Below are 45,221 nucleotides of genomic sequence, written 5' to 3' on the forward strand. Positions count from 1 at the left end.
AACATGGCCGGATCGATGGGCAGGCCCCACACCCATGAGGCCGCGCACGAGTTCACCGAGATGCTCGCCCACCTGCTCGCCCCGGACTTCGCGCGCCTGAGCGTGCCGCCGATCCGGGCGGCGCAGATCATCCGGATGGTCGCGCTCGCGGCATCCGTGCCCCAGATCCGGTCCGGTGCCGCCTTCGACGACGACGAGCTGACCGCCCTCATCCTCTACGGCATTGCCGGTGCACCCGCCCGGCCGATCGCCACCCCCTAGGAGAACCGATGTTGTGGAAATTGCTTGTGAAGTACCTGCGGCCCTACTGGCGGCTGCTGGCGGCCGTCGTGTTCTTCCAGCTCGTTCAGTCGATCGCGTCGCTCTATCTGCCCACCCTCAATGCCGACATCATCGACGAGGGCGTGGCCAAGGGCGACACCGGGTACATCCTGCAGACCGGCGGCCTGATGCTGGCGATCACGCTCCTGCAGATCCTCGCGGCAATCACGGCGGTCTACTTCGGGGCCAAGGCGGCCATGGCGCTGGGGCGTGACCTGCGCGGTGCCGTCTTCACCCGGGTCGGTGAATTCTCCGAGCAGGAGGTCACCCGGTTCGGAGCGCCCTCGCTGATAACCCGGTCGACCAATGACGTGCAACAGGTTCAGATGCTCGTCCTGATGACCTCCACCCTGATGGTGTCCGCGCCGATCCTCTCGATCGGCGGCGTGATCATGGCCATCCGGCAGGACGTCCAGCTGTCCTGGCTGATCGCCGTCAGCGTGCCCGTGCTCCTGATCGGGGTCGGGCTGATCATCGTGCGGATGGTTCCGCTGTTCCGGCTGATGCAGACCAGGATCGACACCGTCAACCGGGTGCTGCGGGAGCAGCTCACGGGCATCCGGGTGATCCGGGCCTTCGTTCGCGAGGACGTCGAGTCGGCACGCTTCGGCCGGGCCAACGAAGACGTCACGGACACTGCCCTCCGCGCCGGCCGACTGATGGCCCTGATGTTCCCCGTCGTCATGCTCGTGCTCAACGTCTCGAGTGTCGCAGTGATCTGGTTCGGCGCGTTCCGGATCCAGGACGGATCCATGCAGGTGGGCACCCTGATCGCATTCCTCAGCTACCTGATGCAGATCCTGATGGCCGTGATGATGGCCACGTTCATGGCCGTGATGATCCCCCGAGCGACCGTCTCCGCGGACCGGATCGGCGAGGTGCTCGACACCCCGTCGAGCGTGCGACCGCCAGCGCACCCGGTCAATGAGACCGTCGGGCAGGGCGAACTCGAGCTGCTGGACGTCGGTTTCGCCTACCCGGGCGCCGAGCAGCCGGTGCTGCGCAACGTGAGTTTCCTCGTGCACTCCGGGGAGACGACGGCCATCATCGGCAGCACGGGCTCGGGCAAGACCACCCTGGTGAATCTGCTGCCCCGGCTCTTCGACGCCACCAGCGGCAAGGTACTCGTGGACGGCGTGGACGTGCGCGAACTCAAACCGGACCTGCTGTGGGGGCACATCGGCCTCGTGCCGCAGAAACCGTACCTGTTCTCCGGCACCGTGCGCAGCAACCTGCTCTACGGCAAACCGGATGCGACGGAGGAGGAACTCTGGCGGGCGCTGACGATCGCGCAGGCGAAAGACTTCGTGCAGGAGATGGAGGACGGCCTCGACGCCCCGATCTCACAGGGCGGAACGAACGTGTCCGGCGGCCAGCGGCAGCGCCTCGCAATCGCGCGGGCCCTGGTCAAACGGCCGGAACTGTACATCTTCGACGACTCGTTCTCCTCGCTCGACCTGGCGACGGATGCGCGCCTGCGGGCGGCGCTGCGCACGGGCGCCGACGGCGCCACGATGGTGATCGTCGCCCAGCGGGTGTCGACGATCATCGACGCGGACCAGATCCTCGTGCTGGAGGGCGGCCGCATCGTCGGCCGCGGAACCCACGAGCAACTGCTCGAATCGAACCAGACCTACCAGGAAATCGTGTCATCGCAGCTCACCGCGGAGGAAGCAGCATGAGCGAATCAACCGCGGCGAAGACCCCGCCCCGTCCGCCCATGCGCGGCCCGGGACACGGCGGCGGCCCGTTCGGCGGGATGAACGTTCCAGCCGAGAAGGCGATGAACTTCGGCCCGTCGGCCAGGCGGCTGCTGGGCAAGTTGCGCCCCGAACGGCTGTGGCTCATGCTGGTGCTGTTCCTCGCGATCGCAAGTGTCACCTTCTCGGTGATCGGCCCGAGGCTGCTCGGCGAGGGCACGAACCTCATCTTCGCCGGCGTCGTCTCCAAGGGCCTGCCCGCCGGTGTGAGCCAGGCTGACGTGATCAACCAGCTGCGCGCATCCGGTGAAACGGGCAAAGCCGACCTGCTCAGCGGGATGACCCTGACTCCGGGCCTGGGGATCGACTTCGCGATGCTGTCCACCGTGCTGCTCTGGGCGATGGTGCTGTACGTGCTGTCCTCCGTCTTCAGCTACGTACAGGCGTACGTGCTGAACGGGGTCGTGCAGCGCACGGTGTTCCGCCTGCGCAGCGAGATCGAGGCGAAGATCAACCGGCTGCCGCTGCGGTACTACGACACCGTGCAGCGCGGCGAACTGCTCAGCCGGGTCACCAATGACGTGGACAACGTCTCGCAGAGCCTGCAGCAGTCGCTGAGCCAGGCGGTCACCTCACTGCTCACGGTCGTCGGCGTGATCGTGATGATGTTCCTGCTCTCGCCCCTGCTGGCCGTGATCGCCCTGGTCACCGTGCCGTTGACGCTGGTCACCACCGTGCTGATCGCGAAGCGCTCGCAGAAACTCTTCGTCGACCAGTGGACGCACACCGGCGAACTGAACGGTCAGATCGAGGAGACCTTCACCGGGCACGCCCTGGTCAAGGTGTTCGGTCGTCAGAAGGAGGTCGAAGAACGTTTCCGGGCCAAGAACGACGAACTGTACCAGGCCAGCTTCGGCGCCCAGTTCGTCAGCGGCCTGATCATGCCCGCGATGACGTTCATCGGCAACCTGGTCTACGTGGCCATCGCCGTCGCCGGCGGCCTCCAGGTGGCGTCCGGCGCGATGCAGCTCGGCGACGTGCAGGCGTTCATCCAGTACTCCCGGCAGTTCACCCAGCCGCTCGCCCAGCTCGGATCGATGGCGAACCTCCTGCAGTCCGGGGTCGCCTCCGCCGAGCGGGTGTTCGCCCTCCTCGACGCGGAGGAGCAGAGCCCGGACCCGGAGCCGGCGACGAGCCCCGAGGTCGTGCACGGACGGTTGACCTTCGAGGACGTCTCCTTCCGCTACACCCCCGACAAACCGCTGATCGAGAACCTCAGCCTGGTGGCCGAGCCCGGCCAGACCGTCGCCATCGTGGGTCCGACCGGGGCCGGAAAGACCACTCTGGTCAACCTGATGATGCGCTTCTACGAGCTCGACGCCGGCCGGATCACGCTCGACGGTGTGGACGTCAGCGGGATGACCCGGGACGACCTGCGAGGCCGGATGGGCATGGTGCTGCAGGACACCTGGCTTTTCGGCGGCACCATCCGCGACAACATCGCCTACGGCCGACCGGATGCCTCGGAGGAGGAGATCCTCGCGGCGGCGCGCGCCACCTACGTGGACCGGTTCGTGCACACGCTGCCGGACGGTTACGACACGGTCCTCGACGACGAGGGCGGCAACGTCAGCGCCGGCGAGAAGCAGCTGCTCACCATCGCCCGCGCCTTCCTCGCGAAGCCGAGCGTGCTGATCCTCGACGAGGCGACCAGCTCCGTCGACACCCGCACCGAGGTGCTCGTGCAGAAGGCGATGAGCGCCCTGCGCGCCGACCGCACCAGCTTCGTGATCGCGCACCGCCTCTCCACGATTCGGGACGCCGACCTGATCCTGGTGATGGAGGCCGGCCGGATCGTCGAACTGGGCACGCACGATGAGCTCCTCGCCGCCGGCGGCGCCTACCACGCCCTCTACAACGCGCAGTTCGCCGCGGCGGTGACCGACGAGGCCTAGCCCCCGTCTCCGGTCGGCCCCGAACCAATTCGACGGAGATTTTGCTGCAAATCGGCCGTTCCGGCGGGTTTGAGGCCGTTTCGGGCAAAATCTCCGTCGAATTCGACAGGGGCGCGGGGCTACCGCGGACACCGCCTGGGCCACAGACGGGCGGCCGGCGACGGGTGGCCGGCGGCGGCGGCGGACCAGCCGGACCGTCCGGCGGGTACTGTGGTGTCGCGGTCCGGAACGGAACGGAACGGAACGGGCACCGGTGCGCGCCGAGACGGGGTCAGTCCGCACCGCGGTGCATTTTCGAGAGGACACGTCGTGACACGGTTTCCCAGCTCGGTCTACCGGCACGGTCAGGAGCCTGACCCCCGGTTCAGCCTGGCGAACGAGCGCACCTTCCTCGCCTGGATCCGCACCGCGCTCGCCCTGATCGCCGCCGGGGTGGCGCTGGAGGCGCTGCCGCTGCCCATCCGCGCCGACTTCCGTCTCTCGGCGTCGGGCCTCTTCGTCGCCCTCGGGCTCATCGCCCCGGCGCACGCGTGGATCAGCTGGATGCGCATCGAACGGTCGATGCGCCAGAACCGGCCGCTGCCAGCGCCGGCACTGTCCGGCATCCTTGCGGCCGGAGTGGTGGTGGCCGGCCTGCTGATCGCGGCCGGAATGTTCCTGTGACCTCGGAGCGGCCCTTCGACCCGGGGCTGCAGCCCGAGCGAACCCTGCTCGCCTGGCAGCGCACGGTGCTTTCGCTCACCGCCTTCGTCGCCGTCGGAGTGCGCCTGACCGCACCGGACCGGGGAGCCGTCGCCGTGGCCACCGGCCTGGTCGGGCTGGCCCTGGCGATCGCGGCCTACCTCGGCGTGAGTGTGCGCTATCGCCGCGCCCACGCCGCGCTCACGCGGTCCGCGTCCCTGCCGCCCAGCGGTGCGTGGCCGTTGCCCGCCCTGGCCGGCTCGACGGTCATGCTGGGACTCCTCGCCGTGCTCTATCTCGCAGCCGGCCCGTGACACCGCTTCAGTCTTGATCCAACCCAGCCCCGAAACGACTCAGGCCTTGAGCTGGGCCTCCAGCTCGCGGGCGCAGTCGATGCAGAGTTCCGCGGCGGGTCTGGCGTCCAGCCGGGCGCGCCCGATAGGTTCGCCCCGGCGGGTGCAGAACCCGTAGCTGCCGTTCGCAATCCGCACGAGCGCCCGGTCGATTTCGGCTGATTTGACCTCCAGGTCGCTGTGCACGCCGGAGATGCGGGACCATTCCATCGTCAGGGTGGGGCCCTCGGGGTCGTGTTCGTCGTCGGCCGTGCCCCGGGCCTCGATCACCCCGTCGAGCGTGGTGACGATGCGACCGAGGGCGATGTCGAGGTCGTGGCGCTGAGCACGGAGGAGCTTCTCGAAATGTCGCAGGTCGGCTGCAGACAGCTTCGTCTGGGTGCGCATGATGGACGTCCTCTCAGGCCGGGCACGGCCCAACGCCGGCACCATGGTTTTCGGTGTTGAGGATACGCCCGGGCAGCGCTTCTGTCGCGGTGCCCCGGGGCCCGGGTGACTACCCGACCGTCACCGGGATCGAGTGCAGCCCGGTCGCCCCGTCGGGCAGCACATCGCGCACCGTAGAGGTCTGCACCTGCCCTGCGGCATCCGTCGCCCGCACGGTGAGCGTGTGCCGTCCGGAGGCGGCCGGCCACACCCAGGTCCACTGCCGCCAGGTGTCGGCGGAGATCGCGTCGGCGAGGGTCGCCGCGTTCCACCCGCCGTCGTCGACCCGCACATCGACGGCACGGATGCCCACATGCTGGGACCAGGCCACGCCGGCTACCGTGACGGGCCCCGCGGGCATCTGCACGTTCTGCCGGGGCACGTCGATCCGGGAGGACAGCTTGACCGGGCCGCGTTCGGTCCAGCCGCGGCTGGTCCAGTAGGCGGTCTCCTGGTCGAACCGGGTGACGTGCAGCTCGACGACCCATTTCGTGGCCGAGACGTAGCCGTACAGCCCGGGCACGACCATCCGCACCGGGTAGCCGTGCTCGAGGGGGAGCGGCTCGCCGTTCATCCCGACCGCAAGGATCGCGTTGCGGTCGTCGATGAGCACCCCCAGCGGAGTGCTGGCCGTCCAGCCGTCTTCGCTGCGGGAGAGGACCATGTCGGCGTCCGCGCGCGGCTTGGCCCGCGCGAGAAGCTCGCGGATCGGGTAGCCCAGCCAGGTCGCGTTGCCGATCAGGTCTCCGCCGACGTCGTTCGACACGCAGGTGAGGGTCGTCGTGCTCTCCTCGAGGGGGAGGGCGAGCAGCTCGGCGAAGCTCAGCTCGACCTCGTTCTCGACCATGCCCGTGATCTTCAGGGTCCAGGCGCCGGGATCGATCCGGGGAACCTGGAGGGCCGTGTCGATGCGGTAGAAATCCGCGTTCGGGGTGATCAGCGGGGCGAGGCCGGGAATGTCCAGGGCTGCCCCGGCCGGCACGGGTGCCGCGGCCACGGCCGGCGTGGGGAGGGTGAAACGGGCGCGGGCGGCATCCGTGGCCCTGACCCCGGCCGAGATCATCTGGCCCCCGATCGCGGCGAGCAGTCCGAGGCCCGCACCGGCGCCCGCATAGGCGAGGAAGCGCCGACGGTCGGGAGCGGATGCCGGCGCACCGGCCGGCATGCGGCGGAGCGTGACGATGAGCAGGGTGAGCACCACCGCGGCGACGACCATGGCCACGACGGCGGGCATCGCGTCGAAGGGCGCCGCGTTCGCCCGGGTGAGCACCGCGGCGACGGCGAGGGTACCCGACGCCGCGACGATGACCCGTCCCGCAGGCGGCCGGAGGAATTCGAGAACCCCGGCCGCGGCGGCGAGGAGGACGGCGCCGAGCGCCACGCTGACGATCAGCACGACCTTGTCGCCCGTGCCGAACAGGGAGATGACGAGTTCCTTCAGCCACCCGGGCGCAAGGTCGACGACCACCGCTCCGACGGCCAGGATCGGGTTGCCGGCCGGGGCGAAGAGTCCGGCGGCCAGCTCGGCCGCCCCGAGGCCGGCCAGCGCGGCGGCCACGCCCGCGAGGGCGGGCCGCCACAGTCGCGACGTTCGCGAGGATGCCCCGGGCGGCGTTTCGGGCGTCGGGGACGACAACGTCGACGGGGGCGGCACGGGGGACGGGGAGGCGTCGCGGCTGACCATCAGCCCAGCTTAGATACGCGGGCTGGGAGTCGGTCCCGCACTTGATGCACCCCCCGAACGGGTTTATCGTCCCAGTGTCCTGATGCTCAATCGGAGGAGTCACCCATGCTTGGTCCCATCGAAATACTGGTCATCGCGTTCCCCGGAAACAGGTTCACCGGTGAGATCCTCCCGGCACTGGCCGACCTCGTCGACACGGACACGATCAGCATCATCGACGGCGTGTTCGTGCGAAAAGACGAGGACGGCACAATCTCGTACTCGGAGTTCGAGGAACTCGGCGTGAACGAGGACGCGATGGCGCTGACCGACGTGATCGAGATGATCAACGGCCTCGTCTCCGACGAGGACGTCGAAGAACTTGCGGCAGACCTGGAAAATGACAGTTCGGCCGCGATCCTCGTCTTCGAGCACACCTGGTTCAAGCCGCTGCGCGACGCCATCGTCTCGTCCGGCGGGGTGCTCGTGGACACGGTCCGGATTCCGGGAGCCGTCGTCGACGAAGTGCTCGAGGCGCTCGCCGAAGCCGACGCCGACACGGACTGATCGCCACACCTCCATCGGCCCTGCAGCTCAACCGGCTCCGCGGGCCACAGCGAAAGGAATCAGCATGCCCAGACGAATCGGCCGTCCCGGCCTGATCGGCACGATGGCCCGCACAGCGGTGGTGGCCGGAACCGCGACGGCCGTCGCCGGCGGCGTGAACCGCAGGCAGCAGTCACGGGCCCAGGCCTCGGCCGACGAGCAGGCCGCCGCCGAGCAGCAGCAGTACGAGGCTCAGCAGTACGAAGCGCAGCAGGCGCGGCAAGCCGAGCAAGCCCAGCAGGCTCCGGAACCGGCAGCCGCGGCGGGAGGCGACGACCTCAGCGCGCAGATCGAGAAATTGGCCACACTCAAGACGGCCGGCGTCATCAGCGACGAAGAGTTCGCGGCGGCAAAGGCCAAGCTCCTCGGGATGTGACCCGCCCCCCGTTCCGCCCCCGAATGTGCCCGTTCCGGTCGAGAGTGCCCGCTACAGCGGGCACTCTCGACCGGAACGGGCACTGTGGCGGACAGCCTGGTCAGGGGAGCCTGGTCGGGCCAACGGGGGCGGGGCTGCCTAGCCGGTCTGGATCGTTGGCGGTGCGGTTGGCGGAACCGGTATCGGAGGGCGCTTCCTGGCCCGGCGCCCGGCTTTCCGCTCGGCCGCCTCCCGCGTCATCAGGGCCCGCGTCGCCGCCAGGTCGCCGAGCAGAGGGCGCCACCACCGTGACCGGGGATCGGAATCGACGAGGATCGTTCGCACGAGAAACGTGAGGGGGATGGCCAGCAGCGCACCGATCGGCCCCATGATCACCGACCAGAACATCACGGAAACGAAGGTTATGGTCTGGCTGAGGGCGACGGCGTTGCTGACCAGTCGGGTCTGGATGGCGCCCTGCACGACCGCGTTCACGAGGGTGTAGACGACGATCACGGAGATCGCCGTGGACCAGCCGCCTTCGAGGAATCCGAAGACCACGGGCGGGACGATCGCGATCAGGTAGCCGACATTCGGGATGTAGCTGCACACAAACGACAGCAACCCCCAGAGGAAGGCGCCCGGAACGGCGAGGACCACCAGCGCGAGTGCGTTGAGGGTGCCCTGCACGAGCCCGAGCGCCGTGGTCGTGACCATGTAGCGGCGCACATTCGACGCGTAGGCACGGAGCGCGTCGACCAGACTGGAGCGGGTCGGTTCGAGCCGCCCGGTACGGGAATTCTCTTTCGGTGCCAGCGCATATGAGTCCCCTCCGACGGGCCGATGCTTGCCCCGAATGTAGACCCAGGGGCCCTGCCCGGATAGCTCGAGGACAGACGGGGTCTCTACCGCGCCCTGGCGTCGTTCCCCGCGGACCGGTCCGCGAGGAAGCCCGGCGCGGCCTCGACGCCGTAGCCCGCGGACGACGTGCGCTTCGGCCGGTAGACCACGCGGGAGTGGTACACGAACCGAAGCACGAAACCGGCGGTGAGCAGCGCCGCCTGGGCCGCGACACTGGGGATGGACGTCACGCTGACGACCACCCAGAGCAGGTACGTGCGGAGCGTCGTCTCCGCCCCGTTGAAACCGAATGACTGCGCCAGTCGAGTCCAGACGTGTCGCCCCTCTTCCCGGAGGTCGTGGAAGACGAACCGTTCCTGCAGCAGGAAGTTCGTCACCATCGTGACCACGGCGGCGATGATCGCCGCCAGCAGGTACCAGACGCCGAACGCCTGCAGCAGGGCCATGATCGCGAGGTTGCCCACCGCTCCGAGCGCGCCGATCAGCGCGAATCCGGACAGCCGGCCGAATCGGAGCGTCGCCAACTGAGTCACGAACCGCAAGCCCTGGCGGAAGTCGGCCTTCGACTCACCCGCGTGACGTTCCCCGAACACGAACGGCACCTCGACGACCGTGACCGCATTGCGCGCCAGGATCTCGAGCAGGATCTTGAACCCGCGCGGCCGGAGCGAACCGAGATCCACCGACGACCGCCTGACGGCGAAGAACCCGGTCATCGGGTCGGTGCAGTTGCGGAGCCGGGTCGGGAACATGGCCCGGGTGAGAACGGTCGCCGCCGAAGACACCAGCCGGCGGACAAACCCGCTCAGGCCCGCGGACGATCCGCCGCTGATATGGCGCGAGGCGACCACGACGTCGGCGACCTGGTCGACGCCCGACGCCAGCAGAACCGGGATGAGTTCCGGCGGATGCTGCAGGTCGCCGTCCATCACGACGCACCACTCGCCGACGGTCGCGGCCAGGCCGCCCAGAACAGCCCCGGAGAGTCCTCCGGCCGGGTGGTCCCGGTGGATGAGTCGCACCGGGATCTGCGCCCGGGCGGCCGCGCGCAGGATCGCGGCCGGAGTGTCGTCGGTCGAATCATCGACGAAGACGATTTCGGCCGTGCGTCCCTCCAAGGCGGTTTCGATCCGCCGGACGAGTTCCGGCACGTTCGGCGCCTCGTTGAAGGTCGGGACGATGACGGAGACATCCACGGTATTCCTCTTCCCATCGGGGTGGTCGGGAGTCATGATCGCCGGTCCAGTTCGTAGACGATCGTGCGGTGGGCCATCCGGGTGGAGACGACCTCGAACCCTTCACTCTCCAGCGCACCGAGGTCGCTGCCCCGGACGTTGTCGGGGCTGCCCGTGATTTCGACCAGCCACACCCGATCGGCGGGCGCGAGGCGGGCCGTGACGTCGGCGACCGGGTAGGTGGTGTCCCACAGTCGTCCTCTGGCCTGGTACGGCGTCTTGAGGGTGACGTCCCGCAGGCCCCGGAAATCGTCGGGGTAGAGGTGCAGCGCCAGCCGGGGGCGCTGGCGGGGGGCGGTCGTTTCGTCGAACACGACGGCATCACCGGGCCGCGCTTGCCGACCGAGGATCGCGGAGGCCTGGGCCAGGTCGCTGCCGGCGTCTTTGGCGTAGGGGCCGCGCTGGAGCACGTCGGTGGGGGCAGCCAGGACCAGCAGGAGCAGCAACAGGGCGATCCGAGCCGACCGGGGCCTGACAGCGTCGATGCCGGCGGCCAGGGACAGGGCGACCGCGGGCACACAGAAGGAGACGTAGCGGAGGTTGTAGGCGGGGGTCGCCGCGTTGAGCCCCAGCAGGGCCAGCGTCGGAAGGACCACCCAGAGCAGCGCGAGCAGAACAGGAGGCGGGTTGCCGGGGCTTCGCCGCCACGCCCCGATCGCGGCGACGGCGGCAACACCGAGCAACAGCCAGCCGGCAGCGGCGAGGAACGGGTTCCCGAACCACTGGGCGACCACGACCGACTGTGCCGTGGCGTACCCGCGATGGGCCAGGAAAGCGATTTGTTCTCGTTGGGCATACCCCAGCAGAACGATCGGAAGGGCCATTACGACGGCGACGCCGGCCGCCGGTGCCCACTCCTTCAGGTGGTCCCGGCCGGCCCGGGAGCTGAGGAGGAAAGCCCCGTGCACCCCCAGAAGCAGCCCGAGGTAGAGGAACACGTAGATTCCGACGGCCAGGCCGACCGCGTAACCGGCCCAGGCGAGACGGCGGGACACCACGGAGCCGAACCGGTGCCGGAGGAGGATCAGGAACAGGATCGTGACCCAGACCGCGATGGCGGTGGAGGAAGCGTACGAGCGAGCGTCAGCCCCGAGGTAGCTGGTGCGGGGCAGCACCGTGCAGATGACGGCGGCGACGATACCCGCGTTCCGGCTCAGCAGCATCCGCCCGAGGACGAACGTTCCGGCGACGACGAAGCCGACGGCGATCGCGCTGGGCAGTCGCACCGAGAGCTCCGAGGCGCCGAACACCTGAATCCAGAAGTGCAGGAAGAGGTAGTAGACGCCGTGCACCGCGTCGATGTTCTTCAGCATGTCGATCAGGGTGGGCAGCGAGCGCTCAGCCGACATCACACTCGCGGCTTCGTCGCCCCAGAAAGAGGGGATCCACGAGCCGGCAAACGACACGACGAAGCCGACTGCTCCGAGGCCCGCTGCCAGGCGCCACCGGTCTGAGCTCGGGCGCGCGGCCGGCTCGATCCCAGCGGAGGTCCGAGCGAGCGTTGAGGTCATAGTGCAATGCTCGGCGGCGAAAATGACGATGTACCGGTAAATCAGGGGTTTTAAGTTGTAACTGTGTACAGGAAGCGCCGGGTATGACCTCCGGGCGCGTTCCCCGGGCGATGAAGTAGTTTTGTGGACATGCGGGACGGGAGAATCCACCAGTGAGATCGATCCTCATCGTCGAAGACGATGCGCAGATGGGCCTCGCTCTCGAGCGCGGGATCCAGGCGGAGGGGTATGAGACCGTGCTCGTGGACAACGGTGTCGACGCGCTGATCAACCTGGCGAACAGAAAATTCGCCGCGGCCGTCGTCGACGTGATGCTGCCCCGGATGTCCGGCTTCGAGATCTGCCGGCACGTGCGCGAAACGGGCAACGCCATGCCCCTGCTTCTGCTCACCGCGCGTGATGCCGTCGATGACCGGGTGACCGGGCTCGATGCCGGCGCGGACGACTACCTGACCAAGCCGTTCAGCTTCGCCGAGCTGGCCGCGAGGATCCGGGCGCTGATCCGGCGAGACCCGGCGGAGCAGTGGATCAAGGTCACCGCGGGCGACGTGACGCTGGATTCCCAGTCCCGAAAAGGGCAGGCCGGCGGGCATCCGCTTTCGCTCAGCCCCAATGAGTTCATGTTGTTGCGAGGATTGATCACCCAGCTGGAGGTGCCGTTCACCCGGCAGGAGATTCTCGAGTCCGTCTGGGGGACGGCGACGCACATCGACGCCAACATCGTGGAACAGTACGTCAGCACGTTGCGCAAGAAGCTGTCGGCCCGAGGCAGCAACGTGTCCATCGTCACCGTGCGTGGTGTGGGTTACCTCGCGAAGGTCGACGAGTGACCTGGATCCGACGGCTGTCGATCCGCTGGAAGATCACCATCGGCAGTGTCCTCGTCGCAGCCGTGCTGCTGACGGCGGCCTCGTTCATCTTCCGGTTGCAGATGGAGCAGGTGCAGATCAACTCCGACAAGAAGTTGCTCTACGACGCCAGCACCCCGTACCTGACGGACATCCAGTCGCATCCGGACCAGATCGACCCGCCGGCCGGGGAACAGCATGTGGCCGTTGTGAGTCCGGACGGGGCGGTCGTCGTCAGTAATCTTCCGGACGCGCTGTCCGACGGGCTGGGCCGCCTCACCGAGCTGGCGGACGGCTCCCACATCGTCCACGAACCGCGCGCCGACTACCTGGTGGTCGTGCGCACGGTCCCCACAGCGGATGGTGCGTGGCACGTGGTGGCGACGCGCGACCTGCGATTGACGGCGATCGTGCTGGCGAACGTGACGAAGGTGCTGATCATCGGCGCCGTGATGCTGCTCGCGGGGTTCGGACTGGCGTCGTGGCTCCTGACCACGGCGGCGTTGCGACCCGTCTCGCAGATGCGGCGTCGTGCCGAAGAACTTCGCGCCAGCGGGTCTTCCGAACCCCTGCCGGTAGGTCCGGCCCAGGATGAACTAGCCGATCTCGCCATCACCCTGAACGACTTCATCGCCAGTGTCCGCTCCACCGCCGCCAGGGAAAAGCAGATGGTCTCTGATGCCAGCCATGAACTGCGCACCCCGATCGCCCTGCTCAAGATCCAGCTCGAGCTCGCCCACCTGAGCGAGGGCAACGCGACTGCCCTCACGGACGACCTGCGCCTGGCCGAAAACTCCGTGGATCGGCTGTCCGTGCTGGCGACGAACCTGCTCACCCTGTCATCGCTCGACGCCGGGCAGATTGCGCAGTCCTCACCCTGGCGGGAACTCAGCGCCGAGTTCGCCGCCGCATCGGACCGGGCTCGGCTGCTGGCCCTGGACAAGTCCATCGCCGTGGAGTTCGACGTGGAGGACGCCTCGGACGACCTCGAATACCCGATCGCCGTGGCGCACTTCGCCCAGGTCGTCGACAATCTGATCAGCAACGCGCTGCGGGCAGCGCCGGAGTCGGGGGAGGTCCACGCGCGGCTGGTGCAGCACGGCACCGAACTTCGGCTGTCGGTCGAAGACACCGGGCCAGGGATGCCGGACGATTTCATCGGCATCGCGTTCGACCGCTTCACCCGCCCGGACGGGCAAAGAGGGGGCGCCCTCGGCGGCAGCGGCCTCGGGTTGGCCATCGTCCGGGCAATCGTCTCGAGCTCGAGGGGCGGAGTCCGGCTCGCCAACCGGCCGGGCGGCGGTTTCACGGCTACAGTGACCATTCCGCAGTCCCCATCCGGCCAGCAGCCCCCGCCCTTTCTGCAGGCAGGGTCCACGGCCGCCGAGCCGACGGTTCCCGCGGAACACGGAGAGCGATGAGCGCGCGTCAGCCCGGGCGCCTGCTGGACACCACCTTCCGCGTCAGCGTGATCCTGAAAGGCCTCGACGGGGTCCTGGAGATCGTCGGCGGCGTCCTGCTGCTGCTGGTGTCGCCCGCGCAGATCGGGGCGATCACCCGGTTCCTGACCCAGCACGAGCTCTCCGAAGACCCGCACGACCTGGTCGCTAACGGCCTGCGGCACCTCGCCGACGGAATCAGCGTGTCCGCCTCGATCTTCGCGGCGGTCTATCTGCTCCTCCACGGGCTGGTGAAAGTCGTGCTCGTCTGGGCGGTGCTCAGGGACAAACTGTGGGCGTATCCGTGGATGATCGGGTTCCTCCTGGTCTTCATCGTGTACCAGTGCTACCAGCTGGCGGTGGCCTTCTCCTGGGGCATCGTGGCCCTCACCGCGTTCGACCTCATCGTCGTCTACCTCACCTGGCGGGAGTACGGAATCCACCGGGCCCGGCGGGCCGACGCGGAGCGCAGTGCGGCCTGACCGCGACCGGCGGGCGCCCGGGCGCAGCGGACGCCCAGAGGAATAGGGCAGGATCGAAGGATCATGGCTACCCTCACCGCCCTCCCGCACGTCACCGATCCCGACGTGCTCTTCGAGGCCTTCGAAACGTGGGCGGGGGAGCAGGAGCTGTCACTGTACCCGGCCCAGGAGGAAGCCCTGATCGAGATCGTGTCGGGGGCGAACCTGATCCTGAGCACCCCGACCGGGACCGGCAAATCGCTCGTCGCCGTCGGCGCACACTTCGCCGCGCTCTCGGCCGGCAAGCGCAGCTTCTACACCGCGCCGATCAAGGCCCTCGTCAGCGAGAAGTTCTTCGCGCTGGTCGAGATCTTCGGCGCCGAGAACGTGGGCATGATGACCGGCGACTCCTCGGTCAACTCGGATGCCCCGATCATCTGCTGCACGGCGGAGATCCTCGCCAACTTGGCGCTGCGAAACGGCGAGGACACCCCCGTCGACCAGGTCGTGATGGACGAATTCCACTTCTACGGCGACCCGGACCGCGGCTGGGCCTGGCAGGTGCCGCTGCTGCTGCTGCCGCGGGTGCAGTTCATCCTGATGTCGGCGACCCTCGGCGACGTCACCTTCATCGCCGACGACCTCTCCCGGCGCACCGGCCGGCCCACCGCGGTCGTCACCGGGGTCGAACGGCCGGTGCCGCTGCACTACTACTACGAGACCACGCCCGTGCACGAGACGGTCGAGGAGCTGCTCAAGACCGGGCAAGCGCCGGTCTACATCGTGCACTTCGCGCAGGCCGCCGCCCTCGAACGGGCGCAGGCGCTCAGCAGCGTCAAGGTCGCCACCAAGGAACAGAAGGAGGCGATCGCCGACCTGATCGGCGAGTTCCGCTTCACCACGAGCTTCGGCAAAACGCTGTCCCGGCTGATCCGGATGGGGATCGGCGTGCACCACGCCGGCATGCTGCCCAAGTACCGGCGCCTGGTCGAGCAGCTCGCCCAGCGCGGCCTGCTCCGGGTGATCTGCGGCACGGACACCCTGGGCGTGGGCATCAACGTGCCCATCCGCACGGTGCTGTTCACCGCGCTGACCAAGTACGACGGCGTCAAGATGCGCCAGCTCAACGCCCGCGAATTCCACCAGATCGCCGGACGCGCGGGCCGGGCCGGCTACGACACGGCCGGAACCGTGGTCATCCAGGCGCCCGACCATGAGACCGACAACCTCAAGGCGGTCGAAAAGGCCGGCGACGACCCGAAGAAGAAGCGCAAGATCATCCGCAAGAAGGCGCCCGTGGGATTCGTCTCCTGGGGTGAGCCGTCCTTCCAGCGGCTCGTTGCGGCCGAACCGGAAACCATGAACTCGAGCATGCAGATGACCGCGGCCATGCTGATCAACGTGATCGGCCGCGGCGGGGACGCGTTCGCCCATGTCTACGACCTCATCTTCGACAACCACGAACCGTGGAAGCGTCAGCTCGCGCACGCCCGGCGCGCCCTGGGGATCTACAAGACCCTGCGGGCGGCGGGGATCGTGGAACAGAGCGCGGGCGGGGACATCCGTCTGACCGTCGACCTGCAGCCCAACTTCGCCCTCAACCAGCCCCTGTCGCCGTTCGCGCTCGCCGCCTTCGACCTGCTCGACGCCGACCCCGACGTGGCCGGCCCGGGCAGCGGCCACTACGCCCTCGACATGATCTCCATCCTCGAGGCCACCCTCGACGACCCGCGCCCGGTGCTGATGGGACAGCAGTTCGCGGCCCGCGGCGAGGCCGTGAACGCGATGAAGCGCGAGGGCGTCGAATACGACGAACGGATGGCGCTGCTCGAGGAGGTCACCTGGCCCAAGCCGCTCGAGGAGCTGCTGGACTACACCTTCGCCACCTACAAGGAATCCCAGCCCTGGATCGCCGACTTCGAGCTCAGCCCGAAGACCGTCGTGCGGGACATGTACGAGCGGGCGATGTCGTTCGGCGAGTTCGTGGCCTACTACAAGCTCGCCCGCAGCGAGGGCGTCGTGCTCCGCTACCTCTCGGACGCCTACCGGGCGGCCCGGCAGACCATCCCGGACGACGCCAAGACCGAGGACTTGCTCGACCTGATCGAGTGGCTGGGCGAACTCGTGCGCCAGGTGGACTCGAGCCTGCTCGACGAGTGGGAGGAGCTCATCCACCCGGACCTGGCCGTGCACTCGGATGCCGCGCAGTCGGTGCTGCCGCCGGCGCCGCGCCGCCTGACCACCAACACCCGCGCGTTCCGCATCCTGGTGCGCAACGAACTGTTCCGGCGGGTGCAGCTGGCCGCGCTCGAGAACTACGATGCGCTGGGCGAACTCGACCGGGAACACGGCTTCCACGCGGATGCCTGGGGCGACGCCATGGACGGCTACTACGCCGAGCATGACGAGCTGCTCACCGGGGCGAATGCGCGCAGTGCCGGCCTGTTGATCCTGGAGGAGGGTGCATCCGTCTGGACCGCCCGGCAGATCTTCGACGACCCGGCGGGGGACCACGACTGGGGCATCAGCGCCACGGTCGACCTGGCCGCATCGGACGAACTCGGCGCCGCCGTGCTGCGCGTGACCGGGGTGGACCGGCTCTAGGCGAGTCGGTGCCGGGGAGCCCGTGCCGGGGAGCCGTCCGCGGAGTACCGTGGGGAACATGCCCCAGTTTCAGCCTGCAACGGCCCCCATCCGCACCGGCCTGATCGGTTTCGGCACCTCCGGGCGCGTCTTCCATAGCCCGCTCCTCGCCGCGAACCCCGACTTCTCGCTGGACCTGATCGTGACGCGGGACCCGGCCCGGCTCAACGCCGCGGCGACCCGATACCCTCAGGCGCGCCTGGTGCCGACCGTGGAAGACCTGTTCGCGGCCGCCGACGACCTGGACCTGGTCGTGATCGGCTCCCCGTCGGCCACCCACGTCGAGCTCGCGAACGCCGCCCTCGACGCCGGCCTTGCCGTGGTCGTCGACAAGCCGTTCGCAGTGAAACCATGGGAGGGCCGTGACCTGATCGAGAAGGCCCGGCGACTCGGTTTGCTCCTCACCGTGTTCCAGAACCGGCGCTGGGACGGCGACTTCCTCACGCTGCGTGCGCTGCTCGCCGAGGGGGCGCTGGGTGAGGTGCGCCGGTTTGAGTCCCGGTTCGAGTGGTGGAAGCCGGAACAGACCAAGTCGTGGAAGGTCGGCGCGACCATCCAGCAGGGTGGCGGGGTACTCTTCGACCTCGGCGCACACCTGATCGACCAGGCCCTGCAGCTCTTCGGCCCGGTCGATGACGTCTACGCGGAGACCCTGACCCGGCGCCCGGGCGGCGCCGCCGATGACGACACCTTCGTCGCCCTCCATCACGGGTCTGGGGTGCGCTCACACCTGTGGATGAACGGCATCGCCGCGCAGGTCGGCCCACGCTTCCGCGTGCTCGGCTCCGAATCCGGGTACACCAAGTGGGGCCTCGACGGCCAGGAGACCGCCCTCGCGGCAGGCGCCAGCCCGACCGACCCGGACTTCGGGGTGGACCCGGAATCCGCCTGGGGCATGCTCGGCCGTGACGGCGCGCTGACCCGAGTGCCCACCGAGCGCGGCGCCTACGGGGCGTTCTACAGCGGACTGGCCGACGCCCTGCTGCGCGGGGGGCCGGTCCCGGTCGACCCGGAGGACGCGCTGCGCGTGATCAACGTGATCGAGCGCGTGAACCTGCTGACGCACTAGACGGTTCCGCGGCTCGCGGTGCTGGTTCCCGCTGCCGGTCGGGCTCGCACCGCGGCTCCCGCCGCCGGTTCCCCGGCCGGGGTCCGCACGTCCCCTAACCAATTCGACGGAGATTTTGCCCGAAACGACCCCGAATGCCCTGATTTAGGGCATTTTCGGCAGAATCTCCGTCGAATTCGTTCAGCGGCCGGCGGCTGGTGGGCCGGACGAGGGGCGGCCGGCGGTGGGTGCGGCGGGCGGCGGGTGCGGCGGCCGGTGGGCGGCGCTGCTAGCGGGTGGTGGTCCAGTCCAGGTTGATGACATCGCGGATGTAGATGTCCTCGCCGAGCCCCGACACCGACGGGTTCATCCGCAGCAGCTGCTGTACCGGCACGTCGAAACGCTGCGCGATCGCGAAGAAATCGTCTCCCTCGACCACGGTGTAGCTGAGCAGGTTGCCCGACCCGTCCCGGGTCGCCGCGCCCAGGGCGCCCGCCGTGGAGCCCAGGTCGTTTGCCGGGCCCTCGGGCAGCGGTTCGGCCGGGGCGGCCTCCGCATTGGGCGTGATGGTGGGCGCCGGTGCCGGCAGAGCAGGCGGGACCGGCACCGCAGCAGGAGTGGGGGTGGGTGTGGGCGTCGGCGTGGGCGTGACCGTCACGGTCGCCGTGACGACGGGTGCCGGCGCGGCGGCGCATCCGGCCAGGCCCAGCAGCGCAGCCGCCACTACCGTGATGCCGAGCCCACCGGCTGCCAGGCGACGCTGTGTGGAGCGCATTTTCCCCCCAAGGTGAGCGCCGCGCGTCCCCCGCACGGCAGTGTCAGTCTAGGCCGCGGTTCAGCATTCGATGACGTTGACCGCCAGGCCGCCCTCGCTGGTCTCCTTGTACTTGGTCATCATGTCCAGGCCGGTCTGGCGCATGGTTTCGATCACGGTGTCCAGGGAGACGAGATGGGTGCCGTCCCCGTGCAAGGCCAGCCGGGCTGCCGACACCGCGGTGGAGGCCGCGATCGCGTTCCGTTCGATGCAGGGCACCTGCACGAGGCCGCCGACGGGGTCGCAGGTCAGGCCCAGGTGGTGCTCCATCGCGATCTCGGCGGCGTTCTCCACCTGTCGCGGTGTGCCGCCGAGCACGGCGCAGAGGGCAGCGGATGCCATCGCGCAGGCCGATCCGACCTCGGCCTGGCAGCCGCCCTCCGCCCCGGAGATCGAGGCATTGGCCTTGACCAGCGAGCCGATCGCAACGGCGGTCAACAGGTAGCGACGGATGCCGGCGGCATCCGCCCCCGGTACGAACCTCAGGTAGTAGTGGCCGACCGCCGGGATGATGCCCGCGGCGCCGTTGGTCGGGGCCGTCACCACCCGCCCGCCGGAGGCGTTCTCCTCGTTGACGGCGAGGGCGAAAGCGTGCAGCCACTCGGTCGAGGTGTCGCGCTCCCGCTTCGGCAGCCGGTCATATTCTTCCAGCTGCATACGGACCGCGGCGGCCCGTCGCTTGACCTTGAGCCCGCCGGGGAGCGTGCCGGTGGCCACGAGGCCGGCCTCCACGCAGACGTGCATCGCGTCCCAGATCGCGTCGAGGCCGGCCTCGAGTCCGTCGGCGCCGTGGATGGACTCCTCGTTGGCGCGGGCGACGTCGCAGATGCCGAATCCGTGCTCGTCGCACAGGGCCAGCAGCTCCGCGCTGGAGGAGAACTGCAGCGGCTGGGTCCGGGTCGTGCGGGGTCCCGCGGTGTCGCCGTCGCGGCGGATGAACCCGCCGCCGATCGAGTACCACGTCTCTTCGAACAGGGGCCGGGCATCCATGCCCCACGCCGTCAGGGTCAGCGCGTTCGGGTGGCCGGGCAGGCGGGTGCGCGGTTCGAAGGTGATGTCGTCCCGCGCCACCGGGATCTCGTGACCGTGCAGCACCAGGATGGCGTCGGCGGGCAGGCCGGACCAGGCGGTGCGCACCGCGGCCGGGTCGCAGGTCTCGGGCCGGAGCCCGGCCAGACCGGCCAGGACGGCGTCGGGCGTGCCGTGGCCGAGCCCGGTCGAACCCAGCGAGCCGAACAGCGCACAGCTGATCCGGGTGACGAGGGGCAGCGTGCCCGAGTCGAGGAGGTGGTCGGCGAAGGTGCGGGCGGCCCGCATGGGGCCGACCGTGTGGGAACTGGAAGGGCCGATCCCGATGGAGAAGAGGTCGAGGGCCGACACGTACGCTGTCATCCGACCATCGTAACCGCGCCCCGCTCCCGGACGGCGTCAGGTCGGCGGATGGTCGTGCGCGCCGTGATCTGCACCGACGCGGCTCGGTCGCCGCCCACCATCCCGTCCGCGTCGGGCAGGATGGGGGCATGGACGAGAACGTGGAGACCGTCGTCATCGGCGGCGGGGCGATGGGGTCGGCGACGGCGTGGCAGCTGGTCCGGCGGGGGCGCCCGGTCACCCTGCTGGAACGCTTCGAGCCGGGGCACCTCAACGGGGCCTCGCACGGCGCCTCCCGCAACTTCAACACCGCCTATGCTGACCCGACCTATGTCGGCATGCTCGCCGAGGCGTTGCCGCTCTGGCGGGAGCTGGAAGAGGAGACGGGCAGTGCGCTGCTGGCCCAGGTCGGAGTCGTCAACCACGGCGCGAACCCGGCGTTCGACCGGGTGGCGGAGGCGCTGACCGGCGCGGGGCTGGGGGCCGAGTTCCTGGTGCCGGAGGCCGCGGCCGAACGCTGGCCGGGCATCCGCTTCGATGGGCGGGTGCTGCACAATCCGGACGCCGGTCGATTGAACGCGGATGCCGCGGTGACCGCACTGCAGGCCGCGGCCGTCGCCGCCGGGGCTTCGGTCAGGCACGGCGTCCGGGTGCTGCGTCTGGACGTTCAGGGCGACGACCGGGTTCGCGTGACCCACGAGAACGGCAGCATCACGGCCCGGCGCGTGGTCGTCACGGTCGGGGCCTGGACCAGCGGCCTGCTCGCGGGCGTGCTTGCGACGCCCCGCCTCACGGTGACGCAGGAGCAGCCGGCGCACTTCGCCCTGCGCGACACCACGCCGGCCGCGCTGCACCGGGCAGGGACCGAGTGGCCCGGCTTCAACCATGCGCCCGACCGGTCGGACCCGCGCTACGCGTGGTGGTACTCACCGGTCTACGGCATGTACACCCCGGGGCAGGGGGTCAAGGCCGGCTGGCACGGCGTGGGCCCGGGGACCGACCCGGATGCGCGCAGCTTCCGCCCGGAGCCGGTGCAGCTCGCCGCCCTGCAGCGGTACGTGCGCGAGTGGCTGCCCGGCGCCGACGCCGACGTGCTGGAGCCGGTGACCTGCACGTACACGACCACGGTCGACGAGGACTTCGTGCTCGACCGGGTGGGCCCAGTGATCGTCGGCGCTGGCTTCAGCGGACACGGCTTCAAGTTCACGCCGTCGGTCGGCCGGATCCTCGCCGACCTGGTCACGGGCGCCGCCCCCGCCCCGTCGCGCTTCGCCCTCAACCGCACGCCGAACGCGGGCCCCGGCGGCTGGCTCGCCCGCGCCTGAGCGGAGCCGCGCCTGAACGGACCCGCGGTGTCCGGCGTCGACCCAATTCGACGGAGATTCGGCTCTAAAAACACGTTTCCGGCCTGTTTTGGGGCGATTTGGGCAGAATCTCCGTCGAATTCGTTGGGGCGAAGGTGCGGGCAGGTGAGTCTCGGGCAGGACGGATGCGCCCCGGGAAGGGCGGCTGCGCCCCGGGAAGGGCGGCTGCGCCCCGGTCAGGACAGGTGCGCCACGGGAAGGGCGGCTGCGTCCCCGTCAGGAGAGCTGCACCGCCGCCAGCGCGAGCGCCGCGATCAGGGTCCAGGAGAGTAGGCCGACGGTCAGGGCGCGGCCGCCCGTGCGGGCGAGCGAGCGCAGGTTCACGGCTGCTCCAAGCCCGAAGAGCGCGGCGGCGAGCAGATACGTCTGAACGGTGTCCGCGGCGACGAGCACGGCATCGGGCAGCGGCGCGACCGTGCGCACGAGCACCGCAACCAGGAACCCGGCCACGAACAGGGGCATGATCGGGGTGCGGCGGGTCGGGGCATCCGTCGCCGGGGCGCCCTGCTGCCGGAGTGCGTCGAGGCGGCGCTCCCGCAGGCCGACCACCGCGACGAGCGGGGCGAGCATGAGCACCCGGGTGAGTTTCACGACCACGGCCACGCCCAGCGCGGCCGTCCCGGCGACCTGGGCGGTGGCGACCACCTGCCCGACGTCGTGCACGCCGGCGCCGACCCAGTGCCCGAATTGCAGGTCGGTCAGGCCCAGCGGATGCCACAGCAGCGGCAGCACGGCAATGGCGAGCGTGCCGCAGAGGGTCACCAGCGCGATCGGGGTGGCGGTCTCCTCATCCTTCGCCCTGACGACCCCGCCCACCGCACCGATGGCGGAGGCGCCGCAGACGGAGAAGCCGGTCGCGATCAGGAGCGGCTGATGCCCGGTCAGGCCGATCCGGCGGCCGAGCCAGAGGGTGCCCAGGAATGTGAGCAGCACGATGGCCACGGTGCTGAGGATGGTCACCCAGCCGAGGCTCGCAATGTCCACGAGGCTGAGCTTGAGGCCGAGCAGCACGATGCCCAGGCGCATGAAGCGGCTCGCGGCCAGGGACAGGCCCGGGGCGAGGACCCCGGTCAGGGCCGGGCGGGCGACTGGGACGTTGCCGGCGACGATGCCGAGGACGACCGCGACCGTGAGGAGCGGCAGCGACGGGACCAGCGCGTGGACGGTGCCGGCGAGTACGGCGGTGGAGGCCGCGACGAGCACTCCCGGCAGCCACATTGCGCCAAGTTTACGGGCGGCGGCCCGTGCGCTCGGCGCCGAACCGTGAGAAAAGCCCCTCTCCCGGGCGGGAAAAGGGGCTTTGCTCACGGTTCGGCGGGGCTTCGCGGCGGTCTCTGTGCTCGGGCTCCGCGGCAGGTCTAGCGGTGGTGGAACCGCGCGACCATCGGGCAGTCGAACGGGTCACGGGCGCCGAGGCCGACCTTGTTCAGGTAGGCGATCACGATGCCGTACGACTCGAAGAGCGAGGTCTCCGTGTAGAGGATATTGTGCGACTGGCAGTATTCCTTGGTGATTTCCTGGGCCTTGCGCAGGTGCGGCCGGGCCATGTTCGGGAACAGGTGGTGCTCCACCTGGTAGTTGAGGCCGCCCATGAACGTGTCCATGAAGGTTCCGCCGCGGATGTTGCGGGAGGTCAGCACCTGGCGACGCAGGAAGTCGACCTTGCTCTCGTGTGGGAGCTGCGGCATGCCCTTGTGGTTGGGGGCGAAGGACGCTCCCATGTACACGCCGAAGACGGCCAGCTGCACTCCGATGAAGGCGAACGCCATGCCCAGCGGCAGGAAGTAGAAGATCACGGCGACGTACAGCAGGATGCGCGTGGTGAGCATGGTGATCTCGAGCCAGCGCTTGTCGACCTTCTTGCGGCCGAAGACCGTCTTGAAGCCCTGCACGTGCAGGTTGAAGCCCTCGGCCATCAGCAGCGGGAAGAACAGGTAGCCCTGCTTGCGGGTGACGAAGGAGCCGACCCAGCTCACCTTGGCGGCGTCTTCTTCACGGAAGACGATGAAGTCCGGTTCGATGTCCGGGTCCTTGCCGATGACGTTCGGGTTGGCGTGGTGACGGCTGTGCTTGTTCATCCACCAGGCGTAGCTGATGCCGACGAACAGGTTCGCGAGGATGCGGCCGGCGGCATCGTTGGCCTTGCCGGACTGGAACACCTGCCGGTGCGAGGCCTCGTGGGCGAGGAACGCGAACTGGGTCAGGATGATGCCGAGAACGCCGGCGATGATGAGCTGGTACCAGCTGTCGCCGAGCAGGACGAAACCGGTTGCGGCCCCGGCGGTGGCCAGGATCAACATCGAAAAAACAAACCAGTAGAAACCGGTGGCCCGCTTCAGCAGGCCAAGATTGCGCACGGTGTGCAGCAGCGATGAATACTCGGTAGTGGGGTTTTTCGAATCGCCACCCGGGCGAGTCTTGACAATGCGCACCGTGGGTGCAGCTGCAGCTTCCGACATGAGGCCTTTGGTTGGTGTCTGGACTTCTCAGCCGGTGATGGAGCAAATACTCGCGAAACAGATATCTGTATCCTATGGGCGCAATCCCCTTGCGGGGGGTGTTTTCACACCTGTTTCCCAGTCGCTATATGCCATCGGCGGCATATGAAGGAGCTGCGGTTTCACCGAATCTGGTCGGGAATCAGCGCCAGCCGGGAAGCCAGATGTGCAGCTGCCAGTACTGCAGAGACGTCTGGGTGCCGGTCCAGAGCGGGTAGAAGAAGGCGCTGACGACGGTGGCGGCGATCAGGAATGCCAGCACGAGCCAGCGGGCCTGGGCTGGCGCGGCATCCGGCGCCGCTGCACCTGGCGGGGCGGCATCCGTCAACGAGGCATCCGTCACCGCGGCATCCGTCACGTCCCCGGAGGTGGCAGCAGGGGCGGCGTCCGTCGGGGCCAGGCGGAGGATGACGCCGATCACGAAGGTGAGGCCGAGCAGCAGGTACGGCTCGAACGTGATCGTGTAGAACTGGAACACCGTGCGGTTCAGATACATCAGCCAGGGCAGGTAGCCGGCGACCAGGCCCATCAGGATCAGGCCGACGCGCCATTCCCGGTACCGGGCCAGACGGTAGACGAGGTAGAAGATCGCGGCCGTTGCCGCCCACCAGATCAGCGGGTTGGCGATCCCCGTTATCGCTTCGGAGCAGGTTCCGGTGCCGCAGCCGTTCTCGCCCAGCGAGGAGCCGCGGTAGTACATGCTGGTCGGCCGGATCATGAACAGCCAGGTCAGCGGGTTGGCCTGGTACGGATGCGGCGTGCTGAGGCCCACATGGTAGGTGTACGCGGCCACCTGGTAGTGCCAGAAGCTCTGCACCGTGCCCGGCACCCAGGCGAGGGCGCCCGTCCACGCGGCCCCGGGGGAGGACGCCCAGTCGCGGTAGTACCCGCCGGCGGTCACGAACCAGCCGGTCCAGGCGACGAGGTAGGTGACCACGGCGATCGGGACGGTCAGCAGAAAAGTGGCGGGTGCCTGCTTCAGCAGCGCGGCGCTCCACCAGAACGGGATTCCGGCCCGCCGCCGGGCGAGGGCGTCCACCACCACGAGGTAGACGCCGAATGCGGCCAGGAAGTAGAAGCCCGACCACTTGACGCTGCTGGTGAGGCCGAACGCCAGCCCCGCGGCGAGCAGCCAGGGCCGCCACCAGAGGGCCGGGCCCCAGCCGGGGTCGCGCCCGGCGTCCCGCTCTCGCGCCACCCGGGCGGCCAGCCGCCCGGCGTGCCAGTCCCGGTCGAGCAGCACGGCACCGAAACCGAGCAGGGCGAAGAACATCACGTAGTTGTCGAGCAGGGCCACCCGGGACATGACGATGGCGTTGCCGTCGATGGCGAACAGGAACCCGGCGATCACGGCCAGCAGGGTCGACCCGAGGAGCCTCTTCGCGATCAGCATCAGCAGCACGACCGCCAGCACGCCGATCAGGGCGGTCATGATGCGCCAGCCCCAGCTGCTGTCGGGCCCGAAGGCCGCCATCCCCAGCGCGATCAGCCACTTTCCGAGCGGGGGATGCACCACGAACGACGGGGCGGTGAGGAAGATGTGGGTCTGGCCGGCCGCGAAGAGGGTATCCGCCTGGTCGGGCCAGGTCGATTCGTAGCCGTGGTTGAAAAGTGTCCAGGCATCCTTGACGTAGAAGGTCTCATCGAAGACCAGCGAGTGCGGGCTGCCGAGGTTCCACAGGCGCAGAACCGCGGCCAGGATGGTCACCGCGAGGGGGCCGGCCCAGCGGAACGCGCGGTTAGTGAGGAACACCTGACCATCGTAGTGAGCCGGGGCTGCGAGACTGGGAGCATGATCATCCTCGCTGCCACCCCGATCGGAAACCTGGGCGACGCGTCGGCGCGTTTGGTTGAGGCCCTGACGACGATGTCGATCATCGCCGCCGAGGACACCCGGGTCACGGTGCACCTGCTCAAGGCGCTCGGCGTCGAGAACCGCCCCCGGCTGATCAGCCTGCACGACCACAACGAACGCGGCAAGGCGGCCGAACTCGTGGAACTGGCGCGCGACACCGACATCCTCGTCCTCAGCGACGCGGGGATGCCCACCGTCTCCGACCCCGGGTTCCACCTGGTGGATGCCGCCGTCGCCGCCGGCGTCGTCGTGTCGGTGCTGCCCGGGCCGTCCGCCGTGCTGGCGGCGCTCGCCGTGTCAGGGCTGCCGACCGACCGGTTCACCTTCGAAGGCTTCCTGCCCCGCAAGCACGGCGACCGCGTCTCCGCCCTGCGCGAGGTGGCCGCGGAACGGCGAACGATGGTGTTCTTCGAATCCCCCAACCGCCTGGCGGCATCCCTGACCGACCTCGCCGCGGTCCTCGGGGCCGAACGCCGGGTCGTGGTCTGCCGCGAGCTGACGAAGTTCTACGAGGAAGTGAAGCGGGGGACCGCGGCCGAGCTGGCCGAGTGGGCCGCCGCCGGGGTCAAGGGCGAGATCTGCATCGTCGTGGCCGGAGCCGAGGCGCGCGTGCTCAACCTCGAGACCGGTGTGGCCGAGGTGCTGGCGCTGGTCGCGGCCGGCACTCGCCTCAAGGATGCCGCCGCGGACGTGTCCGCCGCGTCCGGGCTCGGAAAGCGCGACCTGTACGAGGCCGCCCTGCAGCAGAAAACGGGCAAGAGCACGCCGGCCCAGGACGACTTCCAGTCACTTCCGCTCTCCTGAACCGCTGCACCGACGAGTCGCCCCGGCACATAGTTCGCCGAAGCTGACAGAGCATCCGGAGATAAGTGAGGGATACTCGGCGTTCGGGGCGCCAGTGTCGGCACCAGGCGACGTCAGAGGCAGCCCCCGGAAGGTGTGCAATGATCCGGGCCGTGAAATTCCCCAACTACGGGAGACTCGCGCTCCTCGAAATCATCGAGGAGCCCCTGCCGGTACCGGAAGCCGGGCAGGTCCTGGTCAGGGTCGAAGCGACCGGACTGAACCCCACGCCTCGGTTCCCCGCCGGGCAGGGCACCGACTTCGCGGGGGTCGTGTCGCACAGGTCGCCCCCCATGGGATCGACGCCGAACTCGACCCGGTCGTCGACGCGGCGATGTCGAGCGAACCCTGGATCAACTGGATCACCGTGGCGACCGTGGCCGATCTGGTTGCCAGCCACCGGATCGTGGTTCCCGTCGTCTCGATCTACCCGCTGGACGAGGCGCAGGATGCCTGCCGTGAACGCGAGCGGGGCGAGGCCGAGGGAATGATCGTGCTCAGGACGAATGCCGGCCGTCGCGCGCGGCACGGGCCGGGCCACCGGGCCGTGGGCCGCAGAAACAGCCCCGCCGAGTAACGGGGCCAGCTTCATCCGCTGCTCCCAATAGAATGTGACCATGTCCGACGGCTCATCTTTTTACATCACCACGCCCATTTTCTACGTGAATGATGTCCCCCACATCGGGCACGCCTATACCGAAGTGGCCGCCGACGTGCTCGCGCGCTGGCACCGCCAGTCGGGGGAGGACGCCTGGCTGCTCACCGGAACGGACGAGCACGGGCAGAAGATCCTGCGCACCGCGACCGCCAACGGCGTCACGCCGAAGGAGTGGGCCGACCGACTGGTCGAGACCGCCTGGAAGCCCCTGCTGAAGACGGTCGACATTCGAAACGACGACTTCATCCGCACCACCGACGAGCGCCACGAGGTGAACGCGCAGAAGTTCCTGCAGCACCTCTACGACGCCGGCCACATCTACACCGGCGAGTATGAGGGCTTCTACTGCGTCGGCTGTGAGGAGTACAAGCAGCCGAGCGACCTCATCGACGGCGTCGGGGAGTACGCTGGCCAGCAGGTCTGCGCCATCCACTCCATCCCGTGCGAACTGCTGCACGAGAAGAACTATTTCTTCCGGATGAGCACCTTCGCCGACAAGCTCCTCGCGCTCTACGAGGAGAACCCGAACTTCGTGCAGCCCGAATCGGCGCGCAACGAGGTCATCTCCTTCGTCAAGCAGGGCCTGTCCGATCTGTCGATCTCCCGCTCCAGCTTCGACTGGGGCATCAAGGTTCCGTGGGACGACAGTCACGTCGTCTACGTCTGGTTCGACGCGCTCCTGAACTACATCACCGCCGCCGGCTATGGCCACGACGACGAGAAGTTCAGCCGGCTCTGGCCCGCGACCCACGTGGTCGGCAAGGACATCCTGCGCTTCCACGCCGTGATCTGGCCCGCCATGCTGATGGCCGCCGGCATCGAGGTGCCCCGCCGGGTCTTCGGCCACGGCTGGCTGCTGGTGGGCGGCGAGAAGATGAGCAAGTCGAAGCTGACCGGCATCGCGCCGAGCCAGATCACCGACACGTTCGGCTCGGATGCGTTCCGCTACTACTTCATGCGCGCCATCAGCTTCGGCCAGGACGGTTCCTTCTCCTGGGAGGACCTCTCGGCCCGGTACCAGTCCGAACTCGCCAACGGCTTCGGCAACCTCGCCTCCCGCGTGATCGCCATGGTCGTGCGCTACTGCGACGGTGTGATCCCCGCCGCCGGCACGTTCGAGGAGGCTGACGAACTCATCCGCGGCACCGAGAAGAGGGTGACGGATGCCGCCACGCTGGCCATCAGCCACCTCGCCATTCACGAGGCCCTCGCCGCCGTCTGGGAGCTCGTCGACGAACTGAACGGGTACATCACCAGCCAGGAACCGTGGGCTCTCGCCAAGGACCCGGCCAACCGGGAACGGCTGGAGGCAGTGCTCCACACCGCCGTGCGCGGACTGGGCACCCTGGCCGTGCTGCTCTCGCCGGTCGTGCCCCAGGCCACCGCGAAGCTCTGGACCGCGCTTGGCGGCACCGGCCTGGTCACCGACCAGCGCATCGACCAGGCCTGGCTGTGGACCGGCGGCCCGAAGGTGTCCCCGCTGGAAGCGCTCTTCCCACGGATCGAGGCCACCGTTGGCTGACGAGCCCGGTCACGTTCGTCAGCGGGACCCGGGGGCCGGCCGCGACCTGAGCTACCCGCCGCTGCCGGTACCCCTGGTGGTGCCGGTGTACGACAACCACACCCATCTGGAGATCGCCGACGGCGAGCAGGCCCTGAGTGTGGCCGAGCAGCTCGACCGGGCGTCGAGCGTCGGCGTGCGCGGCGTCATCCAGGTCGGCGGCGACCTGGAAACCTCGCGCTGGTCGGCCGAGATGGCGGCGCGGGAGCCGCGCATGCTCGCTGCCGTCGCCATCCACCCCAACGAGGCCCCGGTGTACGAGGCGGCCGGAATCCTCGACGACGCGATCGCGGAGATCGCCGAGCTGGCGACCCGGCCCCGCGTGGTCGCTGTGGGGGAGACAGGGCTGGACTTCTTCCGCACCGGGCCCGAGGGCCATGCCAGCCAGTTGCGCTCGTTCGAAGCGCACATCGAGATCGCCAAGCGGAACGGCCTGGCCCTGCAGATCCACGACCGCGACGCCCACGAGGCCGTGATCGAGACCCTGCTGAGGGTGGGAGCCCCCGAACGCACGGTGTTCCACTGTTTCTCCGGTGACGTCGATATGGCCCGTGTCTGCGCCGACCACGGCTGGTACCTCTCCTTCGCCGGCACCGTGACCTTCAAGAACGCCGGGAACCTGCGCGAAGCCCTCGCGGCCGTGCCGCGCGCCCTGCTTCTGGTCGAAACGGATGCCCCCTTCCTCACCCCGGCGCCCTTCCGCGGTCGCCCGAACGCGCCCTACCTGCTGCCGAACACGTTGCGTGCCATGGCCGATCACCTTGAAACGGACGTCACCATGCTCGCCGCCCAGATCTCCTCGAACACCGAACTGGTCTACGGGCGGTGGGATGCCGAACCGGTGACCGCCCCCGACAGCCTGCCGAACACCAGGACGCGCCCGACTGGCGGGCTTGCATGACCCCGCCGCGCCACGGCTACGACCCGGGAGACGCAGCGGAGCCCATGCCCGGACCGGTCGCGGAGGCCGGCTCGATCTCCGAGGGCGAACCTGCCCGCGGCCGGCACGTGGCTCCGGTCGACGAGACCGCCGGCGAGGACGCACCGAGCGCCGAGGATCCATCGACCGAGCTGTCGAACGAGCCATCGACCGAGCTGTCGACCGCGACGCCCGCCGCACCCGCCGGCCGCTCGCTGCTCGGTCCCGCCGAGATCCGCGATCTGGCCGAGATGCTGGGCGTCAACCCCACCAAAAAGCTCGGCCAGAACTTCGTCATCGACGGCAACACGGTGCGCCGCATCGTCAAGGTCGCCACGATCACCCCCGCCGACACCGTGGTCGAGGTCGGGCCGGGCCTCGGCTCCCTCACCCTCGGCCTGCTCGAGACCGGTGCTCGCGTCGTGGCCGTCGAGATCGACGACCGGCTCGCCGAACAGCTTCCGATCACGGTCGAACTCATGCACCCGGGCGCGCCGCTCACCGTCATCCGTGCCGATGCGCTGAAGATCACCGAGATCCCGGGCGAACCGTCCCGCCTCGTGGCCAACCTGCCGTACAACGTGTCGGTGCCCGTGCTGCTGCACCTGCTCGAACACTTCGAGTCGATCCGCGCCGGCGTGGTGATGGTGCAGGCCGAGGTCGGCGAGCGCCTCGCCGCGCCGCCCGGCTCCAAGGTCTACGGCAGCCCGAGCGTCAAGGCCGCCTGGTACGGCCAGTTCCGCACCGCCGGCAAGGTGAGCCGGCAGGTGTTCTGGCCGGTGCCGAACGTGGACTCGATCCTGATCGCGTTCGAGCGCCGGGCCGAACCGCTCGCGTCGGAGGAGTTGCGGTTGAACACGTTCGCCCTCGTCGACGGCGCCTTCCAGCAGCGTCGCAAGATGCTGCGCCAGTCGCTGTCCTCCGTTCTCGGCGACTCCGCCACCGCCAGCGAGATCCTGACGAAGGCCGGGATCGACCCGACCGAACGCGGCGAGCAGCTCACCGTGGACGACTTCCTCGCCATCGCCCGCGCCTGGGACCACTGACCCGCGGGGCAGTAGAGCCGGTGGGGCTGGGCTAGGTTAGTCACATGACCAACGCGGCCGCTTCCCCAGTGGTGCACGCGAGGGCACCGGGCAAGATCAACGTCTTCCTCAAAGTCGGCGCCGTGCTCGAAGACGGATACCACGAGGTCGCGACGGCCTATCAGGCGGTGTCGCTGAGCGAGGATGTGCGCGCCTACCCGGCCGACGATTTCTCGGTCACGTTCGGCGGCTCCATCGACACCTCCGGACTGGCCGTCGACGGCAGCAACCTGGCCATCCGGGCCGCTCAGGCGCTGGCCCGCAAGTCCGGCTTCCGCGGCGGCGTGCGCCTGGAGATCGAGAAGAACGTGCCCATCGCCGGCGGAATGGGCGGCGGGTCCGCGGATGCCGCGGCGACTCTCCTGGCCTGCGACACCCTCTGGGGAACCGAAGCCACCCGCGACGACCTGCTCGCCATCGCCGCGACCCTGGGCGCCGACGTCCCGTTCGCGTTCACCGGCGGCACCGCGATCGGCACCGGCCGCGGCGACCAGCTCAGCCCGGCCCTCGCAAAGGGACAGTTCCATTGGGTGTTCGCCCTGGCGGACTTCGGCCTGTCCACGCCGGCTGTCTACAACGAACTGGACCGCCACCGCGAGCGTCACGCCCAGGACATCTTCCCGGCCCAGATCCAGCCCACCGTGGATGCGAACGTGCTGCAGGCGCTGCGCGCCGGCGACCCGCGGATGCTGGCGGAGGCCCTGCACAACGACCTCCAGGCGCCCGCGCTGCACCTGGCCCCCGGCCTCGGCAAGGTGCTCGAACTCGGCGAAGAGAACGGGGCGCTCGCCGGCATCCTCTCCGGCTCCGGTCCGACCGTCGCGTTCCTGGTCGCCGATGCCGACAACGCCCTCGAACTGCAGGTCGCGCTCAGCGCCTCCCGGCTGCGCGTGGTGCGGGCCACCGGCCCGGTGCACGGTGCCCGGGTCATCCACGACTAGCCCCGAACAGAAGGCGCGCGGGGCTCTCAGGCGGGGCGGGTAAACTAGGACCCTATGGCACATTTGCTCGGGGCCGAGTCCCTGCACCTTGAATTTCCCACCCGCGTCATCTTCGACAGCGTCACCGCCGGCTTGAACGAAGGCGACCGCATCGGCGTCGTCGGCCGCAACGGCGACGGCAAGTCCACCCTCATGCGCCTGCTGGCCGGGCGGATGGAGCCCGACGAGGGCCGCGTCACCCGCCGCCGCGGAGTCACGATCGGCATGCTCGACCAGTCCGACGACCTGGCCTCGGGCCAGACCGTCGGCCACACCATCGTCGGCGGCATCGACGAGCACATCTGGGCCGGCGACGCCAAGGTGCGCGACGTCATCGGGGGTCTCGTGCGGGACATCCCCTGGGACGCCCTCGTCGACGACCTCTCCGGTGGCCAGCGCCGCCGGGTGGCCCTCGCCGCCGTGCTGATCGGCGACCACGACGTCATCTTCCTCGACGAGCCCACCAACCACCTCGACGTGGAGGGCATCTCCTGGCTGGCCGGCCACCTCAAGACCCGCTGGGCCCCCAACTCCGGCGGCCTCGTGGTCGTCACTCACGACCGGTGGTTCCTGGACGAGGTCTGCAACATGACCTGGGAGGTGCACGACCGCCTGATCGAGCCCTTCGAGGGCGGCTACGCCGCGTACATCCTGCAGCGCGTCGAGCGGGACCGGATGAGCTCCGTGGTTGAAGCCAAGCGCCAGAACCTGATGAAGAAGGAACTGGCCTGGCTGCGCCGCGGAGCACCGGCCCGCACCGCCAAGCCCAAGTTCCGCATCGACGCCGCCAACGTGCTGATCGAGAACGAGCCGCCGCCCCGCGACACCGTCTCGATGCAGTCGATGGCCATGCAGCGCCTCGGCAAGGATGTCGTCGACCTGATCGACATCTCGGTGAAGTTCGGCGACAAGACCGTGCTGAACGACATCACCTGGCGGATCGCGCCCGGAGAGCGTACCGGCATCATGGGCGTCAACGGAGCCGGCAAGAGCACCCTGCTGAACCTGGTCGCCGGATCGCTTCAGCCCACCAGCGGGCACGTCAAGCGCGGCAAGACCATCAAGGTCGCCGTGCTCACCCAGCAGCTGTTCGAACTGGACGGCATCCAGAACGACCGCGTCAGCGAGGTCATCGGCCGCCAGAAGACGTCGTACATCGCCGGCGGCAAGGAAATCACCCCCGGCCAGATGCTCGAGCGGATGGGCTTCATGAGCGCGCAGCTGACCACCCAGGTCAAGGACCTCTCCGGCGGGCAGAAGCGGCGCCTGCAGCTTTTGCTGATCGTGCTCGACGAGCCGAACGTGCTGATCCTCGACGAGCCCACCAACGACCTGGACACCGACATGCTCGCGGCCATGGAGGACCTGCTCGACTCCTTCCCCGGCACACTGCTGGTCGTCTCGCACGACCGGTACCTGATCGAGCGCGTGACCGACAACCAGTACGCGGTCACCGAAGGCGCCTTCCGTCACCTTCCCGGCGGCGTGGACCAGTACCTCGAGATGCGCAAGAACCAGATCAACGGGAACGACAAGCCGGCCGCGGCGAACGAGTCGAACACGTCGGGCGGCAAGGCATCACGCAAGCTCGCCATCGGCGGCGCCGATCTGCGCAACGCCCAGAAGGAGCTCGCGTCGATCGACCGCAAGGTCGCCAAGCAGAACGCCCGGATCATCGCCCTGCACGAGAGCCTGGCCGTGCACGACCAGTCCGACTACGACGGTCTGGGCGCGCTGAGCACCGAACTGCAGGGGCTCGAGTCCGCCATCGCCGGTTTCGAAACCCGCTGGATCGAACTGTCCGAGCTGATCGAGGGCTAGGGTCGCAGATGCTGTGACCTCGTGTGACGTACGGGCGCACGAGGCGCAGCATCCGCCGATAACCTAGGGGTGTGCCTGGCGCTGCAGCGGCACAGACTCCCACCCTTCTCGTCTGGCGTGGTTCCTCTGTGCCCGAGCATTGCGCCGGCACCCACAGCCAAAGGGGAAACACATCGTGAAGAAGAGACTTCTCGCCGCGCTCGCGGTCGTACCACTGATCGCACTGCTGGCCGGTTGCGCCGCGGAATCCACCGAGTCAGACAAGACCGTCAAGATCGGCGTCGTCGGCGCCAGCGACCCGTACTGGGCCGTCTACGAAAAGGCCGCAGCGGATGCCGGCATCACGGTTGACATCGTCGACTTCGCCGAGTTCGGGCAGCCGAATCCGGCCCTCTCCGCGGGCGAACTGGACCTCAACCAGTTCCAGCACATCGTCTACCTCGCCGAGTACAACGTCGCGAGCAAGGCAGACCTGGTGCCGGTCGGCGCCACCGCGATCTACCCCCTCGCCCTCTACTCGACCCGGTACGGCAAGGTCAGCGAGATCAAGAAGGGCGACACCATCGCGGTGCCGAACGACGTCAGCAACCTGGCCCGCGCCCTGCTCGTGCTGCAGTCGGCGAAGCTGATCACGCTGAAAGACGGCGGGACCATCTACTCCACCCTCGCCGACATCGACAAGGACAAGTCCAAGGTCACCGTGACCGCACTCGAGGCGTCGCTCACCGCCACCTCGCTGCCCGACGTCGCCGGGGCGATCATCAACAACGACTTCGTCGAAAAGGCCGGCCTCAAGGTCGAAGACGCCCTCGCCCAGGACGACCCCAGCGACCCCAACGCGCTGCCGTACGTGAACATCTTCGCCGCCCGGGCCGAGGACAAGGACAACGCCACCTTCAAGAAGCTGGTCGACATCTACCAGACCACGAAGGCCGTGCAGGACGGCGTGCTCGAGGTCTCCGGCGGCTCGGCCGAACTCGTCACCACCCCCGTCGCCGATCTCGAAACCGCGCTCGCCAAGGTCGAGAAGGACACCAGGGCAAAGAAGTAGCCCCACCCGTCCCGCCCCGGGTCCGTTCGTGTGTGCCCGTTCCGGTCGAGTGTGCCCGTTCCAACGGTCGCGCTCGACCGGAACGGACACAGTCGCAGTCGCGGCCCGGCACCCCGCACCATGCCAGTCAGTCAGTCAGTAAGGACGTTCCATGCCTGCCCCCAGCCCCGTTGTCGAATTGCGTGACGTGAGCAAGGTGTACCCGGCCACGGCCAAGGGCGGCACGGATGTCGTCGCCATCGACAAGGTCAGCCTCACGATCGACGCCGGCGACGTCTACGGCATCATCGGTTACTCCGGGGCAGGCAAGAGCACCCTGGTCCGGCTCGTGAACGCCCTCGAACGGTCCACCTCGGGCGAGATCCTCATCAACGGGCAGGACATCGCCCGCCTGCCCGAACGGGAGCTGCGCCCGGTGCGGCTGGGGATCGGCATGATCTTCCAACAGTTCAACCTGCTCGGCTCGCGCACCGTCGCGGGCAACGTCGGCTACCCGTTGGAGGTGGCCGGGCAGACCAAGCCGGCGCGCCGGGCCAGGGTCGCCGAGATGCTCGACTTCGTCGGGCTCAGCGACAAGGCCCGCGCCTACCCCGACCAGCTCTCCGGCGGCCAGAAACAGCGCGTGGGCATCGCCCGGGCCCTGGCCAGCCAGCCGGGCATCCTGCTCGCCGACGAGGCCACCAGCGCGCTCGACCCGGAGACCACCCATGAGGTGCTCGACCTGCTCGCTCGGGTCAACAAGGAATTCGGGGTCACCATCATCGTGATCACCCACGAGATGGACGTCATCCAGACCATCGCGACCAAGGTCGCCGTGATGGACCAGGGCCGGGTGATCGAACGCGGCGACGTGTTCGACGTGTTCTCGAACCCGCAGCAGCCGGCATCCGCCCGGTTCGTGTCGACCGTCGTCAAGGGACTGCCGTCTCCGGCCGAGCTCGCCGTGCTGCGCGGCCGGCACACCGGGCGCCTCGTCACGCTCGCGTTCCGGGACAGCAGCGTCGACCAGGCCCGCGTCTTCGGCGAGTTCGCCGCCGCCGGCGTCACCTTCGAAGTCGTCTACGGCGGCATCAACGAGATCCAGGGCCGCTCGTTCGGCCACCTGACGCTCGCCCTGGCCGCGCCGGGGGCGCAGGATGCCACGGGCGACGCGGCCATCGACGCCGCCCTCGACCGAGTCCGAACGCACACGACCGTGACGGAGGTGCGCTGAGATGGACAGCCTGATGACCCTGCTGCCCGAACTCTGGATCGCCGCGGGGGAGACCCTCTACATCGTCGGCCTGACCCTCTTCTTCGGCGGGATCGGTGGCCTCCTCGTCGGGCTGGGCTTGTACCTCACCCGGGCCGGCAGCATCCTCGCCAACCGTCCGGTGTTCGTGGTGCTCAACCTGCTGGTGAACATCGTGCGGCCGATCCCGTTCATCATCTTCCTCGCCGCCGCCCAGCCGCTCGCCCGGGTCGTCGTGGGCACCGGCATCGGCAACGCCGCGATCATCTTCACCATCTCGCTCGCGGCATCCTTCGCTATGGGGCGCATCGTCGAACAGAACCTGCTCACCGTGACGCCCGGCGTGATCGAGGCGGCGCGCAGCGTGGGCGCCGGTCCGGCCCGGATCATCTTCACCGTGCTGCTGCCCGAGGCGCTCGGCCCGCTCATCCTCGGCTATACCTTCATCTTCGTCGCGCTGGTGGACATGTCGGCCGTGGCCGGTTACGTCGGCGGGGGCGGGCTTGGAAACTTCGCGCTGCTCTACGGTTACCGCCAGTTCAACCCGGTCGTCACGTGGGCGGCCGTGCTGCTGATCATCGTGTTCGTGCAGCTGGTGCAGTTCTTCGGAAACTGGTTGGCCCGGAAGGCATTCCGCCGCTAGCCCGACCCGCCCGGTCACCCCGCGTACACGTCTCCTTCACCCGGGCGCAAGGTCTCGGCCACCCGTGGCCACGAACGTTCTCGCTGAGGAAGATCGTCACACCGACGGTGCGTCCCGGTCATGGATGGTTCGGGGGGGGGGGTGGGGGTAAGCGTGTCAGCGAGCCCGATCTTCGTCTTCTCGGCGTTCCGCTCACTCAGCGACCCGCGCTTACAGGGCTGGGTCGCCCTGCGGGAGCACCTCCGGGCCGGTGCCGAACTCGCCGACGCGCGCGAGGCGACCATGCAGCCCCGCCTGCCACGCGCGGCTGGGGCTGCCGCCAGCGCTGCGCTGGCGGGGGAATCCGGCATCTGGCGCCTGCTCGCTCCGAACAACCGCGAACTCGGTCGCAGTTCTTCCGTCTACGGATCGTTCACGGCGGCACGCACCCATGTGCTTGCCCTGCAGGCCGTCGTCGAGGACATGGTCGTGACGTGTGTGACGGGGCCGTCCTCAGGCACTCACGGCTGGTTCGTGACCGTCGGCGATGTTCCCGTGATGACCAGCGGACGCTGGTACGGTGCCGCCTCGTCGAGCCGCGAGGCGTGCAACGGGGCACTGGGGGCGTTCCCGGCGGCGATAGTCACCGAAGACCCTCGGCCCAGCGCCGACCCGGGCGTGCGGTTGACCCGGGGGAGAGGCCGCGCGGCGGACGCCGGGACGAGCGCGTCGTGGTGATGCGGGGGCTGGGAGGCTGGTGGCTCTTCGTCGCCTTCCTGGCGCTGGCCGGTTGGCTGGTGTTCGGGTGGCTGGCGCACGGCCACGCGCCGGTGCCGGCCCGTGCAGCCCCCTCTCTGCGCCTCGAGGCTGCCGCCGGGGACACCGTGGCTCCCGCCGCCCCCACCCAGCCACCCCTGGCCGGGAGCGCCACTGCAGCATCCGTCGTCGCGTCCGTGTCATCGGATGATGCGTCACTCGTCTCGGTGCCGTGGGCGCAGGCCACGTCAGAGGCCACCGGCATCGGCTACCGCGCGTTGCTGGGTTACGCGGGCGCCTCGCTCGCGATGGCGAGTCGGCAGCCCTCCTGCCACCTGGGCTGGACCACCCTCGCTGCCCTCGGTGCCGTCGAGTCCGGCCACGGCACCCACGCCGGGTCATCCGTCGACGCGGACGGAGTGGTGCGGCCAGGCATCTACGGTCCGCTTCTGGACGGCACCGCCCTGGACGCGTTCGCCGATACCGATGGCGGCCGGTGGGACGGGAACGCCCAGTGGGACAGGGCCGTCGGCCCGCTGCAGTTCATTCCCAGCACCTGGCAGCGGTGGGGCGCCGACGGCAACGGCGATGGCATCAACGACCCCCAGCAGGTCGACGATGCGGCCCTGGCCACGGGGCTCTACCTTTGCTACTCCGGCGATCTGTCGGCCGCCGGGACCTGGCAGTCCGCAATCTTTTCGTACAACCACCTGGAGTCATATGTCGACGCCGTGGCCGGCCGGGCAAACGCGTATGCGGCCCAGGTGGACTGAGCGTGGGGGACGATGGGGCGGCGGGGCTGATCTCGGGCCGCTTCCGGCTGAATGAGCTCCTCGGCACGGGCGGCTCGGCTTCGGTCTTCTCCGCCGTGGACGTGACGCGGGGCTCGGTTGTGGCGCCGACACCGCCGCCGACGCCTGCACCGAGCCCGGCACCTGCTGCCACCTGACCCCCGAACAGCCGCCACGGCCAAACCGACACGTCGCGTCCACATCTCGATTCGCAAACGTTGGCCCAGTGTTCACCTGGGGTCCCAAGCATGTGATTCGGAAGCGTGACTCCCGCGCACTTCCGCCCTTCCCGAGCCAGTTCCCCTAGGACAAAAATGACTCTTGCGAGCCTCGTCGCCGCGCTGAACGAGCCGCCCGATACCGGTGCGCCCGTTCTGGACCCGGCCAGCCCGGACTCCTCACCGCGCCGGCTCCTGGTCTCACGTCCCTCCCGTTCCGACTCGCTCTTCCGTTCGGTGGCGTTCAGCGCCGGCGGCATCACCGTGGCGATCATGCTGGCCGTGGGCGTCTTCCTGTCGATCCGGGCCTCCGACGCTCTCGGCGTGGCCGGAGTGAACTTCCTCTTCGAACAGGACTGGTCTCCTGAGTCCAAGAAGTTCGGTATTGCTTCCGTTCTCTTCGGCACAATCACGATCGCCGTGATCGCCATGTGCGTTGCCGTCCCGCTGGCGCTCGGAACGGCGCTCCTAATCTCCGAGATCGCCCAAGGGCTTATGAAGAGCACCCTGGTCACCCTGGTCGACCTGATGGCCGCCGTGCCCAGCGTCGTCTTCGGCCTCTGGGGTGTCTTCTTCCTGCAGGCCAACGTGATCCCGGTCGCAACCTGGATCTCCCTGTATTTCGGTTGGATCCCGCTGTTCCGGGTCGCGGATGCCAGTGGGCACGCGCTCACGGAGGCTAGCGCGTTCACCTCCTCGGCCTTCATCGCCGGCATCGTGGTCGGCTTGATGGTGGTTCCGACCCAGACGTCGGTCATGCGCGAGGCCTTCTCTCAGGCGCCGATCGGCGAGCGCGAGGCCGCCTTCGCGCTCGGCTCGACCCGCTGGGGGATGATCCGTAGCGTCGTGCTGCCCTTCGGTCGCGGCGGCATCATCGGCGGCACCATGCTCGGCCTCGGCCGCGCACTCGGCGAAACCATCGCCGTGTACATGATCATCTCGCCCATTTTCACGATCAACTGGCAGGTGCTCAAAACCGGCACCAACTCCGTCTCCGCCCTGATCGCGCTGCGGTACGGCGAGTCGAGTTCGTTCGGCCTCTCGGCACTCATGGCCGCAGGCCTCGTGCTCTTCCTGATCACCCTGATCATCAACTTCACCGCGTCGTCCATCGTCGCGCGGTCCCGTTCCGGGGCAGAGAGCGACTGATGACAATCACGCAGGCAACGACCATCACGCCCGCCGCGACCAGGTCGTACGCGATGTCCGGCCGTCCCGCTACGACGATCCCGGCTCCGGAGGGCGCCCCGATCGGGCCGCGTCGCCGGGTGCGTGGCGCCCGGCTCGACGATCGGTTCAACGTTATCGGCGCCGCCGCCGCCGGGGTCGCCGTCGCGGTGCTCCTCTTCGGCTGGGTCAGTCCGCTTTCCGGCGGTGTGGGCTGGGTGCTCGTGGCATACCTGGCGTTCCTGGGCTTCTACGCCCTGCTCGTGAGCTTCACGAGCGACGCACAGGAGGTCAAGGACCGGCTGATGTCCGTGCTCCTCTCCAGCGCCGGCGTGCTGCTCTTCGGCGCCCTGGTCTTCGTGGTGGCGTTCACTTTGGTGCGCGGGCAGGAAGCCCTGCCTCATCCCAACTTCTTCACCCAGAGCATGGAACTGGCCGGACCCCTCGACGGCCTCGACATGGGCGGCATCGTGCACGCGATCCTGGGCACGCTGATGCAGATCTCGATGGCGCTGGCGATCACCATTCCTCTCGGCATCACGACCGCACTGTTCCTGAACGAGGTCGGCGGCCGGTTCGCGCGGTTCGTGCGCACCATCTCGGATGCGATGACCGCGCTGCCGTCCATCGTGGCCGGCCTGTTCGTCTACTCGGCGATCATCGTGCTGATCACGCACCAGAGGTCAGGCTTCGCCGCGGCCATGGCCATCACAGTCATGATGCTCCCGATCGTCATCCGCGCCTCGGACATCGTGTTGCGCCTGGTTGCCGGCAACCTGCGGGAGGCCGCCTACGCCCTGGGGTCCACCCGCTGGGCCACGATCTGGCATGTCGTGTTGCCCACGGCGCGCCCAGGCCTGGCGACGGCCGTGATCCTGGGCACCGCACGCGGCATCGGCGAGACCAGTCCAGTGCTGCTCACCTCCGGCGTCACAGCGGTGACCAACCTGAACCCGTTCGCCGGCCCGATGATCTCCCTCCCGCTGCAGGTCTTCGACTTCGTCAAATCGCCCGAGCCCACCATGATCGCCCGCGGGTTCGGCACGGCCGCCGTCTTGATCCTGCTGGTACTCACGCTCTTCGCCCTTGCCCGGGTTGTCGGAGGCAAGGGTCCCGGCCAGCTTTCCCCACGCCACGAACAGCGCGTCCTGTTGGCCTCCGGGCGCGACCTGCAGCGGATGAACGTGCGGAATGACCTCGCCGCCGGGGATCCGAGTCCCCGTCCAGAATCCCTCCCGACCAGTTCACCCACCGACCTGACCACGAAGGAGACGTCCTCGTGACGCCGCACACCCGACGGATTCGTTCCATCCGAACCCTATTCGCCCTGCTCGTTGTTGGTCTAAGCGTCTCCACAACGGTGCCGGCGCAGGCCCTGAGCTATGACCCGATCACCGGCACCGGTTCGACGTGGTCTCAGAACGCTCTCGATCAGTGGCGCAAGAACGTAGCCACGAACTACGCGATGACCGTGAACTACTCCGGTGTCGGTTCGTCAGCGGGGCGCCGGGACTTCGTCGCGGGCAGCGTGGACTTCGCGGTCAGCGAGATCCCGTTCCAGACCGCCCCGGAGGACGGTTCGGCCCCAGAGGTGCCCGCTCGCGGGTACGCCTATATGCCCATCGTGGCCGGTGGTACCGCCTTCATGTACAACCTGAAAATCGGCGGCAAACGAGTCACCAACCTACGGCTCAGCGGCGAGGTCATCACCAAGATCTTCACCGGGGTCATCACGAAGTGGAACGACCCGGCCATCGCGACCGACAACCCTGGGCTGGCCATGCCGGACAAGGGAATCGTCCCGGTCGTGCGCTCGGACGGTTCCGGCTCCACGGCGCAATTCACTCTCTGGATGTCCAAACAGCACCCGGCCCTCTGGAAAACGTTCTGCACCAAGGTCGGGCGCTCCGCTGACTGCGGCCTGACTTCACAGTTCCCCACCTTCGGCAGCGCCAAGGCACAGAGCGGATCCTCCGGCGTCGCCGGCTACGTGAGTCAGGACTACGGAGACGGCGCGATCACCTACGTCGAGTACTCGTATGCCAAGAACTCCGGTTTCCCGGTCGCCAAGGTGCTCAACGCGGCCGGCTACTACGTCGAACCCACGGCGAACTCGGTGGCTGTGGCGCTCCTGAAAGCCGCCATCAACACCACACCCGGACCGACCTACCTCACCCAGATTCTGGACGGCGTTTACAACAACGCCGACCCTCGCACCTACCCGCTCTCGAGTTACTCCTACATGATCGTGCCCACCGAGGTCGGCGGCGTCTTCACCGCGAAGAAGGGTTTGACCCTGGGCGCCTTCGCCAACTACATGCTCTGCGAGGGACAGCAGCAGGCCGCAGCCCTGGGCTACTCCCCGTTGCCGATGAACCTCGTGCTGGCCGGCTTCGACCAGATCAAGCGAGTCCCGGGCGCCGATGTCAGCGGCGTTGACATCAACAAGTGCCACAACCCGACGTTCAATGCCGGCGACTCTCCGTCGAGCAACCTGCTGGCCACCACCGCCCTCCAACCAGCCGCCTGCGACAAGGTCGGGGCCAACCAGTGCACCACCGGCACGGCCGGGGCGTTGGCCGACACTGCCGTGTCGGGCAGCGGCACGGGTGGTGGCGCGGCCGGCTCAGCCTCCGCGAAGACTGCAGCGGCGGCGACCGGAGGAACGGCGATAGCAGCCGTCGCCCTCGCCGATGCGGCCGCGCCCGTGTTCGACGAGAACGGCGCCCTCGTGTCAGCGGTCGGCACCGCTGCAACCGGCGTTGCCGGCACCGCAGTTGCCGCACCGTTCACCCTGGCCGAGACCGGCTGGGGCACTCAGCAGTCGGTCATGCTGCTCGCCGGCCTCCTGCTGCTGGCCGCCGCTGTGCTGCCGCCCGTGCTCGCCCGCCGGTTCACGCCCCGCGGCGCGAAAGCCGGCACCAAGTGAAGCGGCTCACGTTCGGCCCGAAAAACGCACTCTGGGCACGGGCCGGCGCCAGCGGAGTCGTGGTCGGCCTGATGGTGGGCGTCGGTGTCGCCGCGCTAGGCTCCCTCGCCCCCTCCGCGGCATCCGCTGACGCATCGACCGCTGTCACGGTCGCGTCGAGGGGCTTCGACCCCGATCTGGCAACCGCGCCCTTCCCTGATCTCAAGGTCACCGTCTCCCAGACCAAGGATCTCGTTTCCCAGGGCATCGTCGTGAACTGGAGCGGAGGAAAGAAATCCGTGCGACCAGATGGGAGCTCCGGAGGGGAGGACTTTCTCCAGATTGCGCAGTGCTGGGGAGACGACCCGACGGATTCCAGCCGTCCGGATCGCACGACGTGTCAATACGGAGGATTCCCCGGCAAGGTCGCGTCCACCCGCGACAACGCCGTGAGCCAGGAGAACGTGGCCACGCAGGACGCGCAGTACACGTCCCCGGCCAACGGATTCACGGTTCCCGCCTTCACCGCCATTCCCTACCGCGCATCAACGGGCGGGTCCATCGCCTCGGTGTTCGCGGACTCGGCCAACGTCCTCACGCATTACATCGTGGACCCCCTGACCGGCCTGGTGCAGAACGCCAATGGATCGCCGTCCGCGACCGGGGTGCCCCTGCCCGCCGGCGTGTCAGGCGTGGACCTGGCCACCAATGAGTTCTACACCCAGTACACGACGAATGAGGTGCCTTGGGCGGGCTCGAGCGACAGTGGCGACGGCTCCGTGAAATTCGAGGTGCAGACCGCCATGCAATCTCCGGGCCTCGGCTGCGGTATGCCCGTGACGGCCGCGAACGGCGCCGTCGCCGGCAAATCGTGCTGGCTCGTGGTCATCCCGCGCGGAAAAAACGACGCGGGGGAGTCCTACATCACCAAGTCCGGGCTGCTGTGGGATTCCTGGAAGCACAGCGTGGCCGTCAAGCTTGATTTCAAGCCCATCGGCCAACGCTGCTCCATCGGCTCGGCCGAGAAGCAGCTCTCCGGGAGCGAACTCGTCGCCGCGGCGATCGGGTCGTGGCAGCCCAACCTGTGCGCCGGTGCCTCCGGCTCCTCGTTCGTGCTCAGCACCGGCAACGAGGAAGAGGCGTTGGCCGCGGCAAGCCTGACGGCGCCGAGCCCGCTGGCCCTCACTTCGCGTCCGCTGCAAACCGCTGGGACGGATCCGGTCGCCTATGCGCCGATAGCCCTCAGCGGCGTCGCGGTTTCGTTCTCCATCGACCGCCGCGTGAAACCGGTGGGCGAAGTTCCTCAGGAATACAAGGACCGGAACACCGAGGCATTCACGTCACTGAACCTGACCCCGCGCCTGATCGCGAAGCTCCTCACGAACTCGTATCTGGACTCCCTGCCTTCCGGAGCGCCGACCACATCGGACTCCCTCAAATTCTTCGGCTACACCGACTCCGCACACCCGGGCTCGAACGCGCGCAACCTCACGGTCGACCCCGATTTCCTGGCGGTCAACGACGAGGAATGGAGGTACCAGGACCTGACCGGGCCGTCCCTGGGAGACATGCTCCTCCCTTCCGGACGATCCGACGAGGCCGAGCAACTGTGGCGGTACGTTCTCTCCGACCCGTCTGCCGTCGAATTCCTCAACGGAACGCCGGACGAGTGGGGGATGAAAGTCAACCCCTGGTCATCCACCGACGCCACCATCAACCCGTCGGGGACGGTCCTGGCCCTTCCGCGCACGAATTTTCCAAAGGCTGATCCGATGGAGCGGCCCGCCGCCGCTGTCGGCGCCGGCACAACGGCGGTGAACCTCGTCACCTGGCGCCCCTACACCAGTGACTTCGAGAACGGCGCGTATCTCACCCTGCGCGGCGACGGGCTGGAGCTCGGGGACTGGAACCCCACAAGCGTTCCGCCGAAGTTCGGCAAGAGCGTGCGAAGCCTGGTGGGCAACCAGCGCGTGCTGAGCGTCACCACCGCGGCCGCGGCCGCACGGTACCAGACGGTGACGGCGTCACTGCAGAACTCCGCGGGCAGCTTCGTGGCGCCGACGGCGGACTCCATGCTCGCGGCCTCCGCGGCGATGGTCCCCACCAGCGCCAACCCCAAGGTGCTCGAATATGACCCGGCGAACCCGAGCGCCAAGGCCGCGGCTACGGCGTACCCGATGACGATGCCGGTCTATGCCGCTCTGAATCCGCTGCAGACGGATGCCGCTCAGCGGGCGATCTACGCCAACCTGATCCGGTACGCGGTCGGGGCCGGCCAGATACCCGGCACGGAGATCGGGCAGCTGCCGCACGGCTACACCCCGCTCCCCAAGAGCTGGGTGGCCCAGGCGCTCGCCGCCGCGACCGTGATCGAGCAGGGCAGCAGCACGATCGTCCCAACGACCGTGCCGGAGACCGCCCCGGACGCCTACATCCCGACCCCGTCAAGCGACGGAACGGCCGCGTCCCAGGCCGAGGGCGCACTGGTGATGGCCGACGCCGCGGTCGACCCGGCTGGCGCGGGCGCCACGGACGCCGCGGGCACCGTCACCGGCCCCCTGGTGGCAAGGCCGACGCCCGCGGACCCGGTCGTCGGGCTGGT

The 45,221-nt window shown here is 68.8% G+C and carries 39 protein-coding genes (1 of these 39 only partly in view); 29 read left to right on the plus strand and 10 right to left on the minus strand.

Translation table 11 applies throughout. From position 1 onward, the window contains the following. The 5 genes from E3T37_RS13640 to E3T37_RS13660 all read left to right on the plus strand — a co-directional run. Positions 1–261: the final stretch of a TetR/AcrR family transcriptional regulator gene (locus tag E3T37_RS13640; protein WP_134367690.1), read on the plus strand. It extends 330 nt beyond the left edge of the window; the window shows 261 of its 591 coding nt (coding positions 331–591); the start codon falls outside the window, past its left edge; its stop codon occupies positions 259–261. Between the two features lie 8 nt (positions 262–269). Beyond that, entirely contained in the window at positions 270–2,003 is a 1,734-nt protein-coding gene (locus tag E3T37_RS13645; protein ID WP_134367692.1) for an ABC transporter ATP-binding protein, read from the plus strand. Further along, the gene (locus tag E3T37_RS13650; protein WP_134367694.1) at positions 2,000–3,976 is read left to right on the plus strand and encodes an ABC transporter ATP-binding protein; all 1,977 of its coding nucleotides are present in this window, start codon (positions 2,000–2,002) and stop codon (positions 3,974–3,976) included. The genes E3T37_RS13645 and E3T37_RS13650 overlap by 4 nt, the downstream gene beginning before the upstream one ends. A 309-nt stretch (positions 3,977–4,285) precedes the next feature. Next, entirely contained in the window at positions 4,286–4,639 is a 354-nt protein-coding gene (locus E3T37_RS13655; protein WP_134367696.1) for a YidH family protein, read from the plus strand. After that, positions 4,636–4,971, plus strand: coding sequence for a DUF202 domain-containing protein (locus E3T37_RS13660; RefSeq protein ID WP_160141121.1), 336 nt, complete (start codon positions 4,636–4,638; stop codon positions 4,969–4,971). Before E3T37_RS13655 ends, E3T37_RS13660 begins: the two co-directional genes overlap by 4 nt. 39 nt (positions 4,972–5,010) lie before the next feature. On the opposite strand, the gene E3T37_RS13665 is transcribed toward E3T37_RS13660, so the two are convergent. After that, on the minus strand, positions 5,011–5,397 hold the full coding sequence (locus E3T37_RS13665; protein WP_134367700.1) for a TraR/DksA family transcriptional regulator: 387 nt from the start codon (positions 5,395–5,397) through the stop codon (positions 5,011–5,013). A gap of 109 nt (positions 5,398–5,506) precedes the next feature. After that, complete coding sequence (locus E3T37_RS13670; protein ID WP_134367702.1) at positions 5,507–7,120, minus strand: molybdopterin-dependent oxidoreductase; 1,614 nt, start codon at positions 7,118–7,120, stop codon at positions 5,507–5,509. Positions 7,121–7,225: 105 nt separating this feature from the next. Here E3T37_RS13670 and E3T37_RS13675 point away from each other — a divergent pair, with 105 nt between their 5' ends. Then, complete coding sequence (locus E3T37_RS13675; RefSeq protein ID WP_134367704.1) at positions 7,226–7,666, plus strand: DUF6325 family protein; 441 nt, start codon at positions 7,226–7,228, stop codon at positions 7,664–7,666. 64 nt (positions 7,667–7,730) lie between these two features. Beyond that, entirely contained in the window at positions 7,731–8,081 is a 351-nt protein-coding gene (locus E3T37_RS13680) for an SHOCT domain-containing protein (protein WP_134367706.1), read from the plus strand. A 138-nt stretch (positions 8,082–8,219) separates the two neighbouring features. On the opposite strand, the gene E3T37_RS13685 is transcribed toward E3T37_RS13680, so the two are convergent. From E3T37_RS13685 to E3T37_RS13695, 3 genes are read right to left on the minus strand one after another with little or no spacing between them, the layout of a single operon-like run. Beyond that, positions 8,220–8,918, minus strand: a complete 699-nt coding sequence (locus E3T37_RS13685) for an AI-2E family transporter (RefSeq protein ID WP_134367708.1) — start codon at positions 8,916–8,918, stop codon at positions 8,220–8,222. Positions 8,919–8,965: 47 nt separating this feature from the next. Beyond that, on the minus strand, positions 8,966–10,117 hold the full coding sequence (locus E3T37_RS13690; protein ID WP_134367709.1) for a glycosyltransferase: 1,152 nt from the start codon (positions 10,115–10,117) through the stop codon (positions 8,966–8,968). A 32-nt stretch (positions 10,118–10,149) separates the two neighbouring features. Then, positions 10,150–11,667 carry a glycosyltransferase family 39 protein gene (locus E3T37_RS13695; RefSeq protein WP_134367711.1) on the minus strand — a complete coding sequence of 506 codons (1,518 nt, stop codon included), beginning with the start codon at positions 11,665–11,667 and terminating at the stop codon, positions 10,150–10,152. A gap of 152 nt (positions 11,668–11,819) precedes the next feature. On the opposite strand from E3T37_RS13695, the gene E3T37_RS13700 reads away from it, so the two are divergent. The 5 genes from E3T37_RS13700 to E3T37_RS13720 all read left to right on the plus strand — a co-directional run bounded on the left by E3T37_RS13700 (position 11,820) and on the right by E3T37_RS13720 (position 18,127). After that, positions 11,820–12,497, plus strand: a complete 678-nt coding sequence (locus E3T37_RS13700; RefSeq protein ID WP_134367712.1) for a response regulator transcription factor — start codon at positions 11,820–11,822, stop codon at positions 12,495–12,497. Beyond that, a complete protein-coding gene (locus E3T37_RS13705) occupies positions 12,494–13,936 on the plus strand; it encodes a HAMP domain-containing sensor histidine kinase (protein ID WP_134367714.1) in 1,443 nt (480 codons plus the stop codon). The genes E3T37_RS13700 and E3T37_RS13705 overlap by 4 nt, the downstream gene beginning before the upstream one ends. Continuing rightward, positions 13,933–14,436, plus strand: coding sequence for a DUF2127 domain-containing protein (locus tag E3T37_RS13710; RefSeq protein WP_134367716.1), 504 nt, complete (start codon positions 13,933–13,935; stop codon positions 14,434–14,436). Before E3T37_RS13705 ends, E3T37_RS13710 begins: the two co-directional genes overlap by 4 nt. 63 nt (positions 14,437–14,499) lie before the next feature. Continuing rightward, the gene (locus tag E3T37_RS13715) at positions 14,500–17,019 is read left to right on the plus strand and encodes an RNA helicase (protein ID WP_134367718.1); all 2,520 of its coding nucleotides are present in this window, start codon (positions 14,500–14,502) and stop codon (positions 17,017–17,019) included. Positions 17,020–17,077: 58 nt separating this feature from the next. After that, on the plus strand, positions 17,078–18,127 hold the full coding sequence (locus E3T37_RS13720) for a Gfo/Idh/MocA family oxidoreductase (RefSeq protein WP_134367720.1): 1,050 nt from the start codon (positions 17,078–17,080) through the stop codon (positions 18,125–18,127). A 268-nt stretch (positions 18,128–18,395) separates the two neighbouring features. Here the strand turns inward: E3T37_RS13720 and E3T37_RS13725 are convergent, their stop codons facing one another. Beyond that, positions 18,396–18,881 carry a LysM domain-containing protein gene (locus tag E3T37_RS13725; protein WP_134367722.1) on the minus strand — a complete coding sequence of 162 codons (486 nt, stop codon included), beginning with the start codon at positions 18,879–18,881 and terminating at the stop codon, positions 18,396–18,398. Between the two features lie 60 nt (positions 18,882–18,941). Next, positions 18,942–20,312 carry an L-serine ammonia-lyase gene (locus E3T37_RS13730; protein WP_134367724.1) on the minus strand — a complete coding sequence of 457 codons (1,371 nt, stop codon included), beginning with the start codon at positions 20,310–20,312 and terminating at the stop codon, positions 18,942–18,944. 128 nt (positions 20,313–20,440) lie between these two features. Between E3T37_RS13730 and E3T37_RS13735 the strand changes: the two genes are divergently transcribed. After that, complete coding sequence (locus E3T37_RS13735; protein WP_134367726.1) at positions 20,441–21,616, plus strand: FAD-dependent oxidoreductase; 1,176 nt, start codon at positions 20,441–20,443, stop codon at positions 21,614–21,616. 255 nt (positions 21,617–21,871) lie between these two features. On the opposite strand, the gene E3T37_RS13740 is transcribed toward E3T37_RS13735, so the two are convergent. From E3T37_RS13740 to E3T37_RS13750, 3 genes are all read right to left on the minus strand, one after another. Beyond that, complete coding sequence (locus E3T37_RS13740; protein ID WP_134367728.1) at positions 21,872–22,873, minus strand: YeiH family protein; 1,002 nt, start codon at positions 22,871–22,873, stop codon at positions 21,872–21,874. A gap of 140 nt (positions 22,874–23,013) precedes the next feature. Next, on the minus strand, positions 23,014–24,114 hold the full coding sequence (locus tag E3T37_RS13745; protein ID WP_134367730.1) for an acyl-CoA desaturase: 1,101 nt from the start codon (positions 24,112–24,114) through the stop codon (positions 23,014–23,016). Between the two features lie 181 nt (positions 24,115–24,295). Beyond that, a complete protein-coding gene (locus E3T37_RS13750) occupies positions 24,296–25,906 on the minus strand; it encodes a dolichyl-phosphate-mannose--protein mannosyltransferase (RefSeq protein ID WP_134367732.1) in 1,611 nt (536 codons plus the stop codon). A 39-nt stretch (positions 25,907–25,945) separates the two neighbouring features. On the opposite strand from E3T37_RS13750, the gene rsmI reads away from it, so the two are divergent. From rsmI to E3T37_RS13830, 16 genes are all read left to right on the plus strand, one after another. Continuing rightward, positions 25,946–26,812, plus strand: a complete 867-nt coding sequence (gene rsmI / locus E3T37_RS13755; RefSeq protein ID WP_134367734.1) for a 16S rRNA (cytidine(1402)-2'-O)-methyltransferase — start codon at positions 25,946–25,948, stop codon at positions 26,810–26,812. A 373-nt stretch (positions 26,813–27,185) separates the two neighbouring features. Then, positions 27,186–27,428 (plus strand): zinc-binding dehydrogenase, encoded by a 243-nt coding sequence (locus E3T37_RS13760; RefSeq protein ID WP_134367736.1) that lies wholly within the window; start codon positions 27,186–27,188, stop codon positions 27,426–27,428. A gap of 40 nt (positions 27,429–27,468) precedes the next feature. Next, the gene (gene metG / locus E3T37_RS13765) at positions 27,469–29,031 is read left to right on the plus strand and encodes a methionine--tRNA ligase (protein WP_134367737.1); all 1,563 of its coding nucleotides are present in this window, start codon (positions 27,469–27,471) and stop codon (positions 29,029–29,031) included. Next, positions 29,024–29,971: a TatD family hydrolase gene (locus tag E3T37_RS13770; protein ID WP_134367739.1), complete on the plus strand. Its 948-nt coding sequence runs from the start codon at positions 29,024–29,026 to the stop codon at positions 29,969–29,971. The genes metG and E3T37_RS13770 overlap by 8 nt, the downstream gene beginning before the upstream one ends. A gap of 269 nt (positions 29,972–30,240) precedes the next feature. Beyond that, positions 30,241–31,035 (plus strand): 16S rRNA (adenine(1518)-N(6)/adenine(1519)-N(6))-dimethyltransferase RsmA, encoded by a 795-nt coding sequence (gene rsmA / locus E3T37_RS13775; RefSeq protein WP_241975858.1) that lies wholly within the window; start codon positions 30,241–30,243, stop codon positions 31,033–31,035. Positions 31,036–31,079: 44 nt separating this feature from the next. Continuing rightward, on the plus strand, positions 31,080–32,015 hold the full coding sequence (locus E3T37_RS13780) for a 4-(cytidine 5'-diphospho)-2-C-methyl-D-erythritol kinase (RefSeq protein WP_134367741.1): 936 nt from the start codon (positions 31,080–31,082) through the stop codon (positions 32,013–32,015). Positions 32,016–32,069: 54 nt separating this feature from the next. Continuing rightward, entirely contained in the window at positions 32,070–33,875 is a 1,806-nt protein-coding gene (locus E3T37_RS13785) for an ABC-F family ATP-binding cassette domain-containing protein (RefSeq protein ID WP_134367743.1), read from the plus strand. Between the two features lie 175 nt (positions 33,876–34,050). After that, the gene (locus E3T37_RS13790) at positions 34,051–34,926 is read left to right on the plus strand and encodes a MetQ/NlpA family ABC transporter substrate-binding protein (RefSeq protein WP_134367745.1); all 876 of its coding nucleotides are present in this window, start codon (positions 34,051–34,053) and stop codon (positions 34,924–34,926) included. Positions 34,927–35,077: 151 nt separating this feature from the next. Next, positions 35,078–36,139: a methionine ABC transporter ATP-binding protein gene (locus E3T37_RS13795; protein WP_134367747.1), complete on the plus strand. Its 1,062-nt coding sequence runs from the start codon at positions 35,078–35,080 to the stop codon at positions 36,137–36,139. 1 nt (position 36,140) lies between these two features. Then, the gene (locus E3T37_RS13800; RefSeq protein WP_134367749.1) at positions 36,141–36,800 is read left to right on the plus strand and encodes a methionine ABC transporter permease; all 660 of its coding nucleotides are present in this window, start codon (positions 36,141–36,143) and stop codon (positions 36,798–36,800) included. A gap of 153 nt (positions 36,801–36,953) precedes the next feature. Then, on the plus strand, positions 36,954–37,517 hold the full coding sequence (locus E3T37_RS13805) for a hypothetical protein (protein ID WP_134367751.1): 564 nt from the start codon (positions 36,954–36,956) through the stop codon (positions 37,515–37,517). Further along, complete coding sequence (locus E3T37_RS13810; protein WP_134367753.1) at positions 37,517–38,308, plus strand: lytic transglycosylase domain-containing protein; 792 nt, start codon at positions 37,517–37,519, stop codon at positions 38,306–38,308. The genes E3T37_RS13805 and E3T37_RS13810 overlap by 1 nt, the downstream gene beginning before the upstream one ends. A gap of 332 nt (positions 38,309–38,640) precedes the next feature. Then, positions 38,641–39,693, plus strand: coding sequence for a phosphate ABC transporter permease subunit PstC (pstC, locus tag E3T37_RS13815; protein ID WP_134367755.1), 1,053 nt, complete (start codon positions 38,641–38,643; stop codon positions 39,691–39,693). After that, the gene (gene pstA, locus E3T37_RS13820) at positions 39,693–40,994 is read left to right on the plus strand and encodes a phosphate ABC transporter permease PstA (RefSeq protein ID WP_241975849.1); all 1,302 of its coding nucleotides are present in this window, start codon (positions 39,693–39,695) and stop codon (positions 40,992–40,994) included. The genes pstC and pstA overlap by 1 nt, the downstream gene beginning before the upstream one ends. Then, positions 40,991–42,640, plus strand: coding sequence for a phosphate ABC transporter substrate-binding protein PstS (gene pstS / locus E3T37_RS13825; protein WP_241975848.1), 1,650 nt, complete (start codon positions 40,991–40,993; stop codon positions 42,638–42,640). The genes pstA and pstS overlap by 4 nt, the downstream gene beginning before the upstream one ends. Continuing rightward, the coding region (locus E3T37_RS13830) for a hypothetical protein (protein ID WP_134367757.1) at positions 42,637–45,221 on the plus strand (2,585 nt) is incomplete at its 3' end. The genes pstS and E3T37_RS13830, both read left to right, overlap by 4 nt.

The organism is Cryobacterium sp. TMT2-10 (assembly GCF_004403075.1).
GTDB classification, from domain to species: domain Bacteria; phylum Actinomycetota; class Actinomycetes; order Actinomycetales; family Microbacteriaceae; genus Cryobacterium; species Cryobacterium shii.

What these genes read in the sequence shown, in the direction of transcription:
- rsmI (WP_134367734.1), top strand. Translation starts at nt 25,946, where the DNA reads ATGATCATCCTCGCTGCCACCCCGATCGGAAACCTGGGCGACGCGTCG.
- rsmA (WP_241975858.1), top strand. Translation starts at nt 30,241, where the DNA reads ATGCTGGGCGTCAACCCCACCAAAAAGCTCGGCCAGAACTTCGTCATC.
- E3T37_RS13695 (WP_134367711.1), bottom strand. Translation starts at nt 11,667, where the DNA reads ATGACCTCAACGCTCGCTCGGACCTCCGCTGGGATCGAGCCGGCCGCG.
- E3T37_RS13680 (WP_134367706.1), top strand. Translation starts at nt 7,731, where the DNA reads ATGCCCAGACGAATCGGCCGTCCCGGCCTGATCGGCACGATGGCCCGC.
- E3T37_RS13760 (WP_134367736.1), top strand. Translation starts at nt 27,186, where the DNA reads ATGTCGAGCGAACCCTGGATCAACTGGATCACCGTGGCGACCGTGGCC.
- E3T37_RS13740 (WP_134367728.1), bottom strand. Translation starts at nt 22,873, where the DNA reads ATGTGGCTGCCGGGAGTGCTCGTCGCGGCCTCCACCGCCGTACTCGCC.
- E3T37_RS13780 (WP_134367741.1), top strand. Translation starts at nt 31,080, where the DNA reads ATGACCAACGCGGCCGCTTCCCCAGTGGTGCACGCGAGGGCACCGGGC.
- E3T37_RS13710 (WP_134367716.1), top strand. Translation starts at nt 13,933, where the DNA reads ATGAGCGCGCGTCAGCCCGGGCGCCTGCTGGACACCACCTTCCGCGTC.
- E3T37_RS13735 (WP_134367726.1), top strand. Translation starts at nt 20,441, where the DNA reads ATGGACGAGAACGTGGAGACCGTCGTCATCGGCGGCGGGGCGATGGGG.
- E3T37_RS13730 (WP_134367724.1), bottom strand. Translation starts at nt 20,312, where the DNA reads ATGACAGCGTACGTGTCGGCCCTCGACCTCTTCTCCATCGGGATCGGC.
- E3T37_RS13800 (WP_134367749.1), top strand. Translation starts at nt 36,141, where the DNA reads ATGGACAGCCTGATGACCCTGCTGCCCGAACTCTGGATCGCCGCGGGG.
- pstC (WP_134367755.1), top strand. Translation starts at nt 38,641, where the DNA reads ATGACTCTTGCGAGCCTCGTCGCCGCGCTGAACGAGCCGCCCGATACC.
- E3T37_RS13795 (WP_134367747.1), top strand. Translation starts at nt 35,078, where the DNA reads ATGCCTGCCCCCAGCCCCGTTGTCGAATTGCGTGACGTGAGCAAGGTG.
- E3T37_RS13715 (WP_134367718.1), top strand. Translation starts at nt 14,500, where the DNA reads ATGGCTACCCTCACCGCCCTCCCGCACGTCACCGATCCCGACGTGCTC.
- E3T37_RS13665 (WP_134367700.1), bottom strand. Translation starts at nt 5,397, where the DNA reads ATGCGCACCCAGACGAAGCTGTCTGCAGCCGACCTGCGACATTTCGAG.
- pstA (WP_241975849.1), top strand. Translation starts at nt 39,693, where the DNA reads ATGACAATCACGCAGGCAACGACCATCACGCCCGCCGCGACCAGGTCG.
- E3T37_RS13645 (WP_134367692.1), top strand. Translation starts at nt 270, where the DNA reads ATGTTGTGGAAATTGCTTGTGAAGTACCTGCGGCCCTACTGGCGGCTG.
- E3T37_RS13675 (WP_134367704.1), top strand. Translation starts at nt 7,226, where the DNA reads ATGCTTGGTCCCATCGAAATACTGGTCATCGCGTTCCCCGGAAACAGG.
- E3T37_RS13720 (WP_134367720.1), top strand. Translation starts at nt 17,078, where the DNA reads ATGCCCCAGTTTCAGCCTGCAACGGCCCCCATCCGCACCGGCCTGATC.
- metG (WP_134367737.1), top strand. Translation starts at nt 27,469, where the DNA reads ATGTCCGACGGCTCATCTTTTTACATCACCACGCCCATTTTCTACGTG.
- E3T37_RS13725 (WP_134367722.1), bottom strand. Translation starts at nt 18,881, where the DNA reads ATGCGCTCCACACAGCGTCGCCTGGCAGCCGGTGGGCTCGGCATCACG.
- E3T37_RS13785 (WP_134367743.1), top strand. Translation starts at nt 32,070, where the DNA reads ATGGCACATTTGCTCGGGGCCGAGTCCCTGCACCTTGAATTTCCCACC.
- E3T37_RS13650 (WP_134367694.1), top strand. Translation starts at nt 2,000, where the DNA reads ATGAGCGAATCAACCGCGGCGAAGACCCCGCCCCGTCCGCCCATGCGC.
- E3T37_RS13670 (WP_134367702.1), bottom strand. Translation starts at nt 7,120, where the DNA reads ATGGTCAGCCGCGACGCCTCCCCGTCCCCCGTGCCGCCCCCGTCGACG.
- E3T37_RS13745 (WP_134367730.1), bottom strand. Translation starts at nt 24,114, where the DNA reads ATGTCGGAAGCTGCAGCTGCACCCACGGTGCGCATTGTCAAGACTCGC.
- E3T37_RS13810 (WP_134367753.1), top strand. Translation starts at nt 37,517, where the DNA reads ATGCGGGGGCTGGGAGGCTGGTGGCTCTTCGTCGCCTTCCTGGCGCTG.